General features: G+C 63.2%; 34 protein-coding genes and 2 pseudogenes (2 of these 36 cut by a window edge). 15 read left to right on the forward strand and 21 right to left on the reverse strand.

The window, feature by feature from the left end:
• Positions 1–381, forward strand: partial view of a polyhydroxyalkanoate synthesis repressor PhaR gene (gene phaR / locus ACWGPT_RS12435; RefSeq protein ID WP_452605909.1) — the 3' portion only. The gene continues 195 nt to the left of window position 1, outside the view; only the last 381 of its 576 coding nucleotides appear in the window; its start codon lies beyond the left edge, outside the window; it ends in the stop codon at positions 379–381.
• A gap of 83 nt (positions 382–464) precedes the next feature.
• Here phaR and rpmF read toward each other — a convergent pair whose 3' ends face one another.
• Both rpmF and mtgA read right to left on the reverse strand, forming a co-directional pair.
• Positions 465–650, reverse strand: a complete 186-nt coding sequence (gene rpmF, locus ACWGPT_RS12440; protein ID WP_003543812.1) for a 50S ribosomal protein L32 — start codon at positions 648–650, stop codon at positions 465–467.
• 144 nt (positions 651–794) lie between these two features.
• The gene (gene mtgA / locus ACWGPT_RS12445) at positions 795–1,475 is read right to left on the reverse strand and encodes a monofunctional biosynthetic peptidoglycan transglycosylase (RefSeq protein WP_452605967.1); all 681 of its coding nucleotides are present in this window, start codon (positions 1,473–1,475) and stop codon (positions 795–797) included.
• Positions 1,476–1,677: 202 nt separating this feature from the next.
• Between mtgA and ACWGPT_RS12450 the strand changes: the two genes are divergently transcribed.
• Positions 1,678–2,592 (forward strand): polyprenyl synthetase family protein, encoded by a 915-nt coding sequence (locus ACWGPT_RS12450; RefSeq protein ID WP_452605910.1) that lies wholly within the window; start codon positions 1,678–1,680, stop codon positions 2,590–2,592.
• An 80-nt stretch (positions 2,593–2,672) separates the two neighbouring features.
• On the opposite strand, the gene ACWGPT_RS12455 is transcribed toward ACWGPT_RS12450, so the two are convergent.
• The 5 genes from ACWGPT_RS12455 to ACWGPT_RS12475 form a co-directional block, all read right to left on the reverse strand.
• Complete coding sequence (locus ACWGPT_RS12455; protein WP_452605911.1) at positions 2,673–3,323, reverse strand: OmpA family protein; 651 nt, start codon at positions 3,321–3,323, stop codon at positions 2,673–2,675.
• A gap of 74 nt (positions 3,324–3,397) precedes the next feature.
• On the reverse strand, positions 3,398–4,648 hold the full coding sequence (ispG, locus tag ACWGPT_RS12460; RefSeq protein ID WP_452605912.1) for a flavodoxin-dependent (E)-4-hydroxy-3-methylbut-2-enyl-diphosphate synthase: 1,251 nt from the start codon (positions 4,646–4,648) through the stop codon (positions 3,398–3,400).
• A 95-nt stretch (positions 4,649–4,743) separates the two neighbouring features.
• Positions 4,744–5,931 carry an MFS transporter gene (locus tag ACWGPT_RS12465; protein WP_452605913.1) on the reverse strand — a complete coding sequence of 396 codons (1,188 nt, stop codon included), beginning with the start codon at positions 5,929–5,931 and terminating at the stop codon, positions 4,744–4,746.
• 113 nt (positions 5,932–6,044) lie between these two features.
• Positions 6,045–9,506: a pyruvate carboxylase gene (gene pyc, locus ACWGPT_RS12470; protein ID WP_452605914.1), complete on the reverse strand. Its 3,462-nt coding sequence runs from the start codon at positions 9,504–9,506 to the stop codon at positions 6,045–6,047.
• A 102-nt stretch (positions 9,507–9,608) separates the two neighbouring features.
• Positions 9,609–10,349, reverse strand: a complete 741-nt coding sequence (locus ACWGPT_RS12475; RefSeq protein ID WP_452605915.1) for a helix-turn-helix transcriptional regulator — start codon at positions 10,347–10,349, stop codon at positions 9,609–9,611.
• A 299-nt stretch (positions 10,350–10,648) separates the two neighbouring features.
• Between ACWGPT_RS12475 and ACWGPT_RS12480 the strand changes: the two genes are divergently transcribed.
• Positions 10,649–12,412 carry a glucan ABC transporter ATP-binding protein/ permease gene (locus ACWGPT_RS12480; RefSeq protein WP_452605916.1) on the forward strand — a complete coding sequence of 588 codons (1,764 nt, stop codon included), beginning with the start codon at positions 10,649–10,651 and terminating at the stop codon, positions 12,410–12,412.
• A 45-nt stretch (positions 12,413–12,457) separates the two neighbouring features.
• Here ACWGPT_RS12480 and ACWGPT_RS12485 read toward each other — a convergent pair whose 3' ends face one another.
• Entirely contained in the window at positions 12,458–20,962 is an 8,505-nt protein-coding gene (locus tag ACWGPT_RS12485) for a GH36-type glycosyl hydrolase domain-containing protein (protein ID WP_452605917.1), read from the reverse strand.
• A 318-nt stretch (positions 20,963–21,280) separates the two neighbouring features.
• On the opposite strand from ACWGPT_RS12485, the gene ACWGPT_RS12490 reads away from it, so the two are divergent.
• Entirely contained in the window at positions 21,281–22,444 is a 1,164-nt protein-coding gene (locus ACWGPT_RS12490; RefSeq protein ID WP_452605918.1) for a M20 aminoacylase family protein, read from the forward strand.
• A 27-nt stretch (positions 22,445–22,471) separates the two neighbouring features.
• Here ACWGPT_RS12490 and ACWGPT_RS12495 read toward each other — a convergent pair whose 3' ends face one another.
• The 6 genes from ACWGPT_RS12495 to ACWGPT_RS12520 all read right to left on the reverse strand — a co-directional run bounded on the left by ACWGPT_RS12495 (position 22,472) and on the right by ACWGPT_RS12520 (position 30,287).
• Positions 22,472–23,443, reverse strand: coding sequence for a threonine ammonia-lyase (locus tag ACWGPT_RS12495; protein ID WP_452605919.1), 972 nt, complete (start codon positions 23,441–23,443; stop codon positions 22,472–22,474).
• A 39-nt stretch (positions 23,444–23,482) separates the two neighbouring features.
• Positions 23,483–24,916 (reverse strand): aldehyde dehydrogenase family protein, encoded by a 1,434-nt coding sequence (locus tag ACWGPT_RS12500; protein ID WP_452605920.1) that lies wholly within the window; start codon positions 24,914–24,916, stop codon positions 23,483–23,485.
• A gap of 34 nt (positions 24,917–24,950) precedes the next feature.
• Entirely contained in the window at positions 24,951–25,814 is an 864-nt protein-coding gene (locus tag ACWGPT_RS12505; protein ID WP_452605921.1) for an endonuclease/exonuclease/phosphatase family protein, read from the reverse strand.
• A 57-nt stretch (positions 25,815–25,871) separates the two neighbouring features.
• Positions 25,872–27,329, reverse strand: coding sequence for a cardiolipin synthase (gene cls, locus ACWGPT_RS12510; RefSeq protein WP_452605922.1), 1,458 nt, complete (start codon positions 27,327–27,329; stop codon positions 25,872–25,874).
• Positions 27,330–27,406: 77 nt separating this feature from the next.
• Positions 27,407–28,765, reverse strand: a complete 1,359-nt coding sequence (locus ACWGPT_RS12515) for an aspartate aminotransferase family protein (protein ID WP_452605923.1) — start codon at positions 28,763–28,765, stop codon at positions 27,407–27,409.
• Positions 28,766–28,853: 88 nt separating this feature from the next.
• Complete coding sequence (locus ACWGPT_RS12520; RefSeq protein WP_452605924.1) at positions 28,854–30,287, reverse strand: amidohydrolase; 1,434 nt, start codon at positions 30,285–30,287, stop codon at positions 28,854–28,856.
• A gap of 461 nt (positions 30,288–30,748) precedes the next feature.
• Between ACWGPT_RS12520 and ACWGPT_RS12525 the strand changes: the two genes are divergently transcribed.
• The 5 genes from ACWGPT_RS12525 (at position 30,749) to ACWGPT_RS12545 (ending at position 36,147) form a co-directional block, all read left to right on the forward strand.
• Positions 30,749–32,344, forward strand: coding sequence for an ABC transporter substrate-binding protein (locus ACWGPT_RS12525; protein WP_452605925.1), 1,596 nt, complete (start codon positions 30,749–30,751; stop codon positions 32,342–32,344).
• 155 nt (positions 32,345–32,499) lie between these two features.
• Positions 32,500–33,504, forward strand: coding sequence for an ABC transporter permease subunit (locus ACWGPT_RS12530; RefSeq protein ID WP_452605926.1), 1,005 nt, complete (start codon positions 32,500–32,502; stop codon positions 33,502–33,504).
• Positions 33,505–33,587: 83 nt separating this feature from the next.
• Positions 33,588–34,442, forward strand: coding sequence for an ABC transporter permease subunit (locus ACWGPT_RS12535; protein WP_452605968.1), 855 nt, complete (start codon positions 33,588–33,590; stop codon positions 34,440–34,442).
• 2 nt (positions 34,443–34,444) lie between these two features.
• Positions 34,445–35,299 carry an ABC transporter ATP-binding protein gene (locus ACWGPT_RS12540; protein WP_452605927.1) on the forward strand — a complete coding sequence of 285 codons (855 nt, stop codon included), beginning with the start codon at positions 34,445–34,447 and terminating at the stop codon, positions 35,297–35,299.
• Positions 35,296–36,147, forward strand: a complete 852-nt coding sequence (locus ACWGPT_RS12545) for a dipeptide ABC transporter ATP-binding protein (protein WP_452605928.1) — start codon at positions 35,296–35,298, stop codon at positions 36,145–36,147. The genes ACWGPT_RS12540 and ACWGPT_RS12545 overlap by 4 nt, the downstream gene beginning before the upstream one ends.
• An 86-nt stretch (positions 36,148–36,233) precedes the next feature.
• Here the strand turns inward: ACWGPT_RS12545 and ACWGPT_RS12550 are convergent, their stop codons facing one another.
• Positions 36,234–37,403, reverse strand: a complete 1,170-nt coding sequence (locus ACWGPT_RS12550) for an acetyl-CoA acetyltransferase (protein ID WP_452605929.1) — start codon at positions 37,401–37,403, stop codon at positions 36,234–36,236.
• Positions 37,404–37,682: 279 nt separating this feature from the next.
• Here ACWGPT_RS12550 and ACWGPT_RS12555 point away from each other — a divergent pair, with 279 nt between their 5' ends.
• From ACWGPT_RS12555 to ACWGPT_RS12565, 3 genes are all read left to right on the forward strand, one after another.
• A complete protein-coding gene (locus ACWGPT_RS12555) occupies positions 37,683–38,048 on the forward strand; it encodes a hypothetical protein (RefSeq protein WP_452605930.1) in 366 nt (121 codons plus the stop codon).
• Positions 38,049–38,131: 83 nt separating this feature from the next.
• Positions 38,132–40,663 carry a protein translocase subunit SecD gene (gene secD / locus ACWGPT_RS12560; protein ID WP_452605931.1) on the forward strand — a complete coding sequence of 844 codons (2,532 nt, stop codon included), beginning with the start codon at positions 38,132–38,134 and terminating at the stop codon, positions 40,661–40,663.
• Between the two features lie 80 nt (positions 40,664–40,743).
• On the forward strand, positions 40,744–41,172 hold the full coding sequence (locus ACWGPT_RS12565) for a YqaA family protein (RefSeq protein WP_452605969.1): 429 nt from the start codon (positions 40,744–40,746) through the stop codon (positions 41,170–41,172).
• A gap of 91 nt (positions 41,173–41,263) precedes the next feature.
• Here ACWGPT_RS12565 and putA read toward each other — a convergent pair whose 3' ends face one another.
• Positions 41,264–44,965 carry a trifunctional transcriptional regulator/proline dehydrogenase/L-glutamate gamma-semialdehyde dehydrogenase gene (gene putA, locus ACWGPT_RS12570; RefSeq protein WP_452605932.1) on the reverse strand — a complete coding sequence of 1,234 codons (3,702 nt, stop codon included), beginning with the start codon at positions 44,963–44,965 and terminating at the stop codon, positions 41,264–41,266.
• A gap of 125 nt (positions 44,966–45,090) precedes the next feature.
• Between putA and ACWGPT_RS12575 the strand changes: the two genes are divergently transcribed.
• A complete protein-coding gene (locus tag ACWGPT_RS12575) occupies positions 45,091–45,552 on the forward strand; it encodes an Lrp/AsnC family transcriptional regulator (protein WP_452605933.1) in 462 nt (153 codons plus the stop codon).
• Between the two features lie 102 nt (positions 45,553–45,654).
• Here the strand turns inward: ACWGPT_RS12575 and hemN are convergent, their stop codons facing one another.
• The 5 genes and pseudogenes from hemN to ACWGPT_RS12600 all read right to left on the reverse strand — a co-directional run bounded on the left by hemN (position 45,655) and on the right by ACWGPT_RS12600 (position 56,334).
• Positions 45,655–47,007: an oxygen-independent coproporphyrinogen III oxidase gene (hemN, locus tag ACWGPT_RS12580; RefSeq protein ID WP_452605934.1), complete on the reverse strand. Its 1,353-nt coding sequence runs from the start codon at positions 47,005–47,007 to the stop codon at positions 45,655–45,657.
• A 133-nt stretch (positions 47,008–47,140) separates the two neighbouring features.
• Positions 47,141–48,865 carry a response regulator gene (locus ACWGPT_RS12585; RefSeq protein ID WP_452605935.1) on the reverse strand — a complete coding sequence of 575 codons (1,725 nt, stop codon included), beginning with the start codon at positions 48,863–48,865 and terminating at the stop codon, positions 47,141–47,143.
• Positions 48,866–48,872: 7 nt separating this feature from the next.
• A pseudogene (locus tag ACWGPT_RS12590) lies at positions 48,873–50,084 on the reverse strand (response regulator); the annotation flags it as partial.
• Positions 50,085–50,161: 77 nt separating this feature from the next.
• A pseudogene (locus ACWGPT_RS12595) lies at positions 50,162–55,121 on the reverse strand (HAMP domain-containing protein); the annotation flags it as partial.
• Positions 55,122–55,281: 160 nt separating this feature from the next.
• On the reverse strand, positions 55,282–56,334 hold the full coding sequence (locus ACWGPT_RS12600; protein WP_452605936.1) for a LacI family DNA-binding transcriptional regulator: 1,053 nt from the start codon (positions 56,332–56,334) through the stop codon (positions 55,282–55,284).
• Positions 56,335–56,458: 124 nt separating this feature from the next.
• Here ACWGPT_RS12600 and bglB point away from each other — a divergent pair, with 124 nt between their 5' ends.
• Positions 56,459–57,559 (forward strand): beta-galactosidase BglB, encoded by a 1,101-nt coding sequence (gene bglB, locus ACWGPT_RS12605; RefSeq protein WP_452605937.1) that lies wholly within the window; start codon positions 56,459–56,461, stop codon positions 57,557–57,559.
• A protein-coding gene (gene kduI, locus ACWGPT_RS12610) for a 5-dehydro-4-deoxy-D-glucuronate isomerase (protein WP_452605938.1) crosses the window boundary here: on the forward strand, positions 57,556–57,671 show its 5' end (the start). 721 nt of this gene lie beyond the right edge of the window; 116 of the gene's 837 nt are visible here — the first part of the coding sequence; its start codon is at positions 57,556–57,558; its stop codon lies beyond the right edge, outside the window. The genes bglB and kduI overlap by 4 nt, the downstream gene beginning before the upstream one ends.

A 57,671-nucleotide genomic window follows, 5' to 3' on the forward strand; every position in this document is an offset into this window, starting at 1 on the left:
GAATCCAAGACGGGCAACACGCTCTTGCCGATCTCCTTCCTGCGCCAGCTGATCTCGTATTACGGAGACCAGATGCAGATGGTCGTGCCGACCTTCCTCGAGCATTCGATGCAGGCCTTCACCGACCAGCAGGCACAGATGCGCGAACAGATGACCAGGGCCTTCGGCGAGAGCCCTCTCACGAAGAACCTGCAGGCCCCGATGCAGTTGATGGAAGAACAGGTCCGGCGCAATACGGATATGTTCCGCCAGGCAATGCAGATGTTCTCGCCATTCGGCGCCGAGGCTGCGGGCGGCGCCCCCAAGAAATCGGAATCCAAGGATATCGAGGAACTGAAGGAACAGCTCCGCAACCTTCAGAACAGGCTGGACAAGCTGTAGAGGCGGGCGCCTGGTGCTCGCCCGACCTGGCACAAAAAAAGGCCGGTTGCCCGGCCTGTTTTCTTTGGATCCGCAAGAAGCGCTTATGCGCTTTCCTTCGGCGTCAGCACCTGGCGACCGCGATACATGCCGGTCTTCAGGTCGATGTGATGCGGACGGCGAAGTTCGCCGGAGTTCTTGTCCTCGACATAGGTCGGTGCCTTCAGCGCGTCGGCCGAACGGCGCATACCGCGTTTCGAAGGGCTTGTTTTTCTCTTAGGTACAGCCATTCTCGTTACTCCACTTCGTGCAAGGCATGATCCCCGGCCGGAACTTTAGCCGAACTGGACATCCTTTAATCTCGGAAATTCGGCCGGCTTATACATGCTGATCACCCCCTTGACCAGTCCCCGGCGCAAAATTTCCGCCGGGCCCTACTGATAGATGCAGGTCGCGTATTCGCCCGCATTCCGCGCCCGTCGCTCGACGACGCCGGCAATGCGTCGCATGCCCGGGCCCGGCTTTCCGGCGACGCGGGTCGCGGGGTTGGGAAGCGCCGCGGCCAGCAGCGCCGCCTGACGCCGCGTAAGGTCGCTCGCTGGCACACCGAAATGATGCTGGGCGGCGGCCTCCGCCCCGTAGACGCCCGGAGCCCATTCCGCCACGTTGAGATAGACCTCCATCATCCGCCGCTTCGACCACACGAAGTCCGCGACGATCGCCAGCGGCATCTCCAGCGCCTTGCGAACGAAGGAGCGGCCGTTCCAGAGGAACAGGTTCTTGACGGTCTGCATGGGGATGGTGCTCGCGCCACGTGTGCTCTCCCCATCGAGCGCCCCCTCCACGACCGCCTTCATCTCCCCCCAGTCGATGCCGCCATGGCGACAGAACTGTCCGTCCTCCGACATCATCACCGAGCGGACGAGGTTGGGAGAAATGTCATCGAGGCTGACCCACCGGCGATCATAGCCCTTCAGCGTGACCAGGTCCGACAACATGAGGGTCGATACGGGATGCACGACCGGGGGCGCATATGCCAGGATGAGCACGTAGGGGACTGCCAGTACCGCCAGCGCAATGAGGATCACTCGGCGCAGGAGGCCGGCAAACGGCATCCGTCGGCTGCGATGCAAGCCTTCCCCTCCCTCTCCTGCCTGTTGCTCCGGCCTGACGTCCAATTTAGCCTCTCGGGTCAGTCGCTTCTTAACGTTTGGCGCTGCCAAAGGCCAGTGATTGACCGAGGCGGATTGACCGAAAGTTGCGGGCGAGCAAGGCGGCGGCGTTGAAGTTGCCCACGACCCGTGCCAAACAGCCGGGATGACGATATCGACCTCTGACTTCGAACAGCATCTGGGCGAGAGCGCCAAGCGGACGGAAGCGCTTCTGGTCTCTCTGCTTTCCGGCAACTGCCTGCCCGACGAAATCGCCCGCCCCACGCCGCTGCTCGCGGCCATGCGGCATGGCACTCTCGACGGGGGCAAGCGGCTGCGGCCCTTCCTCGTACAGGAGAGTTCGGCGCTTCTTGGAGGCGATCCGCAGGTGGCGGCGCGAGTGGGCTGCGCGCTGGAATGCGTGCATTGCTACTCGCTGATCCACGACGACCTTCCGTCCATGGACAATGACGACACCCGCCGCGGCAAGCCGACCGTCCACCGGGCTTTCGACGAGGCTACGGCAATCCTGGCAGGGGACAGCCTGCTGACCTATGCCTTCGACATCATTGCGGCGCCGGAGACACGGCTTGCGGACCAGCAGAAGGTCCAGCTCGTGCTGGCGCTGTCGCGCGCATCGGGCGTCGGCGGCATGGCCGGCGGCCAGTCGCTCGATCTTGCCGCGGAAAAATCGGTTCCCGATGAAGATGCGATCCAGACGCTGCAGGCCATGAAGACGGGCGCCCTGCTGCGCTTCGCATGCGAGGCGGGCGCCATCATTGCCGGTTCGGACACCGAAGACCGCCAGCGCCTCAGGACCTTCGGACAGAAGATCGGACTTGCCTTCCAGCTGGCAGACGACCTCCTCGACGTCACGGCCGATGCGGCCACGATGGGCAAGGCGACCGGCAAGGACGCCGCAAGGGGCAAGGCCACGCTGGTGGCGCTGAAAGGTCCTGAATGGGCGGAAGAACGGCTGGCGGCCCTGACGGAGGAGGCGATCAGCCTCCTGGCGCCCTTCGGTCCGCGGGCGGCCATGTTGCAGCAGACGGCCCGGTTCATAGCAGATCGCAAGAGCTGAAGACGGCTCAGCGACCGACCCTGCCTGAAGGATGAGAAACGCCTGCCGCCCTCCCGCAAGAGGCCGGCAGGCGTAACACTTTATCGGGTGATCGGAGCTATCAACACTTCCACGCGCCGGTTCTGCGCCCGGCCTTCCGGCGTCGCGTTCGAAGCGACCGGCTGCGAAGGCCCGAAGCCGAGCGTGGACACGCGCCGCTGGTCGACACCTCGGCTTGCCAGGTAGTTCGCGACCGATGCGGCACGCCGCTCGGACAGGCCCTGGTTGTGCGCAAGGCTGCCGGTCGAATCCGTATGGCCGTTGACGTCGATCAGCGTGCGATTGAACTTGTTCAGCACAATGGCGACCGAATCCAGCGTCGGATAGAAGGGCGGGATCACCTGGTCCTGGTCCGTCGCGAAAGTGACGTTGGACGGCATGTTGAGCACGATCCGGTCTCCCATGCGGGTCACCGAAACCCCGGTTCCCTGCAGCTGCGCACGCAGTTCCGCTTCCTGCTGGTCCATGTAGTTGCCGATCGCGCCGCCGGCGAGACCGCCGACCGCGGCGCCGATCAGCGCACCTTTGCCGTCACCGCCGATGGCAAGCCCGGTGAGTGCACCGAGACCCGCACCGATGGCGGCTCCACCGGTGGTGTTGGAGACCTTCTGTTGGCCCGTATAGGGATCGGTCGTGGTGCAGGCGGAAAGATAGGTGGCCGCAAGCGCGACAAATGCAAGTTTCTTGATCATCCGAATCGATGTCCCCGTCTTCTGTGGTAGGGGGTCATTTACCACAGATTACGGCGATAACGGGACAGAGTGCTTCATTCGGCAGCGGAACGGTGCCCGAAGCGTCGTTCGATATATTCGATCACCAGCTTTTCGAAGTCCGCCGCGATATCGAGACCGCGCAGGGTCAGCGCCTTTTGGCCATCGATGAAAACCGGTGCCGCTGGGCTCTCGCCGGTGCCCGGCAGCGAAATGCCGATGTCGGCATGCTTGCTTTCGCCCGGCCCGTTGACGATGCAGCCCATCACCGCGACATTGAGCGCTTCCACACCGGGGTATTTCTCCCGCCAGAGCGGCATGTTCTTGCGGATGTCTTCCTGGATGCGCTGGGCAAGCTCCTGGAAGACGGTCGACGTGGTGCGGCCGCATCCCGGGCAGGCCGCCACGACGGGGATGAACTGGCGAAAGCCCATGACCTGAAGGAGTTCCTGGGCAACCTGCACCTCGCGGGTCCGGTCGCCGTTCGGCTCGGGCGTCAGCGATACGCGGATCGTGTCGCCGATCCCGTGCTGCAGCACATATCCCATGGCCGCCGATGAGGCGACGATGCCCTTGGAGCCCATGCCTGCCTCGGTAAGGCCAAGATGGAGCGCATGGTTCGAGCGCTCCGCCAGCATGGAATAGACGGCGATCAGATCCTGCACCTGGCTGACCTTCGCCGACAGGATGATGCGGTTGCGCGGCAGGCCGATGCTTTCCGCGAGTTCGGCCGAGATGAGTGCCGACTGGACGATCGCCTCGTGCATGACCTGTCGGGCCGAAAGCGGCGAGCCCTCGACCGCGTTGCGGTCCATCAGCGTCGTCAGCAGGTCCTGGTCGAGCGAACCCCAGTTGACGCCGATGCGAACCGGCTTGTCGTAGCGGATCGCCATCTCGATGATGTCGCCGAACTGCTTGTCCTTCTTGTCCTTGAACCCGACATTGCCCGGATTGATGCGATACTTGGCAAGCGCTTCCGCGCAGGCGGGATGATCCGCGAGGAGCTTGTGGCCGATATAGTGGAAATCCCCCACCAGCGGCACGTCCAGGCCGAGGCGCAGGAGACGTTCGCGGATCTTCGGCACCGCAGCGGCGCTTTCGTCGCGATCGACGGTGATGCGCACGATTTCCGATCCCGCCCTGTGAAGAGCCGCGACCTGCGCCACGGTTGCGTCGATGTCTGCCGTATCGGTATTGGTCATGGACTGGACGACGACCGGTGCGCCGCCGCCCACGATCACACCGCCCACATCGACGGCCACGGTCGCACGGCGTGGCTTCGGATCATATTCAAGCGGTGTGGACATGGAGCTCTCGCGTCTGAAAACCTGTCATTCAGGTGGAGGATGCCCCGGCCAATGTCAACCTCGCGCAGACCTCTGCCGAGGTCGGCCGCGCGATTTCAGTCGTGGCGCACCCCGTCGGCATGGCGAGCAAGCGGCGACAGCACCAGCACCACGAGGTGCAGGACCGAAAGTGCGGCGAAGATTACGGCCAGTCCGCTGTATTCGGCAATGAAGCCGATTGCGGAAGGTGCAAGAAGGATGCCCGAATAGCCCATGGTCGTGACCACGGAGAGCCCGACGCCCGGCCGCAGGCCGGGCAGGTTTCCGGCCGCCGAGAAAACGATCGGCACGAGGTTCGAGATGCCGATGCCGGCAAGCGCGAAGCCGAGGATCGCCACGCTTTCGTCCGGGGCCATCCCGGCGACCAGCAGGCCCGTAACGGATATGACGGCGCAGACGCGAAGCGTTCTCACGGCCCCGAAACGATCGCGGACGAGGTCACCCGCAAAGCGCATGATTGCCATTGTCAGCGAGAAGGCCGCAAACGCGAATCCTGATGCGGTGACCGACGAACCGAGTTCCTGGCGAAGGTAGAGTGCGCTCCAGTCGATGATCGCTCCCTCGGGGATCATGCAGAACAGGGCCATCAGCCCGAGAAGCCACGGCAGCGCATTGCGCGGCAGCCGCAACCGTTCATGGACCTCTTCCGGATGCGGAGTATCGCGAAGCACCAAGGGCCATGCGACGGCAAGCATCAGGGCGGCCGCGATGGTGACGAGGACCGCGTGGCTGGAGACGCCCATTCGCTCGATCAGGAAACCGCCGCTCGCCGCACCGAGAAGCCCGCCAAGGCTCCAGAAGGCGTGGCAGGAGGACATGATCGCGCGCCGCATGTGCTTTTCGACGGCGACGGCATTGGCGTTCATCGCGACGTCCATGGCGCCGATAAGCCCGCCGAAAATGAATATGGCGATGGCACCCGACCAGATCTGCCCCACCCAGGTGAGAAACAGAAGCGTCGGCACGACGAGCAGTGCCGTAACGCGGGACACGGTGCTGGACCCGTAGCGTGCAATCTGGGCACCGGCGATCGGCATCATGACCAGCGAGCCGAGGCCGAAGACGAGGATCATCATCCCCAGTGCGCCTTCCGACAGTCCGAGCCGGCTGGCGAACTCCGGTATCTTCGGCGCCCAGGCCCCGACCAGGAAGCCGTTCATCAGGAAAAGAAGCGCGACGCCTGCACGTTCCCGCGTGATGTATACCCGCCGCGTCCCCGCCGCCTTGCCTTGGTCCATATCCATTCATTCAACCCCGTTGTTACGCGAGATGTATTTCAATCGATTGAAATAGCAAGCCGCGACCTTGCCTGCGGCGTCACACATTTTGTTTTGGAGAAACGATGCCCGTGAGAAGCCTACCCACCATAGACGATGAGAAGGTCCTTGGCGTCGATCTGGTCCCCAGCCTTGACCAGGAGTTCCGACACGACGCCGTCCCGCTCCGCGTGAAGCGCCGTTTCCATCTTCATCGCCTCGATCGACAGCAGCACGTCGCCGGCCTTCACCGACTGCCCCGCCGAGATCGCCACCGTGGAGATGACGCCTGGCATCGGCGCACCCAGTTGATTGGGATCGGCGGCATCGGCTTTCCGCCGGGTCGCCGATCCGGAGGCACCGTGCATCCGGTCCGGCACCTTGATGCGGCGGGGCTGGCCATTCAGTTCGAAGAAGACGGTGACCATCCCCTTCTCGTCTGTGCCGCTGGTCGCCTGGTTTACGATCACCAGTGTCTTGCCCCGTTCGATTTCCGCGAACAGTTCCTCGCCGTCCGCGAGACCGTAGAAATAGGCGTGCGTGGGCAGGACGGAGACGGGGCCGTAGGTTTCGAGCGCCTGGGCAAACTCCGTGAACACCTTGGGATACATGAGGTAGGAGGCAAACTCGAAATCCGTGACCGAACGCTCGAGCCTGGCCTCGATATCTGCCCGCTCCCCGTCAAGATCGGCATCGGCAAGCAGCGCACCGGGTCGCTCCGTATATGCCTTTTCGCCCTTGAGCGCCTTCTTCTGCAGGTTCTCCGGCCAGCCGCCCGGGGGTTGCCCGAGATCGCCCTTGAGCATTGAAACGACCGAATCGGGGAAGGCGATGTCCTTTTCCGGGTTCTCGACATCCGCGACCGTCAGGTCCTGGCTCACCATCATCAGCGCCATGTCGCCGACCACCTTGGAGGACGGCGTCACCTTGACGATATCGCCGAACATCCGGTTTGCATCCGCATAGGTCTGCGCGACGCGATGCCAGCGCGCGTCAAGCCCGAGCGAGCGCGCCTGCTCCTTCAGGTTGGTGAACTGCCCGCCGGGCATTTCGTGCAGATAGACTTCCGATGCCGGCCCCTTGAGATCGCTCTCGAATGCCGCGTACTGGTTGCGAACCGCCTCCCAGTAGAAGGAGATGCGGCGGATCCATTCCGGATCGAGGCCCGGGTCACGCGCGGTGCCCGAAAGCGCCTCGACAATCGAACCGAGACAGGGCTGGGACGTGGTGCCGGAGAATGCGTCCATGGCGGCATCGACGATGTCCACGCCCGCTTCGACGGCTGCGAGCACGGTTGCGGCGGAAATGCCGGAGGTATCATGCGTGTGGAAGTGGATCGGCAGATCGGTCGTCTCCCGCAGCGCCTTGAAAAGGACGCGTGCGGCAGCCGGCTTCAGGAGCCCTGCCATGTCCTTGACGGCGATGATGTGGGCGCCGGCCTTCTCCAGTTCCTCCGCAAGGGACGTGTAGTATTTGAGATCGTACTTCGGACGCGCGGCATCGAGGATGTCGCCCGTGTAGCATATGGCTGCCTCGCAGATCCGGTTCTCCTCCTGAACCGCATCCATCGCGACCCGCATGTTCTCGACCCAGTTGAGGCAGTCGAAGACGCGGAAGACGTCAATCCCGCCGCGGGCTGCCTGACGGACGAAATACTTCACGACATTGTCGGGATAGTTCTTGTATCCCACGCCATTGGCGCCGCGCAGCAGCATCTGCAGGAGAAGGTTCGGAGCGCCTTCGCGAACCAGCGACAGGCGTTCCCACGGATCCTCGGTCAGGAAGCGCATCGAAACGTCGAAGGTGGCGCCGCCCCAGCATTCCAGCGAGAAGAGATCGGGAAGTGTCCGCGCATAGACATCGGCAATGCGCGCAATGTCATGGGTACGGACGCGGGTCGCCAGCAGCGACTGGTGGCCGTCGCGCATCGTGGTATCGGTCATCAGGACACGGCTTTCACCGCGTATCCACTCGGCAAATTTCTGCGGCCCCAGCCGGTCGAGCATCTGCTTCGTCCCGTCCGGAACGGGACCGTCGGTATAGGGGACCACGGGTTTGGCAGCCTGCGGCGCAGGAACCGGCCGACCCTTGACGTCAGGATGGCCGTTGACGCTCACGTCCGCCAGATAGGTGAGAAGCTTCGTCGCGCGATCCTGCCGCTTTACCTGGGTGAACAGTTCCGGCGTCGTGTCGATGAACTTCGTCGTGTAGGAATTGTCGCGGAAGCTCGGATGGCCGATGATGGCCTCGAGGAAGGTGAGGTTTGTCGCGACGCCCCGGATACGGAACTCGCGCAGGGCGCGGTCCATGCGGCTGATGGCCTCCTCCGGCGTACTGCCCGAAGCCGTCACCTTGACCAGCAGGGGATCGTAGTACCGGGTGATGATCGCGCCGCTGTAGGCCGTTCCGCCGTCCAGACGGATGCCGAAGCCGGCAGCCGAGCGGTAGGCCGTGATCCGCCCGTAATCGGGAATGAAATTCTGCTCCGGGTCCTCGGTCGTGATCCGGCACTGCAGCGCGTGCCCGTGGAGGCGGATGTCCTCCTGCCGCGGTACGCCGGACTCCGCCGTTCCGATCGTGGCACCCTCCAGGATGTGGATCTGCGCCTTCACGATATCGATGCCGGTCACCACTTCCGTGACCGTGTGCTCCACCTGGATCCGCGGATTGACCTCGATGAAGTAGAACTTGCCGGTATCGGCATCCATCAGGTACTCGACCGTGCCGGCCCCGATATAGTTGGTGGCGCGGGCGATCCTCAGCGAATAGTCGGCGAGTTCCTGCCGTTGCGCCTCGGTGAGATAGGGAGCCGGTGCGCGCTCCACGACCTTCTGATTGCGGCGCTGGATGGAGCAGTCGCGCTCGAAGAGGTGCACGACGTTGCCGTGCGTGTCGCCGAGGATCTGGCTTTCCACGTGCCGCGCCCGCTCGACCAGTTTCTCGAGATAGACCTCGTCCTTGCCGAAGGCAGCCTTTGCCTCGCGCTTCGCTTCCATCACCTCCTTGGCGAGGTCCGCCTCGGAGCGGATGATCCGCATGCCGCGACCGCCGCCGCCCCACGATGCCTTGAGCATGACCGGGTAGCCGACCGCAGCCGCCATCCGCGCGACCTCGGCCATGTCATCGGGAAGCGGTTCCGTCGCCGGCACCACCGGCACTCCGACGGATACCGCAAGATTGCGGGCGGCTACCTTGTTGCCGAGCTTGCGCATCGTATCGGCCGTCGGGCCTATGAAGATGATCCCTGCCTCGTTGCAGGCCTCGACGAATTCCGGGCTTTCCGAAAGCAGCCCGTAGCCGGGATGGATGGCATCGGCGCCCGACAGCTTGGCGACGCGGATGATTTCGGGGATGGAAAGGTAACTCTCGATCGGACCGAGGTCCCGCTCCAGATGTGGACCGCGGCCAACCTGGTAGCTTTCGTCCGCCTTGAACCGGTGGAGCGACAGCTTGTCTTCCTCGGCCCATATCGCAACCGTTTTGATGCCCAGCTCATTCGCCGCGCGAAACACGCGAATGGCAATCTCGGAACGATTGGCGACAAGTATCTTGGATATGGGCAAGGTAGATCTCCTCCATCACCGCGGCCGTTGCTGCACTGCGAAGAGAGCAATAGCGGCTTAAGCGAAGAAGTTCAATTTGCCCGTCGCCGGGAACATCTGAAATTAGATGACAATGCCTTTGCGAAGGGCGAGCGCCACCACGTGCTGGCGGTTGCGCGCCTTCATCTTGTCTTGCAGGCCGTTGATATACCAGTCGACGGTATGGCTGGAAATCTGCAGCGTCCGGGCGATCTCGGGCGAGGTCAGTCCCTGCGTCAGATGGGAGATGACCTCCATCTCGCGGCGGGTGAGCGGGACGTTATTGGGTTCCTGCACTTCGTGCTCGGATGCCGCGCCACGCAATTCGAGGAGCCGCCACATCATCCGCTTTGCCGCCGTGTCGAAAAGGCTGATCTCCACCGGCGAAAGGTCAACCGGCTGGCCACTGATCGACATGCTCCCCATCAGACCGTTTCGCCCGTGTATGGGGAAGACATAACCGTCGACCATACCGTGGCGCGCGGCATCCTGTGCCAGTCGCTGAAGGCGGGCGCGACGCGGATCGTTGCGCATAAGGGAGACGGCGTCCCGCATGCGGAAGGGACGCTGGGCGACAAGCAGCGTTCGAGCGACGGGATCGACGAGCCCGTATCGCTTCGCGGCATAAACCTGGCGCCAGTTCTCCGGCATCCGGGCGGCAAGTATATGCTCGGACTCGCCCGTTTCCGGCTTCGCGCGGAGTGACAGTTCGTAGAAGTTGAACTTGTACGACCCCAGAAGGGTCTCGAACTGGTCTACCAATTCTCCTGCAGACTTGGCTTCGCCTGCAAGGACCAGAAGTTGCACAATCAGATGAACACTCAAAGCTGCCCCCAGCTCAATGCGATTACCTGCTTAAGGTTGCGAATCTCCCGCAGGTGTTGATCTTCATAAGGTTATAGTTATCAACGGTTGAATTCCAACCGTTAGATTTCGCCTGTTACAAAGTGCTGACGACTAGACAACCGGATCAACGGCCTTCGGTTCCCCGGCCACCAAAGAAGAACTTTTTTCAATTTTTCATCGCTTGTTCAGCCGGCCTTCATGCTGCTGCAGTTAAGGCTTGGCGACAATTTCGGCTTCGAACCGAAGATGAAGACAATATCAGGAAAGGATAGCGGCAAGTGACGCTGTTCCAAGTCTACACAAGAGCGCTGAAATATCTAGCGGAGAATCGCTTCCGCGTTGCCGTGGTGGTAATAGCCAACATCGTGCTTGCGGTAATCACGATTGCCGAACCGGTGTTGTTCGGCCGGATCATCGATGCAATCTCCTCGGGAGGCGAGGTCACCGGCATCCTGATGCTCTGGGCCGGTTTCGGCGTCTTCAACACTGTCGCCTATGTTCTCGTGGCTCGTGAGGCCGACCGCTTGGCGCACGGACGCCGTGCCTCCCTCCTCAGCGAGGCCTTCGGGCGCATCGTGTCGATGCCTCTCGCATGGCATCACCAGCGAGGCACTTCCAATGCCCTGCATACCTTGCTGAGAGCAAGCGAGACCCTCTTCGGCCTCTGGCTGGAATTCATGCGGACCCATCTTGCCACCGCGGTGGCCCTGCTCCTCCTCATCCCGACTGCCTTCTCGATGGATGTCCGGATGAGCATCGTCCTGGTGCTGCTCAGCATCAGCTACTGGATGATCGGCAAGATGGTGATGAACCGCACCAAGGAAGGGCAGGCTTCAGTCGAAGGGCACTACCACAACGTCTTTTCGCATGTGAGCGATTCGATCAGCAACGTCTCCGTCCTTCACAGCTACAACCGGATAGAGGCCGAGACCCGGGCCCTGCAGGACTACACCAAGAACCTTCTTGCCGCACAATATCCGGTCCTCGACTGGTGGGCGCTTGCGAGTGCCCTCAACCGGACGGCCTCCACCGTCTCGATGATGGTGATCCTGATCATCGGTACCATCCTCGTCCAGCAGGGAGAATTGCGGGTCGGCGACGTGATCGCCTTCATCGGCTTCGCCAATCTGCTGATCGGTCGTCTGGATCAGATGCGGCAGTTCGCGACCCAGATCTTCGAAGCGCGCGCAAAGCTCGAGGAATTCTTCATCCTGGAGGATTCGGTCCAGGAGCGCGAGGAACCGGCGGGCATGGCCGAACTGACGAATGTCCGCGGCACCGTCGAATTCCGCAACGTCTCCTTCGACTTCGCCAGCACCGCGCAGGGTATTCACGACGTTTCGTTCCAGGCCAAGGCCGGAGAAACGGTCGCGATCGTCGGGCCCACCGGAGCGGGCAAGACCACGCTCGTCAATCTTTTGCAGCGGGTCTACGATCCGAAGGAGGGAAAGATTCTGATCGACGGGGTCGATATTTCGACCGTGACGCGGCGCTCGCTTCGCCACTCGATCGCCACCGTTTTCCAGGATGCCGGCCTTCTCAACCGCTCCATCAGCGAGAACATCCGGCTCGGCCGCGAAGGCGCCACCGAGGAAGAGATCACCCGGGCGGCGGAAGCAGCCGCCGCAACGGACTTTATCGAGAGCCGGCTCACCGGCTACGACACGTCGGTCGGAGAGCGCGGTAATCGCCTTTCGGGCGGGGAGCGCCAGCGAATTGCCATCGCGCGCGCCATCCTCAAGAACGCACCCATCCTGGTCCTCGATGAAGCTACCAGCGCCCTCGACGTCGAGACCGAGGCGCGGGTCAAGGCTGCAATCGACCGCCTTCGGGAAAACCGCACCACCTTCATCATCGCCCACCGTCTCTCGACGGTGAGGGATGCCGACAAGGTGATCTTCCTCGACAATGGCCGCATCGCGGAAATCGGTACGTTCGATGAACTGAGCCGCAGCGGAGGTCGCTTCACCGCGCTGCTTCGCACCAGCGGCATCCTGACCGAGGACGAATCGAGTTACCACAAGCCCGCGGTTCAGGCCTGAGAAACTGTCAGATAAGGCCCCTTCGCGGGGCCTTATCTTTTTACGTCATGCGGTGACCGGCCGGCGAACCTTCGCCCCGGAAATCTCCGACAGGAGTATCCCCTCCTGGCCGTCCACGACCTTGCCGTTGACGGAAATCGAAAGCGCCCCTTCCCGCCTCTCGACGAGGACGTCGCAACGGACGTCGTCGATCAGAACCTGCGCCGAATACCCCGGCCACTCCGCGGGTATCGCCGGCTGGACGAGAAGGCGCCCCGCCTCCCGACGGATGCCGAGGATACCTTCCACCGCCACGCGGTAGAGCCACCCCGCCGAGCCGGTGTACCAGGTCCATCCGCCCCGTCCGGCAAGATCGCCGGCGCCATAGACATCGGCTGCCACCACATAGGGTTCGACGCGATAACGCTCCGCGGCTTCCGGGTCCCGCGCATGATGGATCGGGTTGAGGAGGTTGAAGCAACGCCATGCATCCTCCGTGCGTCCGAGACGGATCAGGGCCAGCACGACCCATGTCGCCGCATGGGTATACTGGCCGCCGTTTTCCCTGACGCCCGGCGGATAGGCTTTGATGTAGCCGGGATCGACCGCGGCCTGCGAGAAGGGAGGCGTGAACAGCCGGATGATGCCGTTCTCGTCGACAAGCTCGGAGAGGACGGCGTCCATCGCCTGAGCCGAACGGGCTGGGTCTCCGGCGCCGGAGAGAACGCTCCATGACTGCGAAATCGAGTCGATACGGCACTCATCGCTCTGCGACGAGCCGAGCGGCGAGCCGTCGTCGAAGTAACCCCTCCGGTAGTGCGCGCCGTCCCAGCCGGCGCTTTCCAGCGCCTCCTTGAGGCGCGCGGCATGCTGCGACCAGTGTTCGGCGCGGGAGACGTCTCCCCGCTTGCGCGCATGAGTTTCGAATTCCGCAAGCGTGCCGAGAAGGAACCAGCCGAGCCAGACGCTTTGCCCCTTTCCGCCGATGCCCACACGGTTCATACCGTCGTTCCAGTCCCCGCCGAGCATCAGCGGCAATCCGTGTTCGCCGGTCCGGCTTACCGCCAGGTCCAAAGCACGGGCCGCGTGTTCGTAGAGACTGGCCGTCTGCGGCGTCACCGTCGGTTCGAAGAACAGGTCGTGCTGGTTTTCCTCCAGCATGGGCCCCTCGATGAAGGGAAGCTCCTCGTCGAGAATACCGACGTCGCCCGTCGCCCGGATATATTCGTTTGCCGCGTAAGCGAGCCACACCACGTCGTCGGCGATCCGGGTGCGCACGCCGGCGCCCCCTTGCGGCAGCCACCAATGCTGCACGTCTCCCTCGGGAAACTGTCGCGACCCGGCCGAGAGTATCTGCTGGCGCGCGAGCGATGGCTGCTGGGCGAGGAAGGCCAGCGTATCCTGCAACTGGTCACGGAAACCGTAGGCCCCACTGGCCTGATAGAAGGCGCTGCGTGCCGTGATCCGGCATCCGAACGCCTGGTATGGGAGCCAGTGGTTGACCATGGTGTCGAAAGCGCGGTCGGGTGTCTTGACGGACAGCCTGCCCGTGAAGCCCCGCCAATGGCCCCTCGTTTCGTCGAGTATCTTCGCAAAGTCCTCGGCCTGTAGTTCGCGCAACAGCGCGACGGCCTCCTCCGATGTTTCGGCATCCCCGAGGACAAAGACGATCTCCTTCTCCTCACCGGGTGCAAGCCGTATGTCGCAGGCGATCGCACCGCAGGGATCGCCGTCCACTCCCACCGAACCGCTCAGATTGTCGTCGGAGGACAGCGCGGACGGGTATACGATCGACCCGAAGCGTCCGATGAAATCGCGACGGCTCCCGGTGAAGCTGGAGACTTCGGTGTTCGCACCAAGGAAAGCGTGGCGGCGATAGGAGGTGTTGAACCTGTTCGTCGCCAGCACCGCGCCTGTCTCTTCATCATGGCTCGTCACGATATAGGGACGGCTGCGGGCCGGATTGTTGCCGAGCAGCCATTCCGCATAGGCAAACACCCGAAGTTCCCGCGGTGTCGAACCCTGGTTGCGCACCCGCAGCGACGAAAGCTTGACCGGACGTTGTTGGTCGACCGTCTGCGTCAGCGTAACCTCGAGATCCTCCTGATCCGTGGAAAAGCTGGAATAGCCAAGTCCGTGACGTGCCTCGAACAGCGCGTCCGGTTGTCTTGTAAGCGCGGAGAAGGGCGTGACCACGGCGCGGCTGTCACGGTCGAGGATGTAGAACGCTTCGCTCGGCCGGTTCACGACCGGATCGTTCGTCCATGGTGTCAGTTGGTAGTCGCGCGAATTCTGCGCCCAGGTATAGCTGCCGCCCTCTGCCGCCACATGGAAGCCGAACCGCTCGTTGGCGATGACATTGATCCAGGGTTGCGGAGTTTTGCTGGCACCCCGGAGGCGGACCACATACTCGCTTCCGCCCTTGTCGAACCCGCCGAACCCGTTCCAGAACTCAAGCTCCGGGCCTTCCGCCTGCGGGGCAGCCATATCCCGTTCCGCCAGGGCCACCAGCGACGGCTGGTGGATCGCCGCATCGACGGGAGTCGAGAACAGCGAGACGGCGCGGTTGATCTGGTCGATCAGCTTGCCGTTTCGGGCGTGAAGGACAACCCGCGCGGCCGAGAGGATCGCGCCGAACGTCTCGTCGTCCATCAGGTCACGGCGCAGCACGAACACATGCGCGCGTCCGGATTCCGCCTGGCCTGCGCGGCGCAGGGCTTCGGTGATGCTCTCCAGCGCATGCTGCATTTCCTGCGCATAGGAGGAGGCCTGCTCGTTGATGATGACGAGGTCGGCGATCACGCCGCGCGAGCGGAGGTATTCCTGGGCGCTCACGGCTTCCTTGGCGACGCCCACGTCCATGTCATCGTTGATGCGCAGCACGAACATCGGATAATCGCCGGAGACCGCCATCGGCCAAAGCGCCGACTGCGGCTGCAGGCCCGAAAGCAGTGTTTCCTGGTCCGACCGGAGATGCATGTCCGGATAGATCAGGTAGCGCGCCAGATGCTGGAAGCTGGCTGCCTGCTGCGAGGTTACCCCCAGGTGCCGCATCTGGACCTGGGTCCTGGTCCACGCCTGGACAAGCTCGTGAGCGAAGGCATCCGGATGGCGGTAGCGTTCTATCGCCTGGTCGAGCTCCTCGCGCTTCGGTGCGGCGATGGTCCAGAAGATCATGGCGATCTTCTTGCCCGCGGGAACGCGGACCACACGCCGAAGCGACATGATCGGATCGAGCGTGAAGCCATCGCTGCCCGAGAGGGCTGCATCCCTGTCGAAGGCTGCGGCTTCCGCCAGGCTTCGGCCCCGCCCGAGGAACTTGCGTCGATCCGTCTCGAACTCTGTCGGCCGCGAGGAGCCGGCATTGTCGGCCGCCAGATGGGCGACCATCATGTCCGGATCGTTCGGGGTTCGCTTGTTTCGCCAGGCACGGATGACGTCGCCGCGCTTGCCGATCTCGGTGCGTACGAACATCCGCGAGAAAACGGGATGAGCGTTGTCGTCGTCCTCCATGGCCAGAACCGGTTCGAGATAGGAGGTGACCTCGATGAAGCGATCCTCGTCGCCGGTATTCATCAAGGTGACGCGCCGCCCTTCCGCGTCGTGCTCGCTAGCGACAATGCATTCAACGACACTGGTCAGACTGCCCACGGTCTTGTGGAACTCGACCTTGTCGTCGCCGAACATGGTCCTGGCGACTTCGCCTTCGGCGCGCCGCGGTTCGGCGGTCGTCGACCACCATTCGCCCTTCGCCGTGTCACGGAGGAAGATGAACTGGCCCCACCGGTCTTCCGTAGGATCCGCCTTCCACCGGGAGACGACCTGCCCGTTCCACCGGGAGGTTCCGGACCCGGTCGCCGTCAGCATGACGGAGTAGTGGCCGTTTGAAAGGAGCGCGATCTCGCGATCACGGAAGGCCGGGTTTTCAAGGGTCCGGATTTCCGGCCGCAGCAGTTCGGAACGGCCTCTGCCGGGCGTCTCCTCGTACTTGGCACTCATCACCGGAACGTCACGCGGCGCCTTTTCCTGCAGCAGGAGTTCGGCAGCCTCGATGACGGGATCCGCATGGAAGAGTTCGCGGAGATAGCCGTTGAAGACGACGTTGGCGATCGCCGCGATCGACATCCCGTGGTGGTGCGCATAATAATTGTAGACGACAGCGCACCGCGACCCCGCGGGCACGCGGGTCGGCGTGAAATCGACCGAGTCGTGGAAGCCGTAACGTCCCAGCGCTCCGAGCTTCTGAAGATTTTGAAGGTTGCTGAGCGCCGCCAGCGGGTCGTACTGGCTGGCGAGGATGGACGCATAGGGCGCAATGACCGCGTTCTGGCCAAGGCCGCGCTTGAGACCAAGCGTCGGCACGCCGAAGTTGGTATACTGATAGTTCAGGAGATGATCGCGGGCGTTGAAGGCCGCTTCGGATATGCCCCAGGGCGTGCCCAGACGGCGCCCGTGCGCGATCTGCTCCCTGACGACGAGGTTGTTGGTCTGGTTCAGGATACCGCCCTGCCGCTCCTGCATCACGAGCGGCGGCATCAGGTATTCGAACATCGAACCCGACCAGGATACGAGGGCGCCCTGGGCGCCGATCGGCACTACCTGTCGTCCCAGCCGGTACCAGTGCTCGTTGGGCAGGTCGCCCTTGGCGATCGCAAAGAGGCTGGTCAGGCGGCATTCGGACGCAAGGAGGTCGTAGCAGGCCTCGTCCAGTTCGTTGCCGTCGAGCCGGTATCCGATGGAGAGAAGCCGGCGGTCCTTCCGGAACAGGAAGGTGAAGTCCATGCTGAAGGCGATGTCGCGGGCCGTGTCCGCGAGAGTGATAAGCCGCCTGCGAAGCGGCTCGATCGTGGCGTGATCGAAAACGCTGTCGGAGATGTGCGCCTCGCAGACCTCCACCAGTTCGTTCGACCAGTAGAGCAGCTCCTCGCTCTGCGCAGACTGCGTTTCATGATGGAGATTAACCGCGAGTTTCTGGATGTCGCGGGCCAGAACGGCAAGATTGATGATCCGGATCGACGCGAACTCGTGCTCGCGCTTGACGGCCGCCAAGGCATTCCCGAAGCCGTTGACCCGCTCCTCTAACCGTCTCCGAAGCGGGCGGACCGTCTTGCGGTCGTCCGGGAGAGCCTTCAGTGCCAGGGACAGGATGCCCGCGACGTCGCCGACGCCGTCGAGGCTCGATTGCAGGTGCGCGGAGGGCGCTTCGCCCCATGTCCTGCAGGCCGATGAGATTGCTATCAGGTGGCCGGCAAGGTTACCGCTGTCGACGGAGGATATGTACTTCGGTCCGAGCGGTGCAAGCGTGTCCGTGTGGTACCAGTTGACCAGGTGGCCGCGGTACTTTTCCATCTTCGAGACCGTACCGATCGTCTGCTCGAGCCGCTCGATCGTCTCGGCGAAGCTGATCCAGCCGAACTGGCGGGCCGAAACCGTCGACAGCAGATAGACGCCGATATTCGTCGGCGACGTCCGGCGGGCCACGACGGGCTCCGGTCGCTCCTGGAAATTGTCCGGCGGCAGGTAGTTTTCCTCCGCCGTGACGAAAGTGTCGAAATACCGCCAGGTGCGGCGGGAGATCTGCCGGAGTTCGGTGGCGACGTCGTCGGGAACGAACAGCTGATCTTCGGTCTCGGCGGACTGGCTGACATACCAGGCGACCAGCGGCGACAGTATCCACAAGACCGCGAACGGCAAGCCGACCAGGAAGGCGTTGTCGCCTGGGATCGCCGCCAGGACAAGGCTGAAGACGGCAATTGTCGGCGCATGCCACATCTGCTTGTAGTAGTCGGCGGGACTGCCCTGGGCGCTCGACTGGATGCTGGCGGCGGTCTTCCACTCCAGCATCAGCTTCCGGCTGACGAAGAGGCGGTAGAGCGAACGGCCTATCGCGTCCGTCATCAGGCAGGCCATGTCTGCGATGAAGACGACGCGCAACGCGACCTGGGCATTGGCGGAGCGGATTTCCGACCAGACGGAATAGAAGTGGGCCCGGGGAACGATGTCCCGGCTTCGCGGGAGAAGGCCGGTGACCAGCGACAGCGTCGGCGCGACGAAGAGCAGGAAGATCAGGAAGATCTGCCAGACCAGCGCACCGAGCGGCTCGAAGAAGTACCAGCCGAGGACGGAGGCGAAGAACCAGGCGATCGGGGTCAGCGACCGGCGCAGGTTATCGACCATCTTCCAGCGGCCGAGCGCCGTGACGCCACGGGCCGGATCGAGGATATAGGGCAGCAACTGCCAGTCGCCTCGCGCCCAGCGATGCTGGCGGGAAACCTCGACCTCGTAGCGCGTCGGAAAGTCCTCGACCAGTTCCACATCCGTGACGAGCGCGCATCGCGCGAAGGAGCCTTCCAGCAGGTCGTGGCTGAGAACCGAATTCTCGTCGATGCGGCCTTTGATGGCCCGCTCGAACGCATCGATGTGATAGAGCCCCTTGCCGGTGAAGGTCCCCTCGCCGGTGAGGTCCTGGTAAACGTCGGATACGGTGAAGACGTAGGGATCGAGACCCCGGCCCACGGAGAACACCCGCTGGAACACCGAGGCGTCCTTGCCCGTGGTCAGCGACGGCGTGACCCGCGGCTGAAGGATGCCGTAGCCCTCGACAACGCGCCCGGTTTGCGGGTCGTGAACCGGGCGGTTGATCGGATGGTGCAACTTGCCGACCAGCTTGGTGACTGCGTCGCGCATCAGCCTGGTATCGGAATCCAGCGTCATCACATACTGGATGCCGTCGGGAACCGTGTTCGCGCCCGGCAGGAAGCTCGTGTCCTTGTCGCCGCGCAGAAGCAGGTTGAGTTCATGCAGCTTGCCGCGCTTGCGCTCCCAGCCCATCCACACGCCTTCGCCGGGATTGAACAGCCGCCGCCGGTGGAGAAGGAAGAAGCGCGTGCGGCCGTCGAAGGCATATTTGCGCGCGAGACCGGCAATCTCCCGCTTCGCATATTCGAGGATCTCGATATCCTCCGGGGCTTCCTCGACCTGGCTGTCCTTCCAGTCGCTGACCAGCGCGAAACAGATTTCGCCGCGCGGGTTTGCCAGATAGTGCACTTCGAGGTTGCGGACGAGTTCGTCGACGGTGTCACGGTTGGTGAGCATGCACGGCACGGCGAGGAGCGTCCTGGCATCCTCGGGGATGCCATCCTTGAACTCGTAGCCGACAAGCCGGGCAGGCTTCACGAAATAGGTGACAAGAGTGTTGAAGAGCCCGGTCGCTCCCTCCGAAGCCGGCAGCGCGAACATCACGAGGAACAGCGCGATCAGCGGTCCAGGCATTCCGGCATCGGAGAGGAACCAGCCGACCACGGCCATGGCGAGAAGCGTCAGCGCGATAACCGGAATGGCCACGGCCAGCCAATGGAGGCGCCTGATCTGGCGGACACTGCGCTGCAGGAGGGGCGGCCTGTAGCCGACGACGGCCTCTAGCTGCTTCCGGCGGCGTCCGACGAGGAAGGCGCCGATATTGTTTTCACCCTCGCCTGCACCGCCACGGTCTTCGTCGGCGGCAAGCTCGATGGCCGTCCGGGCCACCTCGATCTCGGTCTTCTCCGAGCGGCGGGCCAACTGCTCCACGCGGTTGCGGTAGCTGTTTCGGGAACCGAAATCGAGCTCCTCGTAGTCCGACCTTTCGCGGAAGATCCGGTCGACATGCGACACGTCCTCGAACCAGACGCTCCATTCCGTGTCGTCGATCTCGCGCAGGCTCTTGATGATATTGCCCATGGTCACGTTGCCGGAGGCAAGGCGGTTGTGCTCCGCCATCATGACCTCTTCGGCATCCGTGCCGGCCTTCTGCAGCCGTTCGTCCAGCCAGGACACCGCAAAGCTGGATGTCTGGGAGGCATTGCGAAGCCGGTAGAAGAACTGTGTCGCGAAGGTGTGGTCCGCCGCGAAGGGTTCCATGTCCTTCAGGACGCCGGCGCTTGCATCTTCGTCGTTCAGCCGGATGATCCGGTCCGCCAGTTCGTTTGCCCTGATCCGCATGCGTCGCGACTTGTCCACCCGCACGGCGATCCGGCGCAAGTTCTCGATCAGCACGAAGCGGAGGATGGACGGCAGCGCCCACAATTCCCCGATCTGAAGCGGCTCGGTCTCCTGGAACCCCTCGACGAGCGCCGCCAGCGCTTCCTTGGAGACGGTGCTGTGGGTATGGGCGACATAGAGCCAGGCCAGCGCCATCACCCTCGGCATGGCGTGGCCGCCGATCGTCACCCTGGGAAGCTGGCGATAGAACCGGCGCGGAAAATCGCGCCGGACCTCCTGGATGGCCTCCTCGACGATATAGTGATTGTCGATCAGCCACTCGGCGGCCGGGGTAATGGCCGCGCCCGCATCGACGTCGGCGGCGATCGTCCGGTAAACCCGAAGGATGTCCTTTTCGTTCGAGCGGTGGCGCCCGTAGAACTCGAAGGGCGCGAACTCGGGAAGGCGCTGCAGTTCGTCGCGTCCGAAGGCCTGGCCCAGATCCCGCAGTTCCTCGTTCTTCATGTAGGCCGCGCGGATCGTATCATTGTGATCGATCTGCTTGACGTCGGGGTCGCGGACGGAGGTCGACGGAGTACTGTGAAAAGACATGGTTCTTCTGTCTATGCTTCGATCTGGAGCCGCGGGGCGCATGCCTGCCGGAAAGTTCGTTCGTCTTCGTGCCGATCATGGCACCCAGAGGACCAGAAAGTCTCCGAGACCGGGGAAAATAGGGGGGAGTATGGATTTTGCAAACAGCGGCTGCCTGAAGAGGGATTTGTGCTGTTTGCTCTCTAGGAGGCAATGGCTGAACGCAGCGTGAATGGTCAGTGCGCCGCATGCCCAAGGGCTTACCTTGGCGGATGGCCGTGGTATGGGGTCTCGGTGACCCCGGCAGGGGCGTAATCGTTTCACGAAGGCAAGAGAAGTATGACGATCCATATCCCTAACGACATGCCGGAGCTGGTGGCGATCCGGCATCATCTCCATCAGCATCCGGAACTCGGACTGTCGGAATATGGAACCTCCGATTACCTCGCGGAAATGCTGACGACCCTCGGATATGAAGTCACCAGGGGGTTGTCGAAGACCGGGCTCGTGGCGACGCTGCGAAACGGCACGAGCAACCGCTCGGTGGGCATCCGTTCTGATATCGACGCCTTGCCGATCCTCGAGGAAACGGGCGCGGCCCATGCCAGTAAGACCGAGGGCTTGATGCACGCCTGCGGCCACGATGGCCACATGACCATGCTCCTCGGCGCAGCCCGGCTGCTGGCCGAGAGGCGCAACTTCGACGGCACCATCCACCTGATCTTCCAGCCGGCCGAAGAAAACTTCGGCGGCGCCCGGCTGATGATCGAGGACGGGCTTTTCGAGCGCTTTCCCTGTGATGCCGTGTTTGCCCTTCACAATGATCCGAGCCTTGCCTTCGGCGAAGTCTACCTGCGCGACGGCCCGATCATGGCGGCGGTCGACGAATGCCGCATCGTCGTCAACGGCCGGGGTGGCCACGGCGCCGAGCCCCAGGAGACGGCCGACCCCATCATTGCGGGTGCGAGCATTATCATGGCGCTTCAGACCGTGGTGTCGCGCAACCTGCATCCGCTTGACCCCGCCGTCGTGACGGTCGGCGCCTTCCATGCCGGCCAGGCGAGCAATGTCATTCCGGAACGGGCGGAAATGCTGCTGACGATCCGGTCCTTTGACCCGAAGGTTCGCGACCTGCTGGAAGAGCGCATCCGCTCGGTGGCCGAAGGCCAGGCGGCAAGCTACGGAATGTCGGTGACCATTGAGTACGAGCGCGGCTACGAGCCGACCGTCAACCATGCGGCGGAGACAGAGTTCGCCCGCCAGGTGGCGAGGCGGGTAGTCGGCGCGGACAAGGTACACGACGTCCAGCGCCCGATGATGGGAAGCGAGGACTTTGGCTACATGCTGGCCGAAACGCCTGGAAGCTACTTCTTCCTGGGAACGAAGCGGACGGAAAAGGATCCGCCGCTTCATCATCCGCGGTTCGATTTCAACGACGACGTCCTTCCGATCGGCGCGGCCCTATGGGTCGAACTTGCCGAGAGCTGGCTTCCGGCAAAGTAGCTGAAGCAACCCGTCAGGCGGCTCGGCTCAACCGAATCGCCTGATGGCCTCGGCCAGCACGTCGCTGTCAATGTTGCCGCCCGACGCGATCACCACCACCGTGTCGCCGAGGCTCTCGCCGTGGAACAGTGCGGCGGCCAGAGCAACCGCGCCGCCCGGCTCGACGGCGATCTTCAACCGGGTGAAGGCAAGCACGGCCGCCTGGAGCGCCTCGTCGTCGCTGACGGCAATCCCCGATCCGGCGAGGCGCGAGAGGATGGGGAATGTCAGGTTGCCGGGCTGCGGCGTGACGATGGCGTCACAGATCGAACCCGTCTGGCTGGCATTCCGCTGGATGCTTCCCGCCTCGAGCGAACGGGCAAAGTCGTCGAAGCCGACCGGCTCGCATGTCCGGACCCTTAGCCCGGGTGCCTTTGCTTCTAGAGCGAGCGCAACGCCTGATGCCAGGCCGCCTCCGCCTGCGGGGACGAGCACGTCCGCCGTCTCGATACCTTCTTCCCTTGCCTGCTCGGCGATCTCCAGGCCTGTGGTTCCTTGGCCTGCAATGACCAGCGGTTCATCGAAGGGACGAATGAGGGTGAGGCCCCGCTCCTGCGAAATCCTGGCGCCGATCGCGTCCCTGTCCTCGGTTGCGCGATCGTAGAGAACCACCTCGGCGCCGAAGGCCCGGGTATTGGAGATCTTGATGCGCGGGGCGTCCGACGGCATGACGATGAGGCTGGGGATATTGTGGAGCCTAGCCGCGAGCGCCACGCCCTGGGCGTGATTGCCTGAAGAGAAGGCGATCACGCCCCTGTCCCTGACCGCGGGCTCCAGGCCAGAGATGGCAGACCATGCGCCCCGGAACTTGAACGAACCGGTATGCTGGAGGCACTCCGGCTTCACGAAGACCCGGCGTCCGGCAATCTCGTCGAGAAAAGGAGAGGAAAGTAGGGGAGTGCGCCGCACCCGACCGGAAAGGCGGTCGCGTGCGGCTTCGATCATCTGGATGCTGGTCATGTCGGGCCCTGTTGAGGCGCCGACAACCGGCACCGTTGATCAGGGCAACGTATAGGCAGTCTTCACCACAGTGAAGAACTCGGCCGCGTATTTCCCCTGCTCGCGAGGACCGAAGGAGGACGCCTTGCGACCGCCGAAGGGTACGTGGAAATCGACACCTGCCGTCGGCAGGTTGACCATGACCATCCCGGCTTCGGCATTGCGCTTGAAGTGCGTTGCGTACTTGAGGCTGGTCGTGGCAATGCCGGCGGCCAGGCCGAACGGAGTGTCGTTGGCGACAGCCAGCGCCTCGTCGTAATCCTTCACGCGGATTACGCTCGCAACCGGTCCGAAGATTTCCTCCCGGGAAATACGCATCTGGTTGGTCGCTTCCGTGAAGAGCGTCGGCTGCAGGTAGAAGCCGGGCGTGTCGCGCTCGATGCGCTCGCCCCCGAAGGCGAGCTTGGCGCCTTCCTTCTTGCCGATGTCGATATACTCCATGTCCTGCTGAAGCTGCTTTTCGTCGACGACCGGTCCGATATGGGTTCCCTGCTTCAGGGCATTGTCGACCACCAGGGTCTTGAGCCTTTCGGTCAGCGCCGCGACGAACTTGTCATGAATGCCCTCGGTCACGATGAGGCGGGAGGATGCAGTGCAGCGCTGCCCGGTAGAGAAGAAGCCGGAATTGGCTGCCGCTTCGACGGCGACGTTGAGATCGGCGTCGTCCAGAACCACCATCGGGTTCTTGCCGCCCATTTCCAGCTGGAACTTGCGGTTATGCTCGATGGACGAAAGGGCAACGCGCTTGCCGGTGCCGGTCGAACCGGTGAAGGTGATGCCCGCGAGATCCGGGCTGTCGAGCATGGCCTGGCCGACGACCGAGCCGCGGCCCATGACGAGGTTGAGGACGCCCTTGGGCAGGCCGGCCCGATGCAGGATGTCGACGATTGCCCAGGCGCATCCCGGAACGAGGTCCGCCGGCTTGAAGACGACCGTATTGCCGTAGCAGAGCGCCGGGGCGATCTTCCAAGCCGGGATGGCGATCGGGAAGTTCCAGGGCGTGATGATGCCGATGACGCCGACCGGCTCGCGGGTGATCTCGACGCCGATCCCGGGCCGCGCGGAGGGCAGGACTTCACCCGTCAGCCGAAGGGCTTCGCCGGCGAAGTAGTCGAAGATCTGGGCGGCACGAATGGTTTCGCCGATGGCTTCCGGAAGCGTCTTGCCTTCTTCGCGGGCGAGAAGCTTGCCGAGTTCTTCCTTGCGCGCCAGGATCTCGTCGGCTGCCTTCTTCAGGATGCCGTGACGCTCGAGGATTCCCGACTGGGACCACTTGGGGAAGGCTGCCTTGGCGGCGGCGATCGCTTGCTTTGCATCCTCGGCCGAGCCCTGGGCGTAGGAACCCACGACGTCGTTGGTATCGGAGGGGCTGATGTTGCTGGAGGCGTCGCTGCCCACCCACTCGCCAGCGATGAGGTTTTGATAGATGGTCATGGTCAGCTCCTTGTTTCGTCGATCGGCTGCTGCCTTACGACGTCGAGCCGCCCGGTTCAATAGTATGACTAAATGTTTGCGGACCGCCGTCGCCCTCTGAATTCGGCAGGCGAATTCGAGCTTTGATGGGAAGGTGGTCCGAAGCAAGGCGTGCGAGCGGGGTATCGTGAGCGATTACCGGGCCGAGGATCTCCGGCCGGTTCGCCATGATGCGGTCAAGTGCCAGCACCGGCAGTCGGGAGGGAAAGCTCGGCACCGCGGCCGGCAGGCCAAAGACCGAGGTCAATGTATTGAGGGATGACCGGTCGCCGAGCCGCCATTCGTTGAGGTCCCCCAGCAGGACGGTCGGCTGGTCTTCTCGCGAGTTGAGGAGATCGATGATCATGCGCGTCTGCTGGTGGCGCGACCGGTGCAGAAGCCCGAGATGGGCGGCGATGACGCGCAGGGCACTACCCCCCTTGAACTCGAGTTCCGTGATCAGGGCCCCGCGCGGCTCGAGCCCGGGGAGCTTGACCGGATGAACGTCGCGCACCAGGCCCTCCCGAAAGAAGATGACATTGCCATGCCACCCGTGCGCCTTGGATGCCCTCGAAAGGGGAACGGGCAGGAGACCCGTCTCCCGCTCCAGCCAGTCGAGATCCAGCAGCCCGCGCCGTTCGCCGAACCGGGTATCGGCCTCCTGGAGGGCGATGACATCGGCTCCTATTTCCTTGATGACCTCCTTGATCCGATAGGGATCGAACTTGCCGTCCACTCCAACGCATTTGTGGACGTTGTAGGATGCGATGAGTACGCCCTCGCCATCATCCGGGGGCGCAAACGGGGGACCCTTGCGGCCCTTCCGGTTGCGGAGGGACGCGAGGATACTGGCTGGAAGCGTCTGTCGTTTTGTCCGCATGGTCCTCCGGGCGGTGAGCCGGTCAATTTTGCCCGACACGAGCTTGATGGATCGGGCCTACAGGTAAGGCGAACCCAGCCACAGGAGGCGGTCGAGCAGCCGGGAAGGGAATGACATGTTCTTCAGCCCCTCCAGTGTAACCTGTCTTGCGGAGGAAATCGTAACATCGATCCTTCGTTCCAATCCTTGCGCGAAAGCAGTGTCCATTACTTCGAGATCGACCTCGAAGTTGAGGCGAAGCGAGCGGGGATCGAGGTTCGACGACCCGACGAAAGCCCAGCGGCCATCGATCGCCATCAGCTTCGAATGATTGAACGCGCCCGGAGCACGCCATATCCGGCAATAGTTCTTCAGCAACTGGTCGAACTGCGCCGTCATTGCGCGGTCGACGAGTTTGAGATTGTTGGCTTCTGGCACCACGATATCGACCTGCACGCCGCGCCGGGCCGCCGTGACCAGGGAGGTGATCAGTTCCCGGTCGGGCAGGAAGTAGGGCGAGGCTATTCGGATCGAGCGCCCGGCAACAGAAAAGGCGCCCATCAGCATCTTGTGGTTGGTTTCGATGCTTCTGTCGGGACCGGATGCCACGGCGCGGATCGCCACCGGCTGGCCCGGCTCGCTCGTCGGCGGAGCGATCTGCCACGCCTCGTCGTTCAGAACCTCGCCGCTCGTGAAGCGCCAATCCGAAGCGGCAATGGCAAAAAGGTCCGCGACGACGGGGCCGGTGACCCTGAAATGCGTGTCCAGCGCACTGTTTGCCCCGAAGAACTGACCGGAAAAGGCTTCGCGGATATTCATGCCGCCGGTGAATGCGATGCGACCATCGACGACGAGAATCTTGCGGTGCGTACGCAGGTTGGCATAGGGGAGCCTCAGGCCGGAGATCACGTTGCCGTTGAAGACGTCGACCGTGACGCCGCCCTCGCGTAGCATTCCCAGCACGCTCGGCACCGAATATCGCGCACCGACCGCGTCGATGAGAACCCGCACCGTCACACCCCGGGCAGTGGCAGCGCTCAGGGCCTCGACGAAGCGCCGCCCCACCCGGTCCCGGTCGAAAATGTAGGTCTCAAGGAGGATTGACCTCTCGGCCTCGGCGATCGCCCGCAGCATGGCCTGATAGGCGTCATCGCCGGTGGTCAGCGCTTCAATCGAGTTACCGGAAGTGATGTCGTGCTGGGTTACGCGGTCGCCCAGAACCTTCATGGCGGCGAAGCGGTCGCCGAACCTCTCGGCGATCATCTCGCCCGTCACGTCGAAGGCATCGAAGTGATCGCGCGCATGGCCCAGCAACACGCGTTGCTCGCTGATCGCACTTCTGCGAATGCGGTTGATGCCGGCGATGAAATAGAGAAGGGCGCCGACGAGCGGCGAGAGGATGATGACGCCGACCCAGCCGATCGCCGATCTCACTTCCTCCTTCGTCATCGCCGCATGAACGGCCGCCGACACCCCGAGCACGAGCGAAAGCAGGAAAAGCACGTGGGGCCAGTAGGACTCGATCAATGTCAGCATGACCCGAAGATATAGGTGCGGCCCCGTGCGAGGCAATCGGCCGCGAGACGGTCTCCTCGCGGCCGGTCTGTTAGGCGTCAGGCGGCTGCCAGTTGCGCCGAAAATGCATCGAGCGATGCTTCGAACGTATCGAAGATCGTGTTGATCTGCTCGTTGGAGACGATCAGCGGCGGGCAAAGTGCGATACTGTCCCCGATCGCGCGGCCGATGACGCCCTTCTCGAGCATCAGGCTTGCGAACTTCGGCCCGAGCTGACCCGCGGGAACGCCTTCCCTCGGCTTCAACTCCAGCGCGCCGATCAGGCCGACGCCCCGCGCCTCGATCGCCAGCGGATGGCCTTCGAGGTCCTTCAGCCGCTTGAGGAAGGTCGGGCTGAGCCCGCGGGCATTGCCGACCAGGTCGCGTTCTTCGATGATCGCGAGGTTTTCCAGCGCGACGGCGGCTGCCACGGGGTGGCCGCTGGCTGTGAAGCCGTGGCCGAAGGTCCCGATCTTCTCCGACTCGTCGGCAAGGGGGCCATAGACCCGCTCGTTGATCAGCAGCGCGGAAATCGGCTGGTAGGACGACGACAGCTGCTTGGAGAGGGTCATGATGTCCGGCTGCATGCTATAGGTGGTCGTGCCGAACATCTCGCCGGTCCGTCCGAAACCGCAGATCACTTCGTCTGCGATCAGCAGGATGTCGTATTTCCTGAGGACGGTCTGGATCGCCTCCCAATAGCCCGCAGGCGGGACGATCACGCCGCCGGCGCCCATCACCGGCTCGCCGATGAATGCCGCCACGGTTTCCGAACCTTCCTTCATGATGAGATCTTCGAGATCCTTCGCGCAACGCGCCACGAATTCTTGCTCGGTCTCGCCCTCATTCGCGAACACGCGGTAATGCGGGCAGGTGGTGTGGAAGATGTTGGCGAGCGGCAGGTCGAAGGATCGGTGATTGTTGGGCAGGCCGGTCAGGCTCGCGCTGGCGATCGTGACGCCGTGATAGCCCTTCACCCGGGAGATGATCTTCTTCTTCTCAGGCTTGCCCAGCGCGTTCGACCGATACCACACCATCTTGATCGCCGTGTCGTTGGCTTCCGAACCGGAGTTGGTGAAGTAGACCTTTGACATCGGAACCGGCGCCATCTGGATCAGCTTCTCCGCCAGGTCGACGGAAGGCCCGTGGGTCCGGCCCGTGAAGGTGTGATAATAGGGCAGGATCGACATCTGCCGCGCGGCGGCATCCACCAGTCGCCGTTCCCCGAAACCGACAGCCACGCTCCAGAGGCCCGACATCGCTTCGATATACCGCTTGCCGTTATTGTCGAACACGTAGACACCCTCGCCCCGATCGATGACGAGCGCCCCGTCCCGTTCCAGGGCCCGGGCATTGGTGTAGGAATGCAGCTGGTAGGCCTGGTCGCGGGCCTCGACGGAATTCGGCTGAACGGTCACGATGGTCTCCTTCACAAATCGGTGACGACGTCTTATCGCGAAGCCCGCCCGCCGTCAGCAATCGAAAGCGGCAACAAAGCGCCAGGGCTTATTTCGCCGCCATCGCCGCAACGGGGGGCTCGGCTCCCGCCGGGATCGGACTGGTATAGTCCTGTCCCTTTCGTCGCCGCCTCAGGTCAGCCCAGGCCGCCTCCCGCAATTCCGGTCGCGACAATGCCGCGACGCCCGTCGCCGCCATTACCTTTGCGGCCGCGACCATGCCCTTGTATGCCAACGGGCTCTTTCCCTGGGCCACGACCTGCCATGTGTGCAACTGCGTTCCGACGGCAAGCGTCGGCCCGTAGGCCTGGACCGTGGGCACGACCCAACTCACATCACCCACATCCGTCGAGCCGCCCATCTGCCGGACCTCGCCATGGGCCGGGAGAATGAAATCGGCGAGCGGGATGTCTCGCTCCTCGAGCCGCTCCTGCGCCCAGCTGGCGGCAATATCCCCGGCCGTCAGCGTGGCGCGGATCTCGTTCGCAAACCGGATGTCGTCCGCGTCGAACTCCGGGGCGCCCAGGCCTTCCCAGATACCCTGCATCGCGTCCATCAGCGGCGTGTTGACGATGACGTTGGAAACGCCGGAAAGGATGGTGCTCTGCATCCTCGTCTCGGTCATGAGTGCCGCTCCTTCGGCAACCTTTTTCACTCGCTCGATGAGGGCGAGCAGGCCGCCGAGTTCCGTCGCCCGCACCACATAGCGGACCTTCGCGTAGGCCTGGACGACATTGGGAGAGATACCGCCCGCGTCCAGGATGGCGTAATGGATCCGGTAGTCGGACGGCATGTGCTCGCGCATGTAGTTGATGCCGACATTCATCAGCTCCACGGCGTCGAGGGCGCTGCGCCCGAGCTCGGGTACCGCCGCGGCGTGGGCTGCGCGACCGAAGAATTCGAAGTCTATCCGGCAGTTTGCGAGCGAAGTCTCCCTCTGCACGCCGGCAAAATTGCTGGGGTGCCAGCTGATGGCGATGTCGACGTCATCGAATGCGCCGGAGCGAACCATGAACGCTTTTGCGGCGCCACCCTCTTCGGCGGGACAGCCATAGTAGCGGACCCGTCCGGGGGTGCCTGTGCGCTCCAGCCAGTCCTTAACCGCCGTAGCCGCCAGCAGCGAACCGGAACCCAGCAGGTTATGGCCGCAGCCATGACCGTTCCCACCGGCAACCAGGGGATCCTGGGAGGTGACGCCCGCCTTCTGGCTGAGACCGGCCAGGGCATCGTATTCGCCGAGAAACGCGATGACCGGGCCGCCTTCTCCTGCCTCGCCGATCATAGCCGTGGGTATGCCGGCGACCTCATCCGTGACCCGGAAGCCCTGCGCTTCGAGCATTTCGCGATGGGCCGCAGCCGACTGCGTCTCCATGTAGCAGGTCTCCGGTGTTGCCCAGACCCTATCGCTGAGCTCGATGAACTGCTGTCTTCTCGTATCGACGAAGTCCCAGACTTCCGGATGATTGCCTTTGGCTTCAGTCATCTCCAACGCCCTGTTGCAACGCACACGGGGCCGAACCTAACGAGATTTCCAAAGGCGTGCAAACGCCTGTCGTGCCAAGCGAGTTGCTTCCCGCGCACCAGCTTTACCACAAGTTTAAACCATCTCGACAAGCACGTCTTATTCGCTATGCTCCCGCGCCACGGACCGGCCGTAATTCACCAAGAAATTGCCCGAATTGGGTACAACTTGGCTCTCTGCGGCCCAATCGAGGGATAATAATCCTCGAGTTTGACCAGATGAGTGCCGGAGGATATGGGCCGGACGTAGGAACCAGGGCCGCAAATGCGGTGGCGGTTCCAAGGGGTAAAGCTTGATTGTCGAATGGCTCAAGCCGTTCGCCAGGAGGTGTGACAAGAACTGAAAAGATGCGCGAAGGCGCACGACCACAATATCTCAATCGAACCCGGCCAAGGCCGGTCACCAGAACTCGGAGAATCCCGATGAAACGTACGATTGCAATCGCGGCAGCCCTGCTGTCTGCAACGTTCTTTGCCAGCGCCGCCAGCGCCAAGACCTTCGTCTACTGCTCGGAAGGCTCGCCGGAAGGCTTCGACCCCGGCATGTATACCGCCGGCACGACATTCGATGCCTCGGCGCACCCGATCTACAGCCGCCTGATGGAGTTCAAGCCCGGCACGACCGAGGCTCAGCCGGGTCTCGCAGAGAGCGACGAAGTCAGCGACGACGGCACCGTCTACACCTTCAAGCTGCGGCCGGGCGTCAAGTTCCACACGACCGAGTTCTTCACGCCCACCCGCGACATGAATGCCGACGACGTCGTCTTCTCGCTCGAGCGCCAGATCAACCCGGAGCATCCCTGGAACCAGTACGTTCCCGGCACGTCCTGGGAATATGCAGCCGGCATGGGCTTCCCCGAGCTGATCAAGTCGATCGAAAAGGTCGACGACATGACGGTGAAGATCACCCTCAATCGTCCCGAAGCACCGTTCCTCGCGAATCTGGCAATGCCGTTCGCCTCGATCGTTTCCAAGGAATATGCCGACAAGCTTGAAGCCGAAGGCAAGAAGGAACAGCTGAACCAGATGCCGGTCGGCACCGGTCCGTTCTCCTTCGTCGGCTACCAGCAGGACGCGGTCATCCGCTACAAGAAGAACCCCGATTACTGGGGCGGTGCGCCGAAGATCGACGATCTGGTCTTCGCAATCACCACCGACGCCGCCGTCCGCTACCAGAAGCTCAAGGCCGGCGAATGCCACTTGATGCCGTTCCCGAACGCCGCCGACGTTGAGTCGATGCGCGCCGACGAGAACCTGACGGTCCTCGAGCAGGAAGGCCTCAACGTCGCCTACCTCGCCTACAACACCACGCAGGCTCCGTTCGACAAGCCCGAAGTCCGCAAGGCGCTGAACAAGGCGATCAACAAGCAGGCGATCGTCGATGCCGTCTTCCAGGGCATGGCGACCCCCGCCAAGAACCCGATCCCGCCGACCATGTGGTCCTATAACGACGCCATCGAAGACGATACCTACGATCTCGAAGCAGCAAAGAAGATGCTGCAGGACGCCGGCGTCGAGAACCTTTCGATGAAGATCTGGGCAATGCCTGTTTCGCGCCCCTACATGCTGAACGCACGTCGCGCCGCTGAAATCATCCAGGACGACCTCGCCAAGATCGGCGTCAACGCCGAAATCGTTTCCTACGAGTGGGCCGAATACCTTGACCGCTCCAAGGCAAAGGACCGCGACGGCGCGGTTATCCTCGGCTGGACCGGTGACAACGGCGACCCGGACAACTTCCTCGACACGCTGCTCGGCTGCAACGCCGTAGGCGGCAACAATCGTGCCCAGTGGTGCAACGAGGAGTTCGACGCCCTGGTGAAGAAGGCCAAGGAAACCTCCGATCCCGCCGAGCGCACCAAGCTCTACGAGGAGGCTCAGGTCGTCTTCAAGCGCGAAGCGCCCTGGGCGACCCTGGATCACTCCCTGTCGATCGTTCCGATGCGCAAGGAAGTGACCGGCTTCGTCCAGAGCCCGCTTGGCGACTTCACCTTCGAGAACGTCGATATTGCTGAGTAATCGCGCGTAATTGATGAATCTGCCGCGGGATGCGTTGCGTTTCCCGCGGCATTTGCTTTATGAGCGCCAGAAAAAATAAAAATGAAGTGAAACCACTTCAAGCGCCACGAGCGGGGTCCAACACCTGCCGCGGTTCAAGACACAGAAGGTTTCCTATGTTCGGCTTTCTCCTGCGGCGCTTCGCCGTTCTGATCCCGACGTTTATCGGGGTCTCGATCATCTCGTTCTCGTTCATCCGGCTTCTGCCGGGCGATCCTGTCGCGCTCCTTTCCGGCGAGCGCGTCATGTCTCCGGAGCGACATGCGCAGATCAGCGCCCAGCTCGGGCTCGACAGGCCGCTGATCGTACAATATTTCGATTATCTCGGGGGCATCGTCACGGGTGACTTCGGATATTCGATCGTCTCGAAGACGCCTATTCTCGACCAGTTCCTGGCGCTTTTCCCGGCCACGGTCGAACTGTCGCTCTGCGCGATCTTTCTCGCCATCATCATCGGAATTCCGGCGGGCGTCATCGCCGCCATCAAGCGTGGCTCGTTCTTCGACCATTCGCTGATGGGCGTCGCCCTCATCGGCTATTCCATGCCGATCTTCTGGTGGGGCCTTCTGCTGATCATCCTGTTCTCCGGCACCCTGCAATGGACGCCGGTCTCGGGCCGCATCTCGCTGATGTACTTCTTCCCGCAGGTAACCGGCTTCATGCTGATCGACTCGCTGCTGTCCGGTCAGAAGGGCGCCTTCATGTCGGCGGTCAGCCATCTGGCGCTTCCCTCGATCGTGCTGGCGACCATCCCGCTCGCCGTCATCGCCCGCCAGACCCGCTCGGCAATGCTCGAAGTGCTCTCGGAGGACTACGTACGCACGGCCCGCGCCAAGGGCCTGTCGCCGTTCCGAGTCGTCGGGATCCATGCACTGCGCAATGCGATGATCCCCGTCATCACGACGATCGGCCTGCAGATCGGCGTCATGTTGGCAGGCGCCATCCTGACGGAGACGATCTTTTCCTGGCCTGGAATTGGCAAGTGGATGGTCGACAGCGTCTTCCGGCGCGACTACCCGGTCATCCAGGGTGGCCTGCTGCTGATCGCCGCCGTCATCATGTTCGTCAATCTGATCGTTGATCTGCTCTACGGCCTGATCAACCCTCGTATCCGGCACTAGAAGGAGAAATCCCCATGGCCGATACCCTCACCGATATCGAAAACTCGCCGGAAGTCCTCTCGAGCGCGGCGCTGCGTCGCCAGATGTTCAAGGAATTCTGGTTCTACTTTTCCGAAAACCGCGGCGCCGTCGCCGGCCTCATCGTCTTCGTTGCGCTCGTGCTGGTCGCCATCTTCGCGCCGGTGATCGCCCCGCATTCGCCGTTCCAGCAATATCGCGACGCCATCCTGCTTCCCCCAGCCTGGCTGGAGGGAGGTAACATGAGCTACCTTCTCGGCACCGACCCAGTCGGCCGGGATATCCTTTCGCGCCTGATCTACGGCTCGCAGTACTCGCTGTTCATCGGCGTTTTCGTGACCACGCTGTCACTCACCAGCGGCATCCTGATCGGCCTCATCGCCGGTTACTACCGCGGCTGGATCGACACCGCGATCATGCGATTGATGGACATCATCCTGGCCTTTCCGTCGCTGCTTCTGGCACTCGTGCTGGTCGCGATCCTGGGTCCTGGCCTGATCAACGGCATGATCGCCATTGCGCTCGTTATTCAGCCGCATTTCGTGCGCCTGACGCGTGCGGCCGTCATGACCGAAAAGACGCGTGACTACGTCACCGCGTCGCGTCTCGCCGGCGCCGGTCCGCTGCGTCTGATGTTCCGCACCATCCTGCCGAACTGCACCGCGCCGCTCATCGTCCAGGCGACGCTCTCCTTCTCCAATGCCATCCTCGACGCCGCAGCTCTCGGCTTCCTCGGCATGGGCGCACAGCCGCCTGCGCCGGAATGGGGCACCATGCTCGCGGAAGCGCGCGAATTCATCCTGCGCGCCTGGTGGGTGGTGACCTTCCCGGGCCTCGCGATCCTCATCACGGTTCTTGCGATCAACCTTATGGGTGACGGACTGCGCGATGCGCTCGACCCCAAACTGAAGAGGTCCTGACCATGGCGCTGCTGCAAATCGACAACCTCACCGTTGAATTCGAGACCGCATCCGGCTGGTTTCGGGCCGTCGATGGCGTCTCCCTCTCCGTGGAGAAGGGAGAGGTCCTGGCTATCGTCGGGGAATCCGGGTCCGGAAAATCCGTCGCCATGCTGGCCGTCATGGGCCTCCTTCCCTGGACGGCGAAGATCACGGCGGATCGGATGCTCTTCGAGGGACGTGACCTGCGGAACATCGGTGCGGCCGAGCGTCGCAAGCTGATCGGCAAGGACATCTCGATGATCTTCCAGGAACCGATCGCGAGCCTCAACCCCTGCTTCACGGTCGGCTTCCAGATCGAGGAAGTGCTGCGCATCCATCTCGGGCTGGACAAGAAGGCCCGGCGCGCCCGCGCAATCGAACTCTTCCGGCAGGTGGGCCTGCCCAATCCGGAAGAGCGGCTGAAGCACTTCCCGCATCAGATGTCCGGCGGCCAGTGCCAGCGCGTCATGATCGCGATGGCCATCGCCTGCGATCCCAAGCTGCTGATTGCCGACGAACCTACGACGGCGCTCGACGTGACGATCCAGAAGCAGATCCTCGATCTCCTGATGTCGCTCCAGCAGAAGAACGGCATGGGCCTCATCATGATCACCCATGACATGGGCGTGGTCGCCGAGACCGCCGACCGCGTGGTCGTGCAGTACAAGGGCAAGAAGATGGAGGAGGCCGACGTCTTGTCCCTGTTCGAGAACCCCAAGAGCAACTACACCCGGGCGCTCCTGGCCGCCCTTCCGGAGAACGCCACCGGCGACCGTCTGACCACGGTATCGGAATTCTTCGATGGCAAGCCGGAACCCGTGGAGACACGCGCATGACCGATGCATCCAACAACATCATGCTCGAAGTCCGCGACATCAAGCGTGACTACGAACTGCCGGGCGGCCCCTTCAAGCCGAAGAAGATCGTTCACGCCGTCAAGGGCGTCTCGTTCAGCCTGGAGCGTGGAAAGACACTCGCGATCGTCGGCGAATCCGGCTGCGGCAAGTCGACGCTTGCCCGCATGCTGACCTTCATCGACGAACCGACGTCCGGCGAACTGATCATCGACGGCAAGACGATCGACACACGCCCCGGCCACCTGACCACCGAGATGCGGCAGAAGGTCCAGATCGTCTTCCAGAACCCCTACGGGTCGCTGAACCCGCGCCAGAAGATAGGCGACGTTCTGGGCGAACCGCTCTTGATCAACACCGACATGTCGGCCAAGGAGCGGCGTGAGCGCGCCACCGAGATGCTGGTGAAGGTCGGGCTCGGACCCGAGCACTACAATCGCTATCCGCACATGTTTTCCGGCGGCCAGCGCCAGCGCATCGCGATTGCCCGCGCGCTGATGCTCAACCCGAAGCTCCTGGTGCTCGACGAGCCCGTCTCGGCCCTCGACCTTTCCGTCCAGGCCCAGGTTCTCAACCTTCTGGCGGATCTGCAGGAGGAGTTCGACCTTACCTACGTCTTCATCAGCCACGACCTCTCCGTCGTGCGCTACATCGCCGACGAAGTCATGGTGATGTATTTCGGCGAGGCCGTGGAATACGGCACCCGTGAGGACGTGTTCTCCGACCCCAAGCACGAGTACACCAGGACGCTGTTTGCAGCGACGCCGCGGGCTGATGTGGACTCCATTCGTGAGCGTGTCGCGCGCAAGAAGGCGGCGAACGCAGCCTGATCATTCCGTAAAAAAACGACGCTGGCGGCTCGCCCGTCAGCGTCGGTTTACACGTAAGCCTGGCGGACGCCACGCACCGCCCCTGACTACTTCACCCGCTCGAGGATGGAGACATAGTTGGCAACGGCGGCGCCTCCCATGTTGAAGATGCCGGCCTTTGCGGCATCCGGCACCTGCATGTCGCCAGCCTCGCCGCAGACCTGCATGGCGGCCATGACATGCATGGAAACCCCGGTGGCTCCGACCGGGTGCCCCTTCGACTTCAACCCTCCGGATGGATTGATCGGCAGCTTCCCGTCCTTGGCGGCCAGTCCCTCGCGAACGACCCTGTAGCCCTCGCCGGACTTTGCCAGACCCATCGCCTCGTATTCGATCAGTTCGGCGATCGTGAAGCAATCGTGGGTCTCGACGAGATCGAGGTCATCCAGCGCAAGTCCCGCGTCCGAAAGAGCTTTCTGCCAGGCAAGGCGAGCACCGTCGAAGGTAATCGGGTCGCGGCGCGAAAGGGCGAGGATGTCGTTGACATGCGCTCGGGCACGGAAGGCGACCGCCCGCTGCATCTGCGCCGCCACATCGGGATGGGCAAGCACCAGTGCCGCCGCTCCGTCCGACACGAGCGAGCAATCAGTCCGGCGAAGCGGTGCCGCCACGTAAGGGTTCTTGTCCGAAACGGTGTTGCAGAAATCGACGGAGAACTCCCGCTGCATGTGAGCGTAAGGGTTCCCCATGCCGTTTGCATGGTTCTTGGCGGCGATCATCGCCAGTTCCTCCGACCGGTCTCCATATCGCTGGAAATAGGTATTGGCGATCCGTCCGAAGAGGCCGGCAAATCCTCCCTGGATATCGGCCTCTTCCTCCCTGAACGACGCGCCCAGAAGCACGTCCCCGGTCTCCTCCGTCGACAGCGACGTCATCTTCTCGGCTCCGACAACCAGCGCGACCCGCCCTCGCCCCGATGCAATGAAATCCAGCGCAGAATAGATCGCCGCCGATCCCGTCGCACAGGCGTTCTCCATCCTGACGGCCGGCGTATTGGTAAAGCCGTCAGCCGCCATCGCGACCAGAGCGCCCTGGAAATCCTGCTTCGTGAAGCCGTTGTTGAATACGCCGACGAAGATGCCGTCGACCTCCCTCGCCTCGATGCCCGCATGCGCCAGCGCCGGGTTGATCACTTCCGCCATGAGCTCCCTCGTGGTGGAAGCCTCGGATTTACCGAACTTGGAATGTGCCCAGCCAACGATCTGCGCGGTCGTCATTTTGCTTCTCCTCCTAACGGATCGGCCCGATGATCTCCGGCCTCTCGCGTATAGAGGATATAAGCGGGCGCGAGCGCCAGTCGATACGGTGCTACCCAGAAAGCCCCCTGGTCACGTCCGACCTGGCCAGCCCAGGAACCACGTTGGCGCAGGAACATTGACCGTGTCCTGCCTCTCCATTAGAACGCCGCGACAAGCCCTCGCATGGCAGGGTGCGAACGCTCCGGAGTGAAGCGGATGGCACGACTTCCGCCACGATCGCGGACATCATCCCGAAATATGCGCAGTCCAGCGGATGCCTGGTGGCTCCGCATGGTGCTCGGCGTATTTCTCGCCGCCTTCGCGGGACTGATCGCCAGTCCGACGAACCACGCTCGCCCTGATACCGCTGCGTCCACCGGCGCAAGCAGTTCGGAGATCGCACACCTTTCCAAAAGAGAGCCCTCGCGCTTCGTTGTCGCCGACATCAGACGCGATGGAGTACCGGTTTCCACGTTCGATGATGGCGGCGGCTTCCTGCCGCCCTCGACGCTCCGGTTGCTCCTCCGCGATACGTCCGGCGGCCTCCGCGCCCCGACACCGAGCCGGGCTGCCGGAGCGAGCGCATCTTCATTCGACCCGCGAGCGCCGCCGTCCGCTGCCTGACGCGTGGATGAAGGATCATCCGCAGGGCAGAATTCAGCGCCCCGGCCGCGTGACGCGCCGAGAGGCCGAGCAGGAATAATGACATGAGAAATTCTCCGTGGGTGGTGGCGACTTACGCCTTCATCATTTTTATAGGCACCCTGATTGCCTTGCCGAACGTGCTTCCGCAGTCGGTACTCGACCGGATGCCGTCATGGCTGCCTCACGAGCGGGTATCGCTCGGACTGGACCTGAGGGGGGGCTCGCACCTCGTTCTCGAAGTGGACCGCGCCGATCTGGTCAACGAGCGTCTCCAGAACCTGATGCAGGACGGGCGGCGCATTCTCCGTGAAAACGGCATCGAGACGGCCGGCATTCGTCGCAGCGGCGACACGATTACCGTGACACTGCGCGACCCGGCCCAACGCGGCGCCGCCGTGACCCAGCTGGAAACGCTTTCCAATCCGGTCGGTTTCGGGACCACGGTGGGACAGTCGGACCTGCGCATAACGACGCCGACCGACAACACGATTACCCTGGCCTACACCGACGCTGGCATTACCGCCCACGGCAGTGCTGCGGTGGAGCAAAGCCTTGAGATCATCCGCCAGCGTGTTGACCAGGTAGGGGTCGCCGAGCCGACCATCCAGCGCGTCGGCGATGACCGCGTCCTGGTCCAGCTTCCCGGCGAACAGGATCCCTCGCGCCTGCGGCAGCTGCTGGGCTCCACCGCCAAGATGAGCTTTCACCTGCTCGGCAACCAGGGCGAGCCGGGCGTCACCATGCTTGCCGACGAACAGGGCCAGCAGTTCCCCGTCCTCGACCGCGTCGAACTCTCCGGCGACCGCCTGACGGACGCACGCGCTGCGTTCGACCAGCAGACCAATGAGCCCGTCGTCAACTTCCGCTTCGACACGGCCGGCGCGAGCCGCTTCGCCCAGATCACCCAGGCCAATGTCGGCCGGCCCTTCGCAATCGTTCTGGATGACAAGGTCCTGAGCGCACCCGTCATCCGCCAGCCGATTACCGGCGGTTCGGGGCAGATCTCCGGCGGCTTCAGCGTCGAGGAGGCGAATACCCTGGCGGCACTGCTGCGTGCAGGAGCGCTGCCGGCAAAGCTCACGGTCATCGAGGAACGGACCGTCGGCGCCGACCTCGGCTCCGATGCGATCGAGATGGGCATCTATACCGGTCTGATCGGCTTCGCCCTCGTCGTCGCCTTCATGTTCGTCCTCTACGGCTCGTGGGGCATTCTCGCCAACATCGCGCTGACCCTGAACATCATCCTGACCTTCGCCGGTCTTACCTTGCTCGGAGCGACGCTGACGCTACCGGGTATCGCGGGTATCGTGCTTGGTATCGGACTGGCCGTTGATGCGAACGTGCTGATCAACGAGCGCATCAAGGAAGAGGCGCGCAAGGGCAAGAGCGCCTTCGCCGCGATCGATGCGGGCTTCGCGCGCGCCTATTCCACCATCGTCGACAGTAACGTGACCGCGCTTATCGCGACGGTCCTGCTTTTCTGGTTCGGCTCCGGTCCCGTCCGCGGCTTCGCCGTCACGATGGGTATCGGCATTGCGATCTCTATGTTCACCGCGGTTTCCGTCGTGCGCGTGGCCATGGTGTTCATTGCCAACCGCTACAAGCTGAAGAAGATCGTCATCAAGCCATTGCTTCCGATCAACCTGATTCCGGACGGAACCAGGATCAACTTCATGAAGGCGCGCTTCATCGGGATCGGCGTGTCGCTGGTGCTTTCCTTCGCCTCGATCATCCTGTTCTTCACGCCAGGTCTCAATTACGGCGTGGATTTCCGCGGCGGCATCCAGATGGAAGTCGTGACGGAAGGCGAAGCAGATCTCGCCGCCTTCAGAAGCCAGCTCGGCGAGCTTGGGCTTGGCGAGGTTGCGCTGCAGGAGTTCGGCAGCCCCAATCACCTGCTGGTGCGGATCGAACGTCAGCCGGGCGGCGAAGAAGCCCAGACCGAAGCCGTCGAGCGCCTGCGGGCGGAGGTGGTGGAGATCGATCCGACATCCAAGGTCCAGCGGACCGAGGTCGTCGGACCGAAGGTCAGCGGTGAGCTGGCGACTGCCGGTATCCTCTCCGTCGTCCTCGCCTCGCTGGCGATGCTCGTCTACATCTGGGTCCGCTTCGAATGGCCCTTCGCGGTCGGCGCTATCGTGACGCTCATTCTCGACGTTACGAAGACGGTCGGCTTCTTTGCCATCACCGGCCTTGACTTCAACCTGACCGCCATCGCTGCGCTGTTGACCCTGGTCGGTTACTCGGTGAACGACAAGGTCGTGGTCTATGACCGGATGCGCGAGAACATGCGCCTCTACAAGAAGATGCCGCTTCGCGAACTGATCGACCGGTCGATCAACGAGACCCTGGCGCGAAGCCTCTACACCTCCGTGACGGCCTTCCTCGCCATGCTTCCGATGGCCATATGGGGCGGAAGCGCGGTGGAGAGTTTTGCCATACCCATGGTCTTCGGCATCGTGATCGCCGCGTCCTCGTCCGTCTTCATCGCCGCTCCCATCCTGCTCTTCCTTGGCGACTGGCGCACCCGCCGCGCCAAGGCGACCACGGAAGAGGCGATGCTGGAGGAAGGCGACCGGCCGAAGGAAGCCTGAGGCCTGCACGAGAGCGTTTGGGGGGCGGGTGCATGCATCCGTCCCTTTTTTTGTGAGCCCACAACCTTGAGGAGACGCCACTGGCCGCCTATGCCGCGCTGTTCGCCGCCGCATTTTTAGCCGCGACCATCCTTCCGCTGCAGTCGGAAACCATTCTCGTCGGACTGATCCTGTCGGGCGACTATTCCACGACTGCGCTTATCGCCGTGGCGTCGATCGGAAATACTTTGGGCGCTGTCGTGAACTGGGGTCTTGGCCGGGGGATCGAGCGCTTCCGCGACCGCCGCTGGTTTCCCGCATCCCCTCAAAGGCTTGAGAAGGCCCATGTCTGGTACCGGCGCTACGGAAAATGGTCGCTCCTCCTGAGCTGGCTGCCGATCGGCGGCGACGCACTCACGGTAATTGCCGGCGTTCTTCGGGAGCCGCTGCCGACCTTCCTGCTTCTGGTCTTCATCGGCAAGACCGCCCGCTATCTCGTGCTTGCCGGCGCGACGCGTGGGCTTTTCTAGCTTCGGGGCCGGAAGACCAGCCCGGGGGGTCGAACCGGCATCGCACGGGAGGTCCGCCTTCCCTGTTGAAGGAAGGCGGATGCGCGGATCGTCAGCCGATCGCCATGAGGCTGGCATTGCCGCCAGCCGCGGCAGTGTTGACGGAGGTCGACACTTCCTCCAGGAGCCAGTTGAGGCAATAGGCATCCGCCTTGTCGCCCAGGTCTTGCGTTCGCGCTGCCTGCACGAGCACCAGCGGTCCGTCGAGTTGCGCAATCCGTTGCGTCACGGCCCGGATACGCTGCGGTTCCCCTTCCACCAGGGCGCCCGCAAAGGGGCCATTGAGCGACCAGTCGTCACTCCAGGCGATACGTGCAGACACCGATGCCGGAAGCGACGCGGCAAAGGGCTTGAGCCCGGTCGCCTCATCGATCACCGCATGGTTTCCTGTCGCCAGAACCGCCCCCAGTTGGTGGAGCATTCCCTCTTCCGTCTCCGGTGAAAGCAGGATGCGTCCCCGGGGATGGAGAGCGTAGAGATTGTTTTCACCGACTGGACCGGCAAGGACGATGTCCAGCCAGAGCGTCGACGTGCTGCCCATGGCGGCAGCGGTCTCGGCCATCTGGGCCTCGCCCCTGGACTGCAGCCAGCGCACGTAGTCGAGAAGCGCGGGATCCGTGTGGACGGAACTGTGCTGGGGCGGAACGGGCGGATTATCCACCAGCCGACCGAGATAAAGCGGGCCGCCGGCCTTCGGCCCCGTCCCCGAAAGACCGCGTCCGCCAAACGGCTGCACGCCCACGACCGCGCCGATGATGTTGCGATTGACGTAGAGGTTGCCCGCCCGGATGCGGCTCGTCACATGGGCTATCGTCTCGTCAAGACGCGTATGCAGTCCGAAGGTGAGCCCATAGCCCGTCGCGTTGATATCGTCGATGAGGCGATCGAGTTCGTTGCGACGATAGCGGATCACATGCAGCACCGGCCCGAAGACCTCGCGTTCGAGGTCCCTCAGCGACTGCAATTCGATGATCGTCGGCGACACGAAAGTGCCGGCCGTCGTTTCCGCAGGCAAATCAACCTGTTCGACCTTGCGCCCGAGGCCGCGCATCTTTTCGATATGGGCTTCGATGGTCTCTCTGGCCTCTTCGGTTATGACCGGGCCGATGTCGATGCTGAGGCGATCGGTTCGGCCGATCGACAGTTCCTTCAACGCTCCCTTGAGCATGGCGAGCGTCCGCTCCGCGATTTCCTCCTGGAGGCAAAGGACGCGCAACGCCGAGCAACGCTGGCCGGCGCTGTCGAATGCCGAGGCGATGACATCGCCGACAACCTGCTCGGCAAGAGCCGAGGAATCGACGATCATGGCATTCTGCCCGCCCGTCTCGGCAATCAGTGGGATCGGCTTCCCGTTTGCCAGCAGGCGGTCCGAGAGCTGTCGCTGGATCAGTCGCGCCACCTCCGTCGATCCGGTGAACATCACACCACATGTTTCCGGAGCGCCCACCAGCGCGGCGCCGACGCCTCCGTCGCCCGGCACGAACTGCAAGGCACGCTCAGGTACCCCGGCCTCGTGCAGCAGGCGAACGGCTTCCGCCGCGATCAGCGGCGTCTCTTCGGCGGGTTTCGCCAGAACCGGGTTTCCGGCAACGAGGGCCGCCGCTACCTGGCCGGTGAAGATCGCCAGAGGAAAGTTCCATGGGCTGATGCAGACGACGGGGCCGAGCGGCTTGTGCGCCGGTCCCAGCGTGCGCCGTGCCTGTGCCGCGTAGTAGCGGAGGAAGTCGACCGCTTCCCGCACCTCGGCAATTGCGTTGGGAAGCGACTTGCCCGCCTCGCGCATGATCAGCCCCAGCAGGATCGGCATACGCTCCTGCATCAGGTCGGCTGCCCGCTCCAGTTGACCGGCCCGCTCAGCCGGCGCGAGGGCCGCCCATTCCGGTGCCATCTCGGCCGCCGCCCGGACCGCTGTCTGCGCTTCCTCAGCGCTCGCCTCGATCACCCGACCGACCACATCCGAATGATCGCCGGGGTTCAGGACGGCACGCTCCGCTCCCCCGGGACGCACGCCGTCGATCATCGGCGCCGCCATCCATTCCATGCTGGCGCTTCGTTGCAGTTCGCCGCTCACCGAGGAAAGCGTGTCCTCGTTCGAAAGATCGAGGCCGGAGGAGTTCGGGCGCCCCTTCCCGAAAATATCGCGCGGCAACGGGATCTCGCCGTGGCGGGCGCCGGGATTTGCCATAGCGCGAACCACGGACACCGGATCGGCGATCAGTTCGTCGACTGAAACCGCTTCATCGGCGATACGGTTGACGAAGGAGGAGTTCGCGCCGTTCTCCAGCAGCCGCCGGACGAGATAGGCGAGCAGCGTCTCATGTGTGCCGACAGGCGCGTAGATGCGGCATGGCCGGTCAAGCTTGCTGGGACCGACGACCTCTTCGTAGAGGGGCTCGCCCATCCCATGCAGGCACTGGAACTCGTATTTGCCGACCCGGAAATCCGGTCCCGCCAGGTGGTAGATCGTGGCGAGCGTTTGCGCGTTATGGGTGGCAAACTGCGGGAAGACGAACTCGGTCGCGCCGAGCAGCTTTCTTGCGCAGGCGATGTAGGAGACGTCCGTGTGGACCTTGCGGGTGAAAACCGGGAAATCGTCGAGCCCGTCGAGCTGGGCACGCTTGATCTCGGCATCCCAGTAGGCCCCCTTCACAAGCCGCACCATGATGCGATGCCCGGAACGGCGCGCGAGGTCGATGATGTAGTCGAGCACGAATGGGCAGCGCTTGCCATAGCCCTGGACGACGAAGCCGATGCCATCCCAGCCGGAAAGATCAGGATCGAGACACAGTTCCTCGAGCAGGTCGAGCGAAAGCTCCAGTCGGTCCGCCTCCTCAGCATCGATGTTGAGGCCGATGTCATAGCCTTTGGCGAGAAGCGCCAGTGCCTTCACCCTTGGAAGAAGTTCCGTCATGACGCGGGCCGCCTGCGAACGCGCATATCGGGGATGCAGCGCCGACAGCTTGATGGAGATACCCGGCCCCTCGTAAATGCCGCGCCCGTCGGAAGCCTTGCCGATCGCGTGGATCGCCGTTTCGTAGTCGCGGAAATAGCGCTCGGCATCCGCCGCCGTCGTGGCGGCTTCCCCCAGCATGTCATAGGAATAGCGGAACCCCTGTTCCTCCATCTTCCGTGACCGCTTCAGCGCCTCGTCGATCGTCTCGCCGGTGACGAACTGCTCGCCCATCATGCGCATCGCCATGTCGACGCCGCGGCGAATGACCGGCTCGCCGCAACGGGCGATGAGCCGTGTCAGGGCCGCCGAAAGGCTGCGGTCGTTGACCGTGGCCGTCAGCTTGCCGGTCACCACGAGACCCCAGCTGGCCGCATTGACGAAGAGCGACCGGCCGCCGCCGACATGCGACTTCCAGTCGCCGGTGGAGATCTTGTCGCGGATTAGCGCATCGCGCGTCGCCGTATCGGGTATCCTGAGCAATGCCTCCGCAAGGCACATCAGCGCCACGCCTTCCTGGCTCGAGAGCGAATATTCATGCACCAGTCCCTCGACGCCCGAGCCCGTATGCTTCGCACGAAGGAGGGTAATCAGCTTGCGGGCCGTGTCCCTGATATCGAGACGCATGGTTTCCGGCAGCGACGCGCTTTCGAGCAACGGTTTGAGGCATTCCGGTTCCGGGCGACAATATGCGGCGGTGATCGCCTGCCGCAATGGACCCTGCGGGCGAATGGGCGGCGCAAAGTCGTCGAAAGGAGTTTTGCTTGAGAGTGCGTCTGAACGAAGCTGGGGCTGGCTTGGCATCGGGTTCTTCCGGAAGGGAGTGTAATGCTCAATGATACTCCTCGCCGGGACCAGCGACAGACTTTTCACCGACTGAAATTTGGGGTAATCGTCTTTTTATTCTAACTTCTGGAAGAAAAATTCCTATGCAGGTCCCAAAGGATAGCCAGCTTGACGTCTTCGACCGGAAGATCCTGGAGATCCTCTCGGAGGATGGGCGTATCCCCGTGACGGAGCTTGCGAACCGCATCGGTCTCTCCAAGACGCCCTGCGCGGCCCGTCTCAAGCGCCTCACCGAGGAAGGCTATATTCTCGGCTTCCGTGCCACCGTCGATCCGCAGAAGCTTGGTCTTGAACACGTGGCATTCGCGGAAGTGACCCTGTCCGACACTCGGGAAAAGGCCTTGTCGGAATTCAACCAGGCCGTCCGTAAGATCCGCGAAGTTGAAGAATGCCACATGATCGCGGGCCGCTTCGACTATCTGCTGAAGGTCCGCACGCCGAACATCCGCCGCTACCGAGAAATACTCGGCGAGAAGATTTCCAGCCTGCCCCATGTGGCGAGCACGTCGACCTCCGTCGCCATGCAATCGGTAAAGGAGCGCTAAGGCCGAGGACGACCATACCCTCTGCGGGATCGCCTGACGGAACGAACGGATCCCCAGGTTTTCCCGCCATGCGTCCGGGATGCCTCGACCGAGGCGGGCCTCTCAGGCAGCCTTGCTGTAGGTTCGCTGAGAAGCACCGAGGTAGGCGTCAAAGGCGGCAGCGACAGCGCGGATGACGAAGCGGTGCGCGTCATCGACATCCACCACAGAGCCAGTACGCCTGACCAGGCCATCGGCTTCCAGTGCCTGGAGGGCACTGTTGTCCTCGAGCAGAACGTCCGGGTTAAAACCGTGCGAGCGACAGATGGCTGCGACATCGGCAGAGAAATCGCACATCAGCCGCTCGATCACATCCGCGCGGAGGCGATCCTCCGCGGTGAGGGCGTAGGTCTTGGCCGTCGGCAGTTCGCCGGAGCGCACACGACTGGCGTAGCGATTGATGGGAACCTCGTTCTGGTGGTAGCCCGGCCCGAGCTTGCCGATCGCGGATGCTCCCAGCCCGATGAGCGTTTCGCAGGCATCCGTCGTGTAACCCTGAAAATTGCGATGAAGGCGGCCTTCCCGCTGGGCGACCGCAAGCTCGTCATCGGGCAGAGCGAAGTGGTCGAGGCCTATCTGCGTATATCCTGCCTCCACCAGCCTCGTGGCAATCGCCTCGGCCTGTGCGTGGCGTTCCCGGGCGTCCGGCAGTGCCAGCTCCTCGATCAGCCGCTGGTGCTTCTTGAAGCTCGGAACGTGGGCGTAGCCGAAGACCGCAAAGCGCGCCGGCCGCATGTCGACGGCGATGTCCACCGTTTCGATGCAAGATTGGACGGACTGATGGGGCAGGCCGTAGATCAGGTCGAAATTGATGGCGGTAATACCGTTCTGACGCAGCCCCTCGACGGCGGCCCAGGTCGTTTCGGCAGTCTGGATGCGGTTGATGGCTTCCTGAACCGTCGGATCGAAGCTCTGGACCCCGAGGCTTGCGCGGGTGACGCCCGAGGCGCCCAGCGCATCCATCATTTCCGGTTGCAGGCGGCGTGGATCGATTTCGATCGCCGTATTGACCTCCGCTGCGAAGCCAAGCTTTGCGCGCAACGCATCCATCAGCGCGATGAAGTCCTCCGGCCGGATGATCGTGGGAGTGCCGCCGCCGAAATGGATCTCGCTGACATTGAAGCCGCCGTCCCGTTGAGCGGCGATCAGGTCTATCTCCCGATGCAGCACGTCGAGATAGTCGAGGATCGGTCCGTCCCTCTCGGTGATGCTTGTGTGACAGCCGCAATACCAGCACATGGACCGGCAGAAGGGAATATGGAGGTAAAGCGACGTCGCGCCGCCGGCAGGGATGGACTTCAACCAGCCCGCATAGGTGCCGGGAACAACGTCCGCCGAGAAATTCGGAGCCGTCGGATAACTCGTGTAGCGCGGCAGGCGCGCCTCGCCGTATTTCTCGACGATGGACTGCGACATGGGACCCTTCCTTCTAGCATCTCAGTACAAGGAAGTAGCGGCGCCCATTCGGGTCGTCTTTGCGAAATGTCAATTGATGAGCGCGGCAGCAGATACTTGCGCCGAGGAGCCCGCCCCGCGATCCGCCCCTCCGTCACATCGTCCCGCGACGCTGGAGGGGAACCTTGCTGCCGGCCGCGTTGTCCCGGCTGATCACCGTGGAGATGGCCAGCCCCAATTGCTCCTGGGTGAAAGGCTTGACGAGCCGCGACAGGCTCCCGATCACGGCTCCATCCGGAAGCTCCGCATATCCCGATGCCAAAATGATTGGCTGAGCCGGATTGGCGCTGAGCAGCGAACGGGCAAGATCGGCGCCCGACATGCCGGGCATGGCATGATCGGTGATCACGAGGTCAAAGTCCTGGCCCGAATTTATGATCTCCAGCGCAGCTTGGCCGGAGTTGGCCTCGGTGACCGAATGGCCGAGGTCTTCCAGCATGTCGACCGTCCCCATGCAGACCAGCACGTCGTCATCCACCACCAGTATTCGCAGGGAGGCGGCCGCCTCGATATCGGCGCCGGCCTTGCCTGCGCGTTCCACCACGGGCCGCTCGGAAACGTCGACGTCGGCGACCGGTAGCCAAAGCTCGGCAATCGTCCCTTCGCCTGGCGTGCTGTAGAGCTGCAGGACCCCGCCGGACTGGGCGGCCAGTCCGTGGACCATGGAGAGGCCCAGGCCCGTTCCCTTGCCCAGCCCCTTGGTGGTGAAGAATGGCTCGGCCGCACGCGCAAGCGTTTCTTCGTCCATCCCCGAACCGGTATCGGAGACCCGCATCCGCAGATACCGGCCGGGTGACAGCCCGGGGAGGAGTTCTTTACTGCCGGGAACGATCTCCTCGGCGTCGATTGCGATGGCGCCTTCCTGCTGGATCGCGTCGCGGGCATTGACCGCAAGATTGAGGATTGCCAGTTCAAGCTGGTTGGCATCCACCAGCGCCGGGGGAAGTTCGCATGGAAGCCGGTTCTCCAGCTGGATCGCCGGCCCGACAGCCCGCTGCAGGAGCCCTTCGATACTGCCCAGGAGCTGGACGAGATCGACCGCCTGGGGCTTGAGTTCCTGCCGGCGTGCAAAGGCAAGGAGCCGCTGGGTCAGGGCCGCGCCGCGCTCGGCGGCCTGCACGGCATTGTCGAGGAGCCGGAGGTTCTTCTCGTCGTAAGGGATCCGCTTGCGAAGGAGGCCGAGGCTCCCGAGCGCCGCCATGAGAAGATTGTTGAAGTCATGGGCGACACCGCCGGTGAGCTGGCCGATCGTATCCAGTTTCTGGGCTTCGAAGAGTTGCGCCATCGCATCCTCCCGCTCCCGGGTGCGAAGCTCGATCCGGCTTTCCAGTTCCTCGTTCAGCGTCTGGAGCTGCTGGTTGGAGGTCTCGAGCTCCGCTGTCCGCTCCTGAACCCTGCGTTCGAGGTCGGCATTCAGTCGCTCCAGTTCCCGCGTCTTCCGATAGAGCTCCACGAAGACCCGCACCTTGGCGCGCAGGACCTCGGGAACGATCGGGACGGAGACGTAATCGACAGCGCCCGCCGCATAGCCGCGCAGGCGGTCGGGCTCGGTCATCATCACCGCCGACACGAAGATGACCGGCGTCTTTTCGAACCGGGGGTGGCTGCGGATCAGTTCCACAAGCTCGAAACCGTCCTGCTCCGGCATGCAGACATCGACCAGGATAACCGCGACGTCGGTGCGCAGGAGATGCTCCAGCGCCTCCCTCGCCGACTGGGCCACGAGCAGGTTCTCTTCAAGGTCCTGGAGGATAACCTCGTAGCTCAACAGCTTCGCCGGCTGGTCGTCCACGAGAAGGATGTTCACGGGATCGGGCATGGTCATCTCACTCGTGAAGCCACATACGCAGTGCTGCCAGCAGCTCCTGCGTATTCACGGGCTTGGCCAGGTAATCGGAGGCTCCGGCCTCCAGGCACTTCTCCCGATCGCCCTTCATCGCCTTGGCGGTCAGCGCAATGATCGGCAGCCGGCTGTGGCGGTCGTCTTTCCTGATCGTCTGCATCGTCTCGTATCCGTCCATGCCCGGCATCATGATATCCATGAGAACGAGCGAGATACCGGCCACCGCGTCGATGATCTCGATCGCCTCGCTTCCCGTCGTCGCGGTCAGGACCTTCATGCCGCGACGCTCCAGCACGCTGCTGAGCGCAAAGATGTTTCGGGCGTCGTCGTCGACCAGCAGCACCATCTTGCCGATGAGATCCTCATCGGAGCTGTGCAGCTTCTCAAGCATGTCCTGCTTGGCGGGGGGCATGTCGGCGATCACCCGGTGCAGGAAGAGCGACGTTTCGTCGAGCAGGCGTTCCGGCGATTCCACGCCCTTCACCACGACGCTGCGCGCCATCGCCTGCAAACGTGCACTTTCGGCGGGCGACAGATCGCGTCCCGTGAACACCACCACGGGCACGTCCGTCATCCTGAAGTCCTCGGAAATAATCTCCAGAACCTCGAAGCCGGACATATCGGGCAGTGAAAGGTCGAGAACCACGCAATCGACCGGCTCGTTTTCCAGTATCTCGAGAGCCTCCGAACCAGTACCGACGCTGATGATGTCTATGTCGCTGTGGCCCAGCAGCGCCGTAATGCTGACGCGCTCGTTTTCGTCGTCCTCCACCAGCAGGAGACGCTTCCGGCTCGTTTCGGAGAAGTTCTTCAACTTAGAGAAGACCTCTCCCAGCCCGTCGCTTGTCGCCGGCTTGTGCGTGAACGCGAACGCTCCCCGCGTTAGGCCATGCTGGCGGTCTTCGTCCACGCTGATGATCTGCACGGGAATGTGCCGCGTCTCCGGGCTTTGCTTCAGTTGATTGAGGACCGTCCAGCCGAGCATGTCCGGGAGGCAGATGTCGAGCGAGATCGCCGTCGGACGATAGTCGCGGGCAAGCGAAAGGGCATCCGTCCCGCGGCCGGCGATCAGCACCTTGAAGCCCTTCTCCCGCGCCGCATCGCGCAGCAGCGCCGCGTATCCGGGGTCATCCTCGACGACCAGGAGTATCGCGTCGCGACCGCTGATCTCGTAGCGGTCATCCTCGGGAACTTCGCCGGTGCCCGTCACACGGCGGGCAAGGCCATGACTTTCGCTCCACAGCTCGGTCGTGACGCGGTGGGACCGTTGCACCGCCGCTCCCACGAAAGCCAGCGGGAGATAGAGCGTGAACGTGCTTCCCTTGCCCGGCGTGCTGGAAAGCTGGATTTCGCCACCGAGAAGGTTTGCCAGTTCACGACTGATAGCCAGGCCGAGGCCTGTCCCGCCGTAGTTCCGGCTGGTTGAGGCATCGGCCTGCTGAAACGCCTCGAAGATGATCTTCTGCTTCTCGGGCGGTATGCCGATGCCGGTATCGGAAACATGGAATGCGATGACCGCCGGGGCGTTCTTCAGCGACGGGCGGCTGTCGCTCCAGCCGCTTGCGGCTGTCTCCACCCTCAGCTGAACCCCGCCCTCGGAGGTGAACTTGAACGCGTTGGACAGAAGGTTCTTGAGAATCTGCTGCAGTCGCTTCGCGTCGGTGACCAGCGTGCGGGGCAGGCCGACATCCGCATCGACCTCGAATTCGAGGCCGCGCGAATCCGCCTCGTGCCGGAAGGGGCGCGCCATCACCTCGAGAAGATTGCCGAGCACGATCTCTTCGGCTTCGACCGAAACTGTGCCGGACTCGATCTTGGAAAGGTCCAGGATATCGCTGATGAGGTTGAGAAGGTCGGTGCCCGCACCGTGGATCGTCTTGGCGAATTCGACCTGCTTCGACGACAGGTTCCCGTCCGGATTATCCCCTAGCTGCTGCCCAAGGATCAGGATCGAATTCAGCGGCGTGCGCAGCTCATGCGACATGTTGGCCAGGAATTCGGACTTGTATTTCGAGGTAAGCGCCAGTTCGGTCGCCTTCTCTTCCAGGGCCCGTCTTGCCTGCTCGATCTCCTGGTTCTTCGCCTCCACCTCGACATTGCGTTCTTCGAGCTGCTGGGCCTTCTGCTCCAGTTGCTCGTTGGTCTGCTGGAGTTCGCTCTGCTGGGCCTGAAGTTCGGCTGCAAGCTGCTGTGACTGCTGCAGCAGGGCTTCGGTCTGCATCGTCGCTTCAATCGAGTTGAGCAGGATCCCCATGGACGAGGTGAGCTGTTCCAGGAAGGACAGCTGTAACTCGGTGAAGTTTGCGATCGAGGTCAGCTCGACCACTGCCTTGACCTGTCCCTCGAAAAGGATCGGCAGGACGATGGCGCTCCGGGGCAGCGCGGAAAACGTTCCCGAGCCGATCGGGACGACATTGCCCGGCATGTCGCTGATCAGGATCTGCCTCCCGTCACGTGCGCACTGCCCGATCAGCCCCTCGCCGAGGCGTAGCCTGCGCGGATGCGACTGGCCGACGCCATCCGCATAGGTCGCAAGCAGCACCAAGACCGGCTCCTCGACTTCCTCCCTGAACTGATAGACGACACCCTGGTGGGCGCCCACGAGCGGCGCCAGCTCCCGCAGCAATGTCTGTCCCACGAGGCCAAGTTCCCGCTGCCCCTGCAGCGTCGTGGTAAGCCGGGCAAGGTTGGTCTTCAGCCAGTCCTGGTCGGTATTCTGCTCGGTGGTAAGTCGAAGATTACCGATCATCGTGTTAATGTTGTCCTTCAGTTCGGCCACCTCTCCACGGGCCTCCACCTGGATGGACCGCGTCAGGTCGCCCTGGGTCACGGCGGTGGCAACCTCGGCAATGGCGCGCACCTGGGTCGTCAGGTTGGCGGCGAGGAGGTTCACGTTGCCGGTCAGGTTCTTCCAGATACCGGCCGTTCCGGGAACTCTCGCCTGTCCGCCGAGGCGACCTTCGACCCCGACTTCGCGGGCAACCGTCGTCACCTGGTCGGCAAAGGTGGCGAGGGTGTGGGTCATGTTGTTGATGGTATCGGCAAGGGCCGCGACTTCTCCCTTGGAGGCGACCGTTAGGTTCTGCGTGAGATCGCCGTTGGCGACCGCGGTCACCACCTTGACCAGGCCGCGCACCTGCTCGGTGAGGTTCGTCGCCATGACGTTGACGGTGTCGGTGAGATCCTTCCACGTCCCCGCAACGCCGGGCACCTGCGCCTGGCCTCCGAGTTTGCCTTCCGTTCCCACCTCTCGCGCCACACGCGTCACCTCGCCGGCGAACGCGTTCAGCTGATCGACCATCGTGTTGATGGTGTTCTTCAGCTCCAGGATTTCTCCCTTCACCTCCACCGTGATCTTGCGGGACAGGTCGCCGCGGGCAACCGCAGTCGTCACCTCCGCGATATTGCGAACCTGCGTCGTGAGGTTGGCCGCGAGAAGGTTGACGTTGTCGGTCAGGTCCTTCCATGTGCCCGCCACCCCGGGAACCACCGCCTGTCCCCCGAGGCGTCCATCCGTGCCCACCTCTCGGGCAACGCGTGTGACTTCGCCGGCAAAGGAGCGCAGCTGGTCCACCATCGTGTTCAGCGTATCCTTCAGAAGAAGCATCTCGCCGCGAACGTCGACCGTGATCTTTCGGGACAGGTCGCCGCCGGCAATAGCGGTGGCCACCTCCGCGATGTTTCGCACCTGCGCGGTCAGGTTGCCCGCCATGGAATTGACGTTGTCGGTCAGGTCCTTCCAGGTACCGGCGACGCCGGGCACCTGGGCCTGTCCCCCGAGATTGCCCTCCGTACCCACTTCGCGCGCCACGCGCGTTACTTCGCCGGCAAACGCATTCAACTGGTCCACCATCGTGTTGATGGTGTCCTTCAGCTCCAGGATCTCGCCCTTGACGTCCACCGTGATCTTTCGCGACAGGTCGCCGCGCGCCACGGCAGTGGTGACTTCGGCGATATTGCGGACCTGGCCGGTGAGGTTCGAGGCCATGGAGTTGACGTTTTCGGTGAGGTCCTGCCACGTACCGGCAACGCCCGGCACCTGGGCCTGGCCGCCAAGCTTCCCTTCCGTGCCCACCTCGCGGGCGACGCGCGTCACTTCCGAGGCGAAGCGGTTCAGCTGGTCCACCATCGTGTTCAGCGTTTCCTTCAGCTGAAGGATCTCGCCTTTCACGTCGACCGTGATCTTCTTAGAAAGGTCGCCGTTGGCGATCGCCGTCGACACCTCGGCGATATTGCGCACCTGCGCGGTCAGGTTCGATGCCATGGAGTTGACGCTGTCCGTGAGGTCCTTCCAGGTGCCGGCAACGCCGCGTACGTTGGCCTGGCCGCCGAGCTGCCCCTCGGTACCCACCTCGCGGGCAACGCGCGTCACTTCCGACGCGAACCCGTTCAGCTGGTCCACCATCGTGTTGATGGTTTCCTTCAGCTCGAGAATCTCGCCCGAAACTGAAACCGTGATCTTCTTCGAAAGGTCACCCTGCGCGACGGCGGTGGCCACTTCGGCAATGTTGCGCACCTGGGCCGTCAGGTTCGACGCCATGGAGTTGACGCTGTCCGTCAGGTCCTTCCAGGTGCCGGCAACGCCGCGCACATTGGCTTGGCCACCGAGCTGACCCTCCGTGCCCACCTCTCGGGCGACACGCGTCACCTCGCCGGCGAAACCGTTCAACTGGTCCACCATCGTGTTGATGGTTTCCTTCAGCTCCAGGATTTCGCCCTTCACGTCGACGGTGATCTTCTTCGACAGGTCACCGTTCGCGATCGCGGTCGAGACCTCGGCGATATTGCGCACCTGCGCCGTCAGGTTGCCGGCCATCGAGTTGACGTTCTCGGTGAGGTCCTTCCAGGTGCCGGCAACGCCCCGCACGTTCGCCTGGCCTCCCAGCCGGCCCTCGGTGCCGACTTCGCGCGCCACGCGGGTGACTTCGCCGGCGAACGAATTCAGCTGGTCCACCATCGTGTTGATGGTTTCCTTAAGTTCGAGGATTTCGCCCGAGACGGTCACCGTGATCTTCTTCGAGAGGTCGCCGCTGGCAATGGCCGTCGAGACCTCGGCGATATTGCGCACCTGTGCCGTCAGGTTCGACGCCATCGAGTTGACGTTGTCGGTGAGATCTTTCCAGGTCCCGGCCACGCCCGGCACTTTCGCCTGCCCGCCGAGACGGCCTTCGGTGCCCACCTCGCGCGCAACGCGCGTCACCTCGCCTGCAAACCCGTTCAGCTGGTCCACCATCGTGTTGATGGTTTCCTTCAGCTCCAGGATTTCTCCCGAAACGTCGACCGTGATCTTGCGCGATAGGTCGCCGCGCGCCACCGCGGTCGTAACCTGTGCAATGTTGCGGACCTGGTCGGTCAGGTTGCCGCACATGGCATTGACGGAATCGGTAAGGTCCTTCCAAGTGCCGGCGACGCCGGGTACGATCGCCTGGCCGCCAAGCTTGCCCTCCGTGCCCACTTCGCGGGCGACGCGCGTCACTTCCGACGCGAAGGAGCGCAGCTGGTCCACCATCGTGTTGATCGCTTCCTTCAACTGCAGGATTTCGCCGCGAACATCGACCGTGATCTTCTTGGAGAGGTCGCCGTTGGCAACCGCGATCGTCACGTCGGAAATGTTGCGAACCTGCGCCGTCAGGTTGGACGCCATGGAATTGACGCTCTCGGTCAGGTCTTTCCACACGCCGGTCACTTCCGGGACGTGAGCCTGGCCGCCGAGCTTGCCGTCCGTGCCCACCTCGCGGGCGACGCGCGTCACCTCGGAGGTAAAGACGCTCAGCTGCCGGATCATCGTGTTGACGATCTCGGCCGAGCGCAGGAACTCGCCCTTCAAGGGCCGACCATCGACATCGAGGGGAACCGTGTGGAGCAGGTCTCCCTTAGCGACCGCGGAGATCGTCCGCGTCATGGCATGCGTCGGCCATACAAGATCGTCGATGAGGGTGTTGACGGACCCTTCCATGTCGCTCCAGGCACCGCCCGAAAGGCTGAGCCGCACACGGTTCTTCGTCCGGCCGTCACGGCCGACAAGCTGGCCCACGTGCTCGAGCTGCGCCGCCATGCGCTCGTTGGCGGCGATGATATCGTTGAATGCATCGGCCACCCGGCCCGACAGGCCCGTGTAGTCGGAATTCAGTCTTGCGCTGAAGTCCCCTCCGCGGACGCGTTGCAGGACTTCCAGCAGGGCTGCCAGTTGCAGATCGTCGCCCGCGTACGTTCCTCCCGACCGCTCAGCAATGACCCTCGCGACGGTTGGCTGATCCGAAATGTCCTCCGGGTTCTCACGTGCCTTGACCAACTGCGCCCCCTAAAGCCGATACACGATCGGAAAAAGGTAGGGCGATGATCATTCGCGGCAACCATCCGCGCGAGCGAGTTGATACGCCGCGTCCGGCGGTTCACGGCGCGTCGCGGTTGCGACTTGCGACAGACTGCCGTTCGACGATGTGACAGGCGAGTTCGACCCGGCGTGGCAGTGCGCGGGACCCCGAACATATCTCGCGGAGCAGGTCGACCCCGGTCGCTCCGATCTCGCGCGCCGGGATGTGAACCGTCGTCAGCGGGGGACTGAGAAACGCGGCTTGGGGAAGATCGTCCATGCCCATCACCGAAACGTCGGTGGGGATGCGGTAGCCCGCGCGTTCGAGCGCCCGCATGCTGCCCACCGCAAGGCTTTCGCCGGCTGCGAGTATGGCCGTGAAATCCAGCCCGCGTGCGCCGATGCGATCGGACACAACCTTGTCCGCGAGTTCCGGCAGCCAGTCGTCGACCGACACCACAAGCTCGTCCGGGTGCGGAAGGCCATGTTGCGCCAGCGCGTCTCTCCACCCTTCCAGTCGTCTGACGATCGTTCTGCGTCCCGGACGCATGAGAAACAGGATGCGGTCGTGGCCCCGGTCGATCAGATATTCCGTCGCCAACTGGGCGGCCGACCTGTTGCACGGGGTAACGCTCGAAAGCCGCATGAGCGGGTCGTCGCCGTTGATCAGAACGACCGGTTTGCCGACGTCTCGGGTAGCCGCGAGCATGCGCTCGTCATCCACCGTCAGGAACAGCAGGCCGGCGACCCCGTCATCAAGTCTCGCTTCCTCGAGGACCTTCTGCTCCTCGGCGGCGTCGGCAACCGGCCTGGTGATTATCTCGATGCCGATTGCTCCGGCCCGTTCGCGAATGCCCTCGAGAACATACATGGTGAACTGATTTCGAACGTAATCAATCATCGCCGCGCTCGATGCAGCGAGAATGAACTTGGTTCCGGAAAGCGGCTTCGGGACGACATAGTTCGCATCCCGTGCGGCATCCATGATGCGCAGCCGGACGTCCTCCCGGACACCCTTTTCTCCCGAAAGGGCCCGTGACACGGTGCTCAGCGACACGCCGACCTGCGTGGCAATATCCTCAAGACGTACCCGTCTCGGTTTCTTGCCGCGTTTGCCAGTGCCGCCATTCATGGTTTTCCCTCCGCTTCGGCACTTTGCAAAAAATTTTCAGATTGCGCAAGATTTTCTCCGATGCTTACATCCGCCTGCGCCGGAGGAGGCGCCTGTCCGGAGCGGACGGAATGGGAGGATACATATGCAAGGATCGGCTGGAGAAATCCGCCGCAAGCTCGACCTGCTGGTCGCCGGGATGACGGGGCTGCGCCACGACGGCCGTTTCGACGAACCCAATCTGGACGGTACCGCAGGCGACTACATTTCCTTCGACAGCTGGGAATGGCCTCAGGGAGTGGGTCTCTACGGCCTCATCCGCCTCTGGCTCTTCACCGGCCGCGACGACTTAAGGCAGCTCATCGAAAACTGGTACGCCGAGCGACTGGATGCCGGTCTGCCCTCCCTCAACGTCAACACAACCGCTCCCATGCTGGGCCTGTCCGTGCTGTGGCGCGAAACGGGAGATCCCCGCTGGAAGAAGCCGCTCGATGCCTGGGCGGACCGGGTGATGACCGAGATGGGGCGCACGGAAGAGGGCGCCTTCGAGCACCACGTCTCCGACAGGATCAACCACCACGAACTCTGGGACGACACGCTCTACATGGTCGCCCTGTTCCTGGCCTCCTACGGGCAGGCGAGCGATCGCCGGGAACTCGTTGATGAAGCGTCGCGGCAGTTCCTCGTTCACGCCCGCTACCTGTCCGACCGCAAGTCCGGCCTCTGGTTCCACGGCTGGACCTTCGACGGCCGGCACAACTTTGCGCAAGCCCGCTGGGCGCGCGGCAACGCCTGGATCACTGCGGGCATTCTTGACCTCTTCGACCTGGCCCAGATCGCCAGGCCGGTCAGGGATTTCCTTCTCGGCGTGCTTGCGGCCCAGGTAAACGCGCTGCTGCCGCTTCAGACGTCCTCCGGGGCGTGGCGGACGCTACTGGACGACCCAAGCTCCTACGAGGAAATCTCGGCGACTGCGGGGATCGGCTACGGACTCCTGAAAGGTCATCGCCTTGGCCTGGGCACCCCCGCCTGGCGGACCGCGGGGCTTAAGGCAGTGGACGCGGTGCTCAATAATATCGACGAGACCGGGACCGTGCTCAACGTCTCCTACGGGACCCGAATGGGTCACGACCTGCAGTTCTACAGGGATATCCCCATCCAGCCGACCGGATACGGGCAGGCGCTGTCCATCCTCTGCCTGTCGGAAGCTCTCCGTCACGTCGATGCGGGAGCACAGGCGGCATGACGATGAAGATCCTCTATGGTGCAGGCCCGCAGGACATCAAAACCTACGACACGAACCGGCTGCGCTCCGAGTTCCTCGTCGAGGACCTGTTTCGTCCGGACGCGGTCACCCT

It is taken from the genome of Pseudorhizobium sp. NPDC055634 (genome assembly GCF_053618655.1).

Bases quoted from the DNA above. Each gene is read 5' to 3' on its own strand.
- ACWGPT_RS12550 (WP_452605929.1), bottom strand. From the start codon at position 37,403: ATGACGACCGCGCAGATCGTTGGCTGGGCACATTCCAAGTTCGGTAAA.
- ACWGPT_RS12575 (WP_452605933.1), top strand. From the start codon at position 45,091: ATGCAGGTCCCAAAGGATAGCCAGCTTGACGTCTTCGACCGGAAGATC.
- ACWGPT_RS12485 (WP_452605917.1), bottom strand. From the start codon at position 20,962: ATGTCTTTTCACAGTACTCCGTCGACCTCCGTCCGCGACCCCGACGTC.
- ACWGPT_RS12495 (WP_452605919.1), bottom strand. From the start codon at position 23,443: ATGACCAGCATCCAGATGATCGAAGCCGCACGCGACCGCCTTTCCGGT.
- bglB (WP_452605937.1), top strand. From the start codon at position 56,459: ATGCAAGGATCGGCTGGAGAAATCCGCCGCAAGCTCGACCTGCTGGTC.
- ACWGPT_RS12600 (WP_452605936.1), bottom strand. From the start codon at position 56,334: ATGAATGGCGGCACTGGCAAACGCGGCAAGAAACCGAGACGGGTACGT.
- ACWGPT_RS12520 (WP_452605924.1), bottom strand. From the start codon at position 30,287: ATGACTGAAGCCAAAGGCAATCATCCGGAAGTCTGGGACTTCGTCGAT.
- ACWGPT_RS12585 (WP_452605935.1), bottom strand. From the start codon at position 48,865: ATGCCCGATCCCGTGAACATCCTTCTCGTGGACGACCAGCCGGCGAAG.
- ACWGPT_RS12545 (WP_452605928.1), top strand. From the start codon at position 35,296: ATGACCGATGCATCCAACAACATCATGCTCGAAGTCCGCGACATCAAG.
- ACWGPT_RS12500 (WP_452605920.1), bottom strand. From the start codon at position 24,916: ATGACCATCTATCAAAACCTCATCGCTGGCGAGTGGGTGGGCAGCGAC.
- ACWGPT_RS12450 (WP_452605910.1), top strand. From the start codon at position 1,678: ATGACGATATCGACCTCTGACTTCGAACAGCATCTGGGCGAGAGCGCC.
- ACWGPT_RS12530 (WP_452605926.1), top strand. From the start codon at position 32,500: ATGTTCGGCTTTCTCCTGCGGCGCTTCGCCGTTCTGATCCCGACGTTT.
- hemN (WP_452605934.1), bottom strand. From the start codon at position 47,007: ATGTCGCAGTCCATCGTCGAGAAATACGGCGAGGCGCGCCTGCCGCGC.
- ACWGPT_RS12535 (WP_452605968.1), top strand. From the start codon at position 33,588: ATGTTCAAGGAATTCTGGTTCTACTTTTCCGAAAACCGCGGCGCCGTC.
- ACWGPT_RS12555 (WP_452605930.1), top strand. From the start codon at position 37,683: ATGCGCAGTCCAGCGGATGCCTGGTGGCTCCGCATGGTGCTCGGCGTA.
- ispG (WP_452605912.1), bottom strand. From the start codon at position 4,648: ATGTCCACACCGCTTGAATATGATCCGAAGCCACGCCGTGCGACCGTG.
- ACWGPT_RS12525 (WP_452605925.1), top strand. From the start codon at position 30,749: ATGAAACGTACGATTGCAATCGCGGCAGCCCTGCTGTCTGCAACGTTC.
- ACWGPT_RS12465 (WP_452605913.1), bottom strand. From the start codon at position 5,931: ATGGATATGGACCAAGGCAAGGCGGCGGGGACGCGGCGGGTATACATC.
- cls (WP_452605922.1), bottom strand. From the start codon at position 27,329: ATGCTGACATTGATCGAGTCCTACTGGCCCCACGTGCTTTTCCTGCTT.
- mtgA (WP_452605967.1), bottom strand. From the start codon at position 1,475: ATGCCGTTTGCCGGCCTCCTGCGCCGAGTGATCCTCATTGCGCTGGCG.
- secD (WP_452605931.1), top strand. From the start codon at position 38,132: ATGAGAAATTCTCCGTGGGTGGTGGCGACTTACGCCTTCATCATTTTT.
- ACWGPT_RS12505 (WP_452605921.1), bottom strand. From the start codon at position 25,814: ATGCGGACAAAACGACAGACGCTTCCAGCCAGTATCCTCGCGTCCCTC.
- ACWGPT_RS12455 (WP_452605911.1), bottom strand. From the start codon at position 3,323: ATGATCAAGAAACTTGCATTTGTCGCGCTTGCGGCCACCTATCTTTCC.
- ACWGPT_RS12540 (WP_452605927.1), top strand. From the start codon at position 34,445: ATGGCGCTGCTGCAAATCGACAACCTCACCGTTGAATTCGAGACCGCA.
- rpmF (WP_003543812.1), bottom strand. From the start codon at position 650: ATGGCTGTACCTAAGAGAAAAACAAGCCCTTCGAAACGCGGTATGCGC.
- putA (WP_452605932.1), bottom strand. From the start codon at position 44,965: ATGCCAAGCCAGCCCCAGCTTCGTTCAGACGCACTCTCAAGCAAAACT.
- ACWGPT_RS12490 (WP_452605918.1), top strand. From the start codon at position 21,281: ATGACGATCCATATCCCTAACGACATGCCGGAGCTGGTGGCGATCCGG.